At 42.4% G+C, this 47,993-nt stretch carries 40 protein-coding genes and 1 tRNA gene; 19 read left to right on the top strand and 22 right to left on the bottom strand.

What is annotated here, in order from left to right; translation table 11 throughout:
- A partial coding sequence (locus QZ576_RS18745) for an acyl-CoA dehydrogenase family protein (RefSeq protein WP_297099890.1) occupies nt 1–1,020 on the top strand: 1,020 nt, incomplete at its 5' end.
- A 57-nt stretch (nt 1,021–1,077) separates the two neighbouring features.
- Here QZ576_RS18745 and QZ576_RS18740 read toward each other — a convergent pair.
- Nucleotides 1,078–1,362: a hypothetical protein gene (locus QZ576_RS18740; protein WP_297099888.1), complete on the bottom strand. Its 285-nt coding sequence runs from the start codon at nt 1,360–1,362 to the stop codon at nt 1,078–1,080.
- A 150-nt stretch (nt 1,363–1,512) separates the two neighbouring features.
- Between QZ576_RS18740 and QZ576_RS18735 the strand changes: the two genes are divergently transcribed.
- The 5 genes from QZ576_RS18735 (at nt 1,513) to QZ576_RS18715 (ending at nt 6,939) form a co-directional block, all read left to right on the top strand.
- Nucleotides 1,513–2,931: a hypothetical protein gene (locus QZ576_RS18735; protein ID WP_297099887.1), complete on the top strand. Its 1,419-nt coding sequence runs from the start codon at nt 1,513–1,515 to the stop codon at nt 2,929–2,931.
- 165 nt (nt 2,932–3,096) lie between these two features.
- Nucleotides 3,097–4,965, top strand: coding sequence for a helix-turn-helix domain-containing protein (locus tag QZ576_RS18730; RefSeq protein WP_297099885.1), 1,869 nt, complete (start codon nt 3,097–3,099; stop codon nt 4,963–4,965).
- Between the two features lie 156 nt (nt 4,966–5,121).
- Nucleotides 5,122–5,559 (top strand): hypothetical protein, encoded by a 438-nt coding sequence (locus QZ576_RS18725; RefSeq protein WP_297099883.1) that lies wholly within the window; start codon nt 5,122–5,124, stop codon nt 5,557–5,559.
- A gap of 53 nt (nt 5,560–5,612) precedes the next feature.
- Complete coding sequence (locus tag QZ576_RS18720; protein ID WP_297099881.1) at nt 5,613–6,290, top strand: hypothetical protein; 678 nt, start codon at nt 5,613–5,615, stop codon at nt 6,288–6,290.
- Between the two features lie 139 nt (nt 6,291–6,429).
- Entirely contained in the window at nt 6,430–6,939 is a 510-nt protein-coding gene (locus QZ576_RS18715) for a hypothetical protein (protein ID WP_297099879.1), read from the top strand.
- A gap of 2 nt (nt 6,940–6,941) precedes the next feature.
- Here the strand turns inward: QZ576_RS18715 and QZ576_RS18710 are convergent, their stop codons facing one another.
- Nucleotides 6,942–7,688, bottom strand: a complete 747-nt coding sequence (locus tag QZ576_RS18710; protein ID WP_297099877.1) for an SDR family oxidoreductase — start codon at nt 7,686–7,688, stop codon at nt 6,942–6,944.
- A gap of 106 nt (nt 7,689–7,794) precedes the next feature.
- On the opposite strand from QZ576_RS18710, the gene QZ576_RS18705 reads away from it, so the two are divergent.
- From QZ576_RS18705 to asnB, 5 genes are all read left to right on the top strand, one after another.
- Nucleotides 7,795–9,087 carry an acetylxylan esterase gene (locus tag QZ576_RS18705; RefSeq protein ID WP_297099876.1) on the top strand — a complete coding sequence of 431 codons (1,293 nt, stop codon included), beginning with the start codon at nt 7,795–7,797 and terminating at the stop codon, nt 9,085–9,087.
- Between the two features lie 155 nt (nt 9,088–9,242).
- A complete protein-coding gene (locus tag QZ576_RS18700) occupies nt 9,243–9,641 on the top strand; it encodes a hypothetical protein (protein WP_297099874.1) in 399 nt (132 codons plus the stop codon).
- Nucleotides 9,642–9,647: 6 nt separating this feature from the next.
- On the top strand, nt 9,648–9,869 hold the full coding sequence (locus QZ576_RS18695; protein WP_297099872.1) for a hypothetical protein: 222 nt from the start codon (nt 9,648–9,650) through the stop codon (nt 9,867–9,869).
- A gap of 55 nt (nt 9,870–9,924) precedes the next feature.
- Nucleotides 9,925–10,224 (top strand): hypothetical protein, encoded by a 300-nt coding sequence (locus QZ576_RS18690; protein ID WP_297099869.1) that lies wholly within the window; start codon nt 9,925–9,927, stop codon nt 10,222–10,224.
- 462 nt (nt 10,225–10,686) lie between these two features.
- Entirely contained in the window at nt 10,687–12,375 is a 1,689-nt protein-coding gene (gene asnB, locus QZ576_RS18685; protein WP_297099868.1) for an asparagine synthase B, read from the top strand.
- A gap of 538 nt (nt 12,376–12,913) precedes the next feature.
- On the opposite strand, the gene QZ576_RS18680 is transcribed toward asnB, so the two are convergent.
- The gene (locus tag QZ576_RS18680; RefSeq protein WP_297099866.1) at nt 12,914–13,477 is read right to left on the bottom strand and encodes a type 1 glutamine amidotransferase; all 564 of its coding nucleotides are present in this window, start codon (nt 13,475–13,477) and stop codon (nt 12,914–12,916) included.
- A complete protein-coding gene (locus QZ576_RS18675; protein WP_297099863.1) occupies nt 13,470–14,351 on the bottom strand; it encodes a patatin-like phospholipase family protein in 882 nt (293 codons plus the stop codon). Before QZ576_RS18675 ends, QZ576_RS18680 begins: the two co-directional genes overlap by 8 nt.
- 124 nt (nt 14,352–14,475) lie before the next feature.
- Here QZ576_RS18675 and QZ576_RS18670 point away from each other — a divergent pair, with 124 nt between their 5' ends.
- Nucleotides 14,476–15,573, top strand: coding sequence for a TlpA disulfide reductase family protein (locus QZ576_RS18670; RefSeq protein ID WP_297099861.1), 1,098 nt, complete (start codon nt 14,476–14,478; stop codon nt 15,571–15,573).
- A 593-nt stretch (nt 15,574–16,166) separates the two neighbouring features.
- A complete protein-coding gene (locus QZ576_RS18665; protein WP_297099859.1) occupies nt 16,167–17,078 on the top strand; it encodes a DMT family transporter in 912 nt (303 codons plus the stop codon).
- Nucleotides 17,079–17,172: 94 nt separating this feature from the next.
- On the opposite strand, the gene QZ576_RS18660 is transcribed toward QZ576_RS18665, so the two are convergent.
- Nucleotides 17,173–18,474: a S28 family serine protease gene (locus QZ576_RS18660; RefSeq protein WP_297099857.1), complete on the bottom strand. Its 1,302-nt coding sequence runs from the start codon at nt 18,472–18,474 to the stop codon at nt 17,173–17,175.
- A gap of 92 nt (nt 18,475–18,566) precedes the next feature.
- On the opposite strand from QZ576_RS18660, the gene QZ576_RS18655 reads away from it, so the two are divergent.
- The 4 genes from QZ576_RS18655 to QZ576_RS18640 all read left to right on the top strand — a co-directional run bounded on the left by QZ576_RS18655 (nt 18,567) and on the right by QZ576_RS18640 (nt 20,341).
- Entirely contained in the window at nt 18,567–19,145 is a 579-nt protein-coding gene (locus tag QZ576_RS18655) for a peptidylprolyl isomerase (protein WP_297099856.1), read from the top strand.
- A 10-nt stretch (nt 19,146–19,155) separates the two neighbouring features.
- Nucleotides 19,156–19,491, top strand: a complete 336-nt coding sequence (locus tag QZ576_RS18650) for a GNAT family N-acetyltransferase (RefSeq protein ID WP_297099855.1) — start codon at nt 19,156–19,158, stop codon at nt 19,489–19,491.
- Entirely contained in the window at nt 19,478–19,771 is a 294-nt protein-coding gene (locus QZ576_RS18645) for a GNAT family protein (protein WP_297099854.1), read from the top strand. The genes QZ576_RS18650 and QZ576_RS18645 overlap by 14 nt, the downstream gene beginning before the upstream one ends.
- A gap of 171 nt (nt 19,772–19,942) precedes the next feature.
- Nucleotides 19,943–20,341 (top strand): hypothetical protein, encoded by a 399-nt coding sequence (locus QZ576_RS18640; protein ID WP_297099852.1) that lies wholly within the window; start codon nt 19,943–19,945, stop codon nt 20,339–20,341.
- A gap of 71 nt (nt 20,342–20,412) precedes the next feature.
- Here the strand turns inward: QZ576_RS18640 and QZ576_RS18635 are convergent, their stop codons facing one another.
- Genes QZ576_RS18635 through QZ576_RS18625 form a run of 3 tightly spaced genes read right to left on the bottom strand, consistent with a single transcriptional unit; the run spans nt 20,413 to nt 25,931 of the window.
- Nucleotides 20,413–21,171: a hypothetical protein gene (locus QZ576_RS18635; protein ID WP_297099850.1), complete on the bottom strand. Its 759-nt coding sequence runs from the start codon at nt 21,169–21,171 to the stop codon at nt 20,413–20,415.
- Between the two features lie 11 nt (nt 21,172–21,182).
- Nucleotides 21,183–22,763, bottom strand: a complete 1,581-nt coding sequence (locus QZ576_RS18630; protein WP_297099848.1) for a RagB/SusD family nutrient uptake outer membrane protein — start codon at nt 22,761–22,763, stop codon at nt 21,183–21,185.
- Between the two features lie 12 nt (nt 22,764–22,775).
- Nucleotides 22,776–25,931, bottom strand: coding sequence for a TonB-dependent receptor (locus QZ576_RS18625; protein ID WP_297099846.1), 3,156 nt, complete (start codon nt 25,929–25,931; stop codon nt 22,776–22,778).
- 702 nt (nt 25,932–26,633) lie between these two features.
- Between QZ576_RS18625 and QZ576_RS18620 the strand changes: the two genes are divergently transcribed.
- On the top strand, nt 26,634–27,110 hold the full coding sequence (locus QZ576_RS18620; protein ID WP_297099844.1) for a GNAT family N-acetyltransferase: 477 nt from the start codon (nt 26,634–26,636) through the stop codon (nt 27,108–27,110).
- Between the two features lie 152 nt (nt 27,111–27,262).
- Here the strand turns inward: QZ576_RS18620 and QZ576_RS18615 are convergent, their stop codons facing one another.
- From QZ576_RS18615 to QZ576_RS18555, 13 genes are all read right to left on the bottom strand, one after another.
- Nucleotides 27,263–27,454, bottom strand: coding sequence for a hypothetical protein (locus QZ576_RS18615; protein WP_297099842.1), 192 nt, complete (start codon nt 27,452–27,454; stop codon nt 27,263–27,265).
- Nucleotides 27,455–27,654: 200 nt separating this feature from the next.
- Nucleotides 27,655–28,437, bottom strand: coding sequence for a tryptophan synthase subunit alpha (gene trpA / locus QZ576_RS18610; RefSeq protein WP_297099840.1), 783 nt, complete (start codon nt 28,435–28,437; stop codon nt 27,655–27,657).
- A gap of 102 nt (nt 28,438–28,539) precedes the next feature.
- Nucleotides 28,540–29,721 carry a tryptophan synthase subunit beta gene (gene trpB, locus QZ576_RS18605; protein WP_297099838.1) on the bottom strand — a complete coding sequence of 394 codons (1,182 nt, stop codon included), beginning with the start codon at nt 29,719–29,721 and terminating at the stop codon, nt 28,540–28,542.
- Between the two features lie 29 nt (nt 29,722–29,750).
- Nucleotides 29,751–30,380, bottom strand: a complete 630-nt coding sequence (locus tag QZ576_RS18600) for a phosphoribosylanthranilate isomerase (protein WP_297099836.1) — start codon at nt 30,378–30,380, stop codon at nt 29,751–29,753.
- Between the two features lie 96 nt (nt 30,381–30,476).
- Nucleotides 30,477–31,259 carry an indole-3-glycerol phosphate synthase TrpC gene (gene trpC, locus QZ576_RS18595; RefSeq protein ID WP_297099833.1) on the bottom strand — a complete coding sequence of 261 codons (783 nt, stop codon included), beginning with the start codon at nt 31,257–31,259 and terminating at the stop codon, nt 30,477–30,479.
- A 20-nt stretch (nt 31,260–31,279) separates the two neighbouring features.
- A complete protein-coding gene (trpD, locus tag QZ576_RS18590; RefSeq protein ID WP_297099831.1) occupies nt 31,280–32,275 on the bottom strand; it encodes an anthranilate phosphoribosyltransferase in 996 nt (331 codons plus the stop codon).
- Between the two features lie 129 nt (nt 32,276–32,404).
- Nucleotides 32,405–32,980, bottom strand: a complete 576-nt coding sequence (locus QZ576_RS18585; protein ID WP_297099829.1) for an aminodeoxychorismate/anthranilate synthase component II — start codon at nt 32,978–32,980, stop codon at nt 32,405–32,407.
- Nucleotides 32,981–33,075: 95 nt separating this feature from the next.
- Nucleotides 33,076–34,485, bottom strand: coding sequence for an anthranilate synthase component I family protein (locus QZ576_RS18580; RefSeq protein ID WP_297099827.1), 1,410 nt, complete (start codon nt 34,483–34,485; stop codon nt 33,076–33,078).
- A gap of 438 nt (nt 34,486–34,923) precedes the next feature.
- Nucleotides 34,924–42,393, bottom strand: a complete 7,470-nt coding sequence (gene sprA / locus QZ576_RS18575; RefSeq protein WP_297099825.1) for a cell surface protein SprA — start codon at nt 42,391–42,393, stop codon at nt 34,924–34,926.
- 85 nt (nt 42,394–42,478) lie between these two features.
- On the bottom strand, nt 42,479–43,060 hold the full coding sequence (ruvA, locus tag QZ576_RS18570) for a Holliday junction branch migration protein RuvA (protein WP_297099823.1): 582 nt from the start codon (nt 43,058–43,060) through the stop codon (nt 42,479–42,481).
- Nucleotides 43,061–43,072: 12 nt separating this feature from the next.
- Nucleotides 43,073–44,179: a 4-hydroxythreonine-4-phosphate dehydrogenase PdxA gene (gene pdxA, locus QZ576_RS18565; RefSeq protein ID WP_297099821.1), complete on the bottom strand. Its 1,107-nt coding sequence runs from the start codon at nt 44,177–44,179 to the stop codon at nt 43,073–43,075.
- 124 nt (nt 44,180–44,303) lie between these two features.
- Nucleotides 44,304–45,728, bottom strand: coding sequence for a M17 family metallopeptidase (locus tag QZ576_RS18560; protein ID WP_297099818.1), 1,425 nt, complete (start codon nt 45,726–45,728; stop codon nt 44,304–44,306).
- A gap of 196 nt (nt 45,729–45,924) precedes the next feature.
- Nucleotides 45,925–46,401 carry a superoxide dismutase [Ni] gene (locus tag QZ576_RS18555; protein ID WP_297099815.1) on the bottom strand — a complete coding sequence of 159 codons (477 nt, stop codon included), beginning with the start codon at nt 46,399–46,401 and terminating at the stop codon, nt 45,925–45,927.
- Nucleotides 46,402–46,606: 205 nt separating this feature from the next.
- On the opposite strand from QZ576_RS18555, the gene QZ576_RS18550 reads away from it, so the two are divergent.
- Nucleotides 46,607–46,680 (top strand) — tRNA-Asn (locus QZ576_RS18550).
- Between the two features lie 533 nt (nt 46,681–47,213).
- Here the strand turns inward: QZ576_RS18550 and QZ576_RS18545 are convergent.
- On the bottom strand, nt 47,214–47,993 hold a 780-nt coding region (locus QZ576_RS18545; protein ID WP_297099813.1), incomplete at its 5' end, for a hypothetical protein.

The raw sequence follows: 47,993 nt of genomic DNA, 5'->3' as shown, positions 1-47,993 counted from the left end.
GGTTTGTCGATGTATATTTACGACAAACAATCGGGTGGTGTAACCGTTCGTCGTATCGAGCACAAAATGGGTATTATCGGTTCGCCAACCTGCGAGCTGGTATTCAAAGATGCTCCTGCCGAATTGGTCGGATCGCGTAAAATGGGATTGATCAAATACGTAATGGCATTGATGAACGGTGCTCGTTTGGGTATTGCAGCGCAGTCGGTAGGAGTTTGCGAAGCAGCTTACCGCGAAGCGATGGAATACGCCAAAGAACGTATGCAGTTCGGAAAAGCGATCATCAAATTCCCTGCAGTTTACGAAATGCTTTCGTTGATGAAAGCCAAATTGGATGCGTCGCGTACGTTGTTGTACGAAACTTCGCGTTTTGTTGATATGTACAAAACTTACATGCACATTGCCGAAGAGCGCAAACTGGAAAAAGATGAGCGCAACGAAATGAAAAAATACCAGCGTTTAGCCGATATCTTCACGCCGCTTGTAAAAGGTATGTCGAGCGAATACAGTAACCAGCTGGCTTACGATGCGGTACAGATTCACGGTGGTTCGGGTTTTATGAAAGACTACCCGGTTGAACGTATCTACCGCGATGCGCGTATTACTTCAATCTACGAAGGAACTACTCAGCTGCAGGTTGTTGCTGCTATCCGCGGTGTAACTACCGGCGGTTATCTGAACCAGATTCGTGCATACGAGGCTGAGAAAGTATCGCCAACACTGGAATACCTGAAGCGTACGCTTATCATCTTGACTGCCGATTACGAAGAAGCAGTTAAGAAAGTAACTTCTGCTGGCGACAACGAGTTTGTTGATCTCCATGCACGTCGTTTGGTTGAAATGGCAGGCCACATTATTATGAGCTACCTGTTGTTACTGGATACCAACCGCGAGGCTTCGTTCCTGAAATCGACCAAAAACTATGTTGCTTTTGCAAAAGCACAGGTTAAAGCACATGCCGAGTTTATCCGTGCATCGGAATTAAGCGACATGGGCGATTATAAATTTGAGTTGCAATAAAAGTTACGAGCCACGAGCTATTAGCTTTTAGCAAGAAATAATTAAGCCACTTTCCGGTTAACGGGAGGTGGCTTTTTGTTTGAAATTCCATAAAAGGAAAGACAGCTTTTTTCGTCCGGTATAACCAACAAGCACTTTCAGCGCTTTCGTTAACAGCCCCAAAGGGGCGAAGGCAATAACCCGGTGCGACTGACGAATGTCAGGAAGCGCCAGGAAGAAGAGAATGTAAATGCACTCGTCCGGCGAAGAAAGCCGATCAGCGTTTGTACGTTGCCCCGGACGAAAAAGCTCAGAAAAAAACAATTGCGCATTTGTTTTCTTTTGGGAATACTCCCAAAGCAAGAAACATGCGTTAGGGAGCCTTTGGGAGTACTCCCAACAGAGCCACAAAACAAAAGTCGAACAAGCAACATTCGTTATTTGTTAAAGAAGACAAGCGTAACCGCCTAAGGATTTACGCCTTATAAAACAAATAATTCAATGCCGGAAAAAATGAAAATTCGACAAACTATAATTGCACTGTTTGTTACTTCTTTGTTTTTATTTCCGACGTTACACAAGGCTGCTCTGGCCAGCTCAACTTTTAAACTGCAAAAAGGAAATACGCTTATTTACGGGCACAACCTCAACGAAGGCGATATTGGTGTGCCGGGGCTGGTGTTTATCAACAAACGCGGAATGTTTAAAACAGGCCGCACATGGACCGAAATCATTACACTGGCGCAGCTTAATCCCTCGTCGCTCAGCTGGATTTCACGCTACGGATCGGTTACCTTCAACAATTTCGGTAAGGACTTTCCGGATGGAGGAATGAACGAGGCAGGTTTATTCATTTGGGCGATGAACGAAGAGGCCGATTATCCGAGAAACGATAGTTTGCCCAAGCTAAACCAGATGAACTGGATGCAGTATATTCTCGATAATTTCTCAACTACAGAAGAGGCTATTCAAAGCGCCTCGGAATTTCAGATTGATGGCTGGAGCTGTCACTTTTTTGTAGGTGATGCCGATGGGAACACTGCCGCAATTGCCTTTATAAATGGCGAAGTAGTTGTACACTCGGGAGATGAAATGCCGGTTCCGGCGCTTTTTAATGCTCCGTATGATCGTGAGCTGGAGTTGCTGAAATATTTCCGTGGATTTGGTGGCGAGTACCAACCCAATGTTGAGGACCCGAATGTACCCCGTTTTGTGCGTACGGCTGTTATGATCGATAACTTTAAAAAAGATGACGACCCCGTTGATTATGGTTTTTACATGCTGAAAACCTTGCGTGTTTTCGACGATCCTGAATGGTCTATCCTCTTCGATGTGGCTAATCGTACGGTTCATTTTCGTACCCGTATGAATCCCGGAAGAAAGTCGCTGGCAATGGATGAGATTGATTTTAGTAACAGCGAACCGGCGCAGGTATTGAATATTGCCACTAGTTTGAAAGGCAATGTGCTGTCGTCGTTTGAATCCTACACCAAAAAAATTATACAGAATTTTATCAGGTTTGAGTTGTTGCCCGTTCTTCCCGAAGATTTTTATACGCATGGTGGATTAACCGGCAATGAGTTTACCGAGCGAATTGTTGATCATACTGATTCGTATGCCAATAACGCAAGCCACTTCTTTCTGGGAACGTGGAAAAGTGTACAAACAGGGGCGGAAGATGAGATTGATTTCTCCATTAAATTTCAGGTGAAAGGGAATGCTGTTACAGCCTCCATTGCGCAGGATGCCAAAGATGAACATTACGAGGTTGATAACCTAAGAATGACGGGTAATAAGTTCTGTTTTACATTTCAAACAAAGTCGGGTAAAATTCTGGAAGTTAAAGGTACTATTCAGGATGATGAAATGCATGTTAAACTTTTGGGTATCGAAGATTCTTATGGAGACTACACCCTAAAAAGAATGCATTGACTCATAGTCAAATAATATCGTACTCCCTTTTTGCGATTAAATTACATACGTTCGAAATTGATAAATGTCATAATGGCGAGTTAGGTAATTGTTTTTCAATGTGTTGTAAAAATCGTATATTTAAGTGATTGTGATACGTTCGAAAACCAAAATGAATTGAGCCTTATGCCTGAGCTTTTCATTAATAAAGCCAAACAATCAATCCTCGACAACCTGGAGAATGATAAATTCGGTGTTAGTGAATTGGCCGCCGAAATGGGATTGAGCCGTTCACAATTTCTACGCAAAATAAAATCAGTTACCGGAAAATCTGCCAACCAGTTTATTCGCGATATTCGTTTGGAAGAATCTATCGCTTTAATCGAAAAAGACGATCACACCGCCTCCGAAATTGCCTATAAGGTTGGATTTAGCAGTCCGTCGTATTTTAATAAATGTTTTCACGATAAATACGGATGTACACCGGGTGATTATAAAAAGCAAGCGGGGGAGGAAGCAGTTTCAGCGATTGAAACGGAAGCACCTCCAAAACCAAATAACCGAATGAAGGTGGTGGGAATGTTTTTGGTATTCATAATTGTAACGGTAGGATTTGGTTACTGGGGATCGAAGATGGCAAAACCTGCACAATCTGAACCCGAAGAAATAGCGATAGCCGTGTTGCCTTTTTTAGATCTGTCGGAAATGAATAACCGTTCGCATCTGGCTTTGGGATTAACCGATAACCTGATTACAGAACTTTCGAAAATGAAAGGATTTCGGGTAACTTCTAGGGGATCGGCAATGATCTTTCGCGACTCGGTACGAATATATTCTGAGATCGCAGAATACCTCGGGGCAGATCTGTTGCTGGAAGGCAGTGTGTTAACCGAAGACGACAGTATGCTCGTGAATGTGCAGCTGATAAATCCTTTTCCGGAGGAAGAACACATTTGGGCTAATCAATATTATCAGCGATCGACAAAGATATTGCAGGTGGTTAGCGACCTGAGTTATAATATTGCAACTGAAATCTTGAATGCGACCCAACCAGCACAGCCGCAGGAATTGCCTGAGGTAAATGGAGAAGCCCATGAATTGTACCAGAAAGGCAGAATGTTGTGGTTAACACAGGATATCAGGAAAGATAAAATGAAGGATGCCGTTGAATACCTTTCGTCATCTGTTGCGATCGACCCCGATTTTGCGCCGGCCTATTTAACCCTGGCCGAATGTTATATGGCGCTCGACCGCTTGGTTTATGACCATGCAGAAGAACAGGTTTATCGCTCAAACGCAAGGGCTGCAGTCGACAAAGCTTTGGAGCTGGATAACACGCTTGCTGATGCCTACACAACAAAAGCCAACCTCGTTGGTAAACTCGACTGGGATTGGGAGCAAATGAAAAAACTTGCTGAAAAGGCACTGGAACAGCAACCCAGTAATTCGGATGCTCATTTGGTTCTGTCGAACTATTATACGGTAAAGGGCGACTATAATAATGCAATTAGCGAGGCGTTAACCGCAAAGTCGTTAGACCCGTTGAATCCACGAACGCTAAGTTTTTTGGCCGAACGCTATTACATTGTAGGAGAGTACGAAAAGGCGGTTGATTCTTATCGCGAGGTGATTGAATTATTTCCAACTTTTGGTTTTGCCATGCACGGTTTGGGCTATGTATATCTGCAACAGGGAGCATTGGACAAAACCATTGAAATTTGGACCGAACTGCAGGATCTGATGCGGAATAAAGCTGTAGCCGAGTATTATAGAACAGGTGCTTCGTTTGAAGACTGTGTAAAATTTTATATGGATGGGGCATTAAAGGGACAAGATAAATACTGTTGTAACCAGGCCGTGGTATCTGGTTTATTTATGATGGTTGACGATCCTCAGGGGACTATTGATTATTTGAAAGTTGCCTACGAGGTTCGGAATGAAGACCTGCCTTTTGTATTGTCATACCCGCTTTATTATCCGCTGCATAATTATCCCGAATTTCAGAAACTGGTAAACGATATTGGTATTGTTTTACCACAAACGAATCCTCTTTAACTCATAACTCAAATTCTTATTTCATAGATTGATTGTATGCGGATGCTGCAAAATTATAAGAGGTGCGCCAATTTTTAAAGTTTATGCTTCATCGCTGATAAGTTGTAAAAGCCTTTTCATGGGAACTTTGTAGCATAAACTTTAAAACTAATTGTTATGAAAACTATGAAATTTTTTATTGCGCTCCTTACTGTTTGCTGTTTAATGGTTGGCAGTACTTACTCTCAAAATAAAAAGGATGTTTATAAAGTGACAGTTCCTGTTACAGATTTTAATCTAGATTGCATTGGTTTAGTTGATGGTGTTATAGATTACAGTTGGACGGATTTTGGTAATGGGAAAATCCAGGAAAAATACAAGGGCGTATTCTATGGCGCTGATGATACCTACTATTTAAGTCAGGTTTTTAACTGCAACTTATCCCGTTGGGGAATGGGAATCTCTCATAATGGAACCCAGACGTTAACAATGAGCATTGTAAGTGAATCAACAGGCATGGTAGTCGGAGAATATCATCATACGATACACGGAACAGAGGATGCAAATGAGAGATTGGTCGTATGGTTTGAAAGAGGGTGGTTTGAGTGCTATTAAATCGACCCTAATTAATTGATGATGATTATAACAGAATTCTCAAAAATCGAAGTATGAAAAAATCAATCTTAATAGTAATTGCAATTGCACTGGTTTTTGCCGGCTGCGAAAAGGACTTTGTTGAAGATCCAACCGACAACACTGAGCTAAAAAGTGGTAATTCAGGAAATGACAAACTAACCGGATTCGATCAGTGGGGATATAACTGGAATGCTCACCATTTTAATGGTTATCTGATGAATGCCTGGTTTGGCGATGAGCTTTATCCCGATGCTGATTGGTATAAAAAAGAGCCACCATTTGAAGGAGATGTAATTGCCTATCAGGAAGCACACCCCGAGGTACTTGATTATCCTTTTTGGGGGTATGGCGATATGAAACTGGTGATGCACTGGAATGAGGCCTGTATTTCCACCGAAGGAGTTTATCAGTATCCAATCCTTGATTCAGAAGCGTGGATTACTTTCCATTACAGCCAGGGTGAAGGCAAAAACAAGTGGTCGCAATACCAAAAATTTGTGGCAGCAAAATCCTCGTATATTCTAGAAATGATAGATCCGGTTAATGGTTTTGGTATTTGGTATACCGGAGAAGGAGAAGAAGTTGGTTACTACTACCTGTGGCCCGACCGTGTTTTAATTCAGGTTCAGAATGCTGGAAATATTCCTCCTTACTTGCTTGAAACTTATAAAAGTCCCTTGTTCCCGGGACTGGGTAAACACAAAAAATAGGCGTAAAATAATTCAACAGTATAACTTTTACTCATGAATTACGTATTCCTCCATGTTTATTAAAAATCGCAACATGAGACTCGTCCTGTAGCGCGCAGGGCGGGTTTCTTAATTCCAATTTCAAACTAAAACCAGACTTATGAAAATTCTAACTATCGTTTTTGCGGCGTTATTGTCCGCCTCCACTCTTTATGCACAGGAATCATTTACAGTCCCTCAACTTACTCCGGAACAGGAAAAGGAAGTGCTTTATAATCATGTCTACGCCTATTTTGCCGCAGGATTAAGCATGGCAAAGGAAAAAGGAGTTTCGCCGGAAGCGTATGGCAAATATATTGGCGAACAGTTTCAGGTATTTTGGGATCCGGAAGCAGGTTTCCCATTTTTCGTGAACCAGATCATGTTTATTCTGCAAGGAGTAAATCCATACAGCGAAATGGAAATTAAGGAGCAAAATGCAAAGATGATCCGGTTTACGATGAGTAATATGAATATGCTTTTTAAACAGGGGCCGGCTTATGGAATCACATACAACGAGTTTCTGGCTTGTTCCGACGGACTCATGAAAGCAGTTGCTAATCATATGAAAGCCAATTTCTCGTACAAGGATACCGATGGTTTATACGAGGTTACGCTAACCGCTCAATAATATTACACATAAATCATTTTCGTAGTCATGCCGCCGTCGATTACAAAATTCTGACCGGTAATAAAATCATTTTCCTTTTTTAGCAGGAAAAGAACCATGCCGGCAATATCCTCTGCTTTTCCAACGCGCCCTGCCGGGTGTTGCGCGTGGTCTTCTATTGTTAGTTTTTCCTGTTGAGCGATGGAGCGCTTTTTTGCTGCCGACACATCGATCCAACCGGGGCTAATGGCGTTCACTTTTATTTGCGGACCAAGACTTGCAGCCAGCGCATGAGTAAGTGCAAGAATCCCGCCTTTACTGGCTGAGTAAGCCTCGGTATCCGGCTCCGATTGTAACGCGCGGGTGGACGCCATGTTAATGATCCTTCCGCCATATGGTTTCATAAACGGCGATACATATTTCGAGCACAAAAAAGCGCCGGAAAGATTGGTGCCAATTACTTTGTTCCACTCCTCAAACGAAAGTTCTTCCAGTGGTTTGTTGATACTAATTGCGGCATTATTTACCAGTGCATATATATTTCCATGATGTTTCATCGATTCGTTTACTGCTGCCTCAACCGATTTTTCATCAGACACATCAACATGATAAACCTGCACTATTTCATCCGTAAATTCCTCATGAAATTCAGTGATGGCTTCTTCATCAACTTCAAAAACCGATACTGCATAATTGTTGTTCAGCAATTCAAGAACCAGGTGTTTGCCAATTCCCTGGGCGCCTCCGGTTACAATTACATGTTTTTTCATAGCTTGTTCTTCTACAATAAAGTTAATCAAATTTCAATTGTTTCATTTTGTTCTTTTTACAAAATGAGATTACATTTACAGGGTATTTCAATTTAAACCATTATCGATGACTAATTTTCAACGATTTCTAGCATTAACGATCTTGTCTGTTTTCGTTGCAGCAACTTGCGGCGCGCAGCAAATTCAGCTTACACAAAGTTATAAAAGTGGAATTTATAAAACGGGTGAACAGGTAATTTTTACGGCCAACCTGGAAGGTGTAAAGTCGGATTCGATTTCCGTGAAAGTGAGAAAAAACTACAGCAACGAAATTGTAGAGACCACTCGTAAGAATCCCGGAGGCGAACTTATTGTGTTTAGCGAAATGTTTACAGAGCCAGCAACGGTAATTGTAAAAGTTGAAGCAGGTGATACCTATGCAGAGTTAGGTGCTATTATTGAGCCGGAGAAATTCAATCCCGGAACTACACGCCCCGAAGATTTTGATCAATTTTGGGCTAACCAAAAGAGTGAACTGCGGGCTTTACCGATAGAGGTTAAAAAGGAAGCTGCCGCCGCCGAAGATGGATTTGTATGTTGGGATGTGGAGTTAAATTGTACCGGACCAAAACCGGCTCGCGGGTATTTTGCCAAACCAGAAAATGCGGAGGCGAAATCGTTACCTATCGTGTTGTATGTGCACGCAGCAGGTGTAAAAGGATCGTGGTGTTTGTCGCGTGCTGATGAGGCCTTGAAATACGCAAAAATGGGGAAGGGCGCTTTGGCTTTCGATTTGAATGCGCACGGAATGCTTAACGGTCAGCCGCAGGAATATTACGATGCACTGGAAGAAGGAGAACTAAAAGGATATTGGGCGCAAGGCGTTGAAAGCCGTGATGAGTACTATTTTAAAGGTATGTATCTTCGGTTGATGCGCACGCTCGACTTTTTAACCAGTCAGCCTGAGTGGGACGGAAAACGTATTTTAGTATACGGAGAAAGCCAGGGCGGAGGACAAGCTTTGGCAGCTGCCGGTCTCGATCATCGGGTAAGTGCCGTGGTGGCTACTGTTCCTGCCATGTCGGATATGGTAAGTCGTTTCGATAATGCAATTGGCGGCTGGCCAAATCCAGTTTCGTTTGATGCCGACCAACAAAAAGTTTTGGAAACCGTTCCTTATTTCGATACGGCGCATTTGTTAAAAGGGAGTAAAGCAACAATCGTAACCGAAATCGGTTTGATAGATTTTACTTGTCCGTCGTATGCTATTTATGCGGCCATTAACCAGGCCGAAGGAAGGAAAATTATCCATGCCGATCCATATCGTGGGCATCATCTTGATCAGCAACAGTTTCAAAGCGACTGGGAAAAAAATGTCTACCAACCCAAAATGCGTTTCATCAATGATTTTCTGAAGTAGAAAACACTACATTTTTGTAGGATTGCTACATTTTTCTTACAAAAAAGAAATGTTGAGCGGTGTTTCGGTTTTCTCAAATGGCTGGTTTCCAGTAATCTGATTTTTTTGGTATTTCATTTGCCCTGTTCATGCCAAACAATTTAAATGTGCAGGATATGAGAGTGCTATTACCAGTTGCCGGAAAAGAGACAGGAAGTGAGAAAATCGCACGGGGTTTTCATAATGCTAAATTGGTGTGTATTTACGATTCGGAGTCGAAAGTGTTTGAGTGGAAGGAGACTTCAGAAATCAGTGCCAACCCGGGGAATCTTACCCACGAGTTAAAACGTTTGCAAATAAATACCATCATCAGCGGTTATATTCCGCCCATGGTTTTGCAAATTTTTACCCGCAACGGTTTTTCAGTATTAAAAGCACGCGGCCGAAACGTGCAGGAAAACATCAGCTTTTTTACCCAAAACCAACTGGAGTCGTTTACCTCGCAGGCAGCACGCGAATTGTGGGGATGCGAGAGTGGCTGTCATTCGTGTAGTTCAACATCATGCAAAAACTAGTGGCTTATGGCAATCGATAAAGCAATAAAATTTGTAAAACGGGCAACTTCCGAAAGCGATTTCAGGAAAGCATGTTACCGGGCCCCATCGAGAGAAAGTTTGATGGAAGAAAAAGACTTTACCGAAGTAGAGTTTGACGACGCGATAAATATGCAGCTGGTAAAATGCCAGACCTACGAGCAGGCCGAAGTGTATCAGCAGATACGCATGTGGTTTTTATCCTTATAATTATTAAACGATACCGAAGAACGGAACAGCTGGACTTCGGACAAAATTTTATACTATGAATTACAGAGACCTGGAAGCCGTTAGGCAAATTGTAAACGATGCAACCGGATTAGATATTAGCTATGCTTACGAAGACCTTGTTTTTCCGGAGCATGGTGCATTTATAATACAGTTTAACGAAGAAAGCACCGATAAACTGCATTGTTACTTTCACGAAGACTGTACAGCAAAGGATGCTACAAATATTTTTGCCAACCTTAAAAACGAGACCGAAAAACGTAAATGCGAGCTTCAGCGCGAGGGAGCTTACAATTTCGAGCAGGTTGGAGAAAACATACAAATTCGCTTTTTATAGCTAAAAATCAAATATTTCTACACTGTTGGTTACTAATACATAGGGCCAAAACGACGTAATTTTCTTACATATTCGAAAATATAGCTGCTTGCCGGCAACTGAATTGTCAAAAATGTTGCCTATTTGTTAACAGATTGATTAATACAGGGGTGTTAATTAAAACTTTTTATTTGTGATCTCTGTTAGGGTGTGTTATAAAAATATACCCTTTTTTTGATCGCTATACTGTCATTTTATAGGGGGTTAATGAAAAAAGAAATAAAACGTGGCAATATTACCTTATCCGAAAGGGGGTAATTGTATAATCTTTGATTATTAAAATGTTTCGTTAATTGCTATTAAAGTCCTAAAAAGATAGATAATTGTTAATTTAGATAGAAATTTGTCAATAATTATTTTGCCGTATTGACAAAGTGATTATTTTTGACACAAAATATTTGACAGCTAAGAAAATTTACGAATATGTGTGGAATTGTTGGAGCATTTGATTTAAAAGTTAAAGCCGAGGATCTGCGCCCTCAGGTGCTGATGATGAGTAAGAAAGTTCGTCACCGCGGACCAGACTGGTCTGGAATTTATTGTGGCGAAAAAGCAGTAATCGCTCACGAGCGTCTTTCAATTGTTGACCCGGAGTCGGGTGGACAGCCTTTATATAGTAAAGATGGAAAACTTATTCTGGGAGTTAATGGCGAAATTTATAATCATCGCGAAATTCGTAAGCGTTACGAAGGGAAATACGATTTTTTAACCAAATCGGACTGTGAGGTAATTTTAGCCTTGTACAACGACAAAAAGGAAAAGTTCCTGGATGAGATGAACGGTATTTTTGCTTTTGCTTTGTACGACGAAGAAAATGATGCCTATTTAATCGGTCGCGACCATATTGGTATTATTCCATTGTACCAGGGATGGGACAAATGGGGTACTTACTATGTAGCATCTGAATTAAAATCGTTGGAAGGATTTTGTACCAAGATCGAGGAATTTCCTCCGGGACATTACTTGTACAGTAAAGAAGGCGAAATTAAAAAATGGTATGTTCGCGATTGGCAGGAATTTGATGCAGTAAAAGATAATCCGGCAAGTGTTGAAGAATTGTCGCAAGCGTTAGAAGATGCTGTTCAGCGTCAGTTAATGTCGGATGTACCATACGGAGTGTTGTTGTCGGGTGGTTTAGACTCATCGATCACCTCGGCTCTGGCAAAAAAATTCTCATCGAAACGAATTGAAGATGAAGGTGAAAAAGACGCCTGGTGGCCACAGTTACACTCGTTTGTAATTGGTTTGGAAGGTTCTCCCGATTTGGCTGCTGCACGTAAAGTTGCCGATCATATCGGAACGGTTCACCACGAAATTAATTATACTATCCAGGAAGGTTTGGATGCCATCCGCGATGTAATTTATCATATTGAAACATACGATGTAACTACTGTTCGTGCATCAACTCCAATGTACATGCTTTCGCGTGTAATTAAGTCGATGGGTATTAAAATGGTACTTACCGGCGAAGGTGCCGATGAGATTTTTGGTGGTTACCTTTATTTCCACAAAGCACCGGATGCTCAGGCATTTCACGAAGAGTGCGTGCGTAAAGTTGGCCGTCTGAATATGTACGACTGCCTGCGTGCCAATAAATCGTTGGCTGCATGGGGTGTTGAAGGTCGTGTGCCTTTCCTTGACAAAGAATTTATTGACATTGCAATGCGTTTTAATCCGGAAGCCAAAATGGCAAAAGACGGAAAAATGGAGAAACACTGTTTGCGCGAAGGATTTGCCAGTTACCTACCCGAAGAAGTGGCATGGCGCCAGAAAGAGCAATTCTCTGACGGTGTTGGCTACGGCTGGATTGATACACTGAAACAAATTGCAGAAGATAAGGTGAGCGATGAAATGATGGAAAATGCGAAATATCGTTTCCCGGTGAACCCACCTATGAACAAAGAAGAATATGTGTACCGCGAAATTTACAGCGAACACTTCCCATCGGATGCGGCCGCAGCTTGTGTGCCGTCTGAAGCGTCAATTGCATGTAGTACTGCTGCTGCTCTTGAGTGGGATGCTTCTTTCCAGGGTAATGCCGATCCATCAGGTCGTGCGGTTAACACTGTTCACTCGCAAGGAGCGACATTTAAGGATATTAAAAAGAAATAATTTTAATTTATTATCGATCAACTCAGAAAGCCATTCGTTTTATACGGATGGCTTTTTTTTGTTGCTCCATCTTTTTATGTGTATTGCCGTTTAAATTTCGTCCGGGTGAACCATCTGGCTACGATCGCCTTTCTTCGCCGGACGATTTCCCTTTGGTCATTTCATCCCGGTGCTACGCACCGGGTTATTCACATTCGACGCTTACAGCGTCATGAAAAGTTTGCAATTCCGACATTGCAGGCCAATAAACTCGTCTTAAAGTTGTAATTCGGTTTAATATCCCAAAGGGATAAAATGTGACTAACCTCGGGTGAAACCCGGGGGTAAGCCCCAAGGGGGCGAAGGCAGGAAAAAGGAGAATAAAAATCAATCTTGTTCGGCGAAGAAAGTTGCACCGAGATTGTTCGTTATCCCGGACGAAATGTTAGGATGGTTGTTTTGCGCACAAAACATGAAAAAAAATTATCCGGATGGGTGTTTTACAAAAAAAACAAGCATCTGAATTTTCGAAATGGACATTTTGCGCGCAAAACAAAACTTATTCGCATAAGGCTATAAAATTCCGAATAAGTTGATGGTTATAAAACTCCGGGTGAAACTGGCTGGTGTATAACGGTTTGTTTTTGTGTTTCATGAGTTGATTTTTGCAGGTTGCCGATGTAACCAGCAATTCAAAATCGTTGGGTAAAGTTATAGAGTCGTTGTGCATTTGCCTCACCGTAAACTTCTGTGGAAGTTCATTAAAAAGGGGATCGGCTTTAACGATCTCCACCTCAAAATCGCCCGATTCCGGTTCCTGGCTTCGCAGTAATTCCGAGCCGTACAAATAACCGGTAACATGGTGTCCGGCGCAAATTCCAAGCACCGGTTTTTCAAAGTCCTTAATCCATTCGAAATAGGGAGCATGATGCTCAACAATATCGTCGCCTTGTGGCGAGCCCGTTAAAATTATGCCGTCAAAAGCATTCAAATTTGCAGTTGGGCATGCAGCATATTCAATAAAAGTTGGTGTAGAACCGGCTTCCGAAATAAGTTTCAATATCGGTTCGGCAAATTCCCGAATCCCGGGCTCAGCATTATTTACAACCAGTATTTCAGACATTGAATTTTACTTTGTCTAGTTCGAGAATAGCTGAATAACGTCCGACTTCAATCACTTCTTTTGCTTTGTAAAAATCGTAGGTTCCGCAAACATCGCGCGAAACGTTAATAACCAAATCGGGTTTCCCTTTTTCAATCGAATATTCTACTTGTCTTAACATTCCGGTAGATAAGGCCTGATCCATAAGCGAAAGAAATCCGAGCTGCTCTTTTTTCTCTTTCGGATGGTTAATGTGCAGAAAGTCGTAAAACTCGCTCATCCATTTTTTGTATTTCGACTCCTTTTCTATCCGGTCTTCATTTTCATAAAAATGATGAGGAACCGGAATGGCTGCATTTACATGAACGGCAATCAGCATGTCGCCATCGGTGCGTTGTACATTCGAAATGGGAAGGTTGTTCATCACGCCGCCATCAACTAAAACTGTGTTGTCGCTTGTTATGGGCGTAAAAACCGAAGGAATGGCAATTGATGCCCGAATAGCATCGAACAAACTACCTTTGGTAAACACCACCTCTTCGCGATGTTTTAAATCGACAGCAGTAGCCGAAAATGCAATCGGTAAGTCTTCGATAAGCGCGTCGGGTACAAACTCCTTGATTTTCGACAATACCTTATCGCCTTTTATCAGGCCGTTTCCGCCAAACGAAAAATCTACCATGCGAAACATATCGTGCCGATCCAACGAAATGGCCCACTCTTTAAACTCCGGTAATTTCCCGAGGGCATAAATTCCTCCAACCAGCGCGCCCATCGATGTGCCGGCAATTGAGGTGATGTTGTATCCGCGTGCTTCTAATTCTTCAATTGCGCCAATATGTGCCATTCCGCGGGCAGCTCCGCCCGAAAGTACAAGGGCAACGTTTTTACTCATTTGCTATTCTATTTAACCGATGCAATTTAGTTAAATTCTATAGTATAATTCAAACTATTCACTTTTCAGGTAGGCGCAGAATGATTATATTCGACCAGAATTCAATAAAAAGAAAAACTGTACAATGAGAAAGTTATTAGTAATTGTTTTAGGAATTGCCTTGTTTGCCTGCTCGCAGCCGCAGGATGGTTATAAAATTACCGTTAAACTTGATGGTGCTGAAGGAAATGTGATGTTGGAGCAACGCGGAGCCAGCCAATGGATTGGTATCGATACTGCCGAGGTGGTTGATGGTGTTGCTGTTCTTGAGGGAGAATTGGATTTCCCGGGTGTTTATTATTTGTCGGTTAACGGGCAGCGTAACAAAGCTGTTGTGTTTGTTGAAAACACGAACATGACGATTACCGGAAAAGCAGATTCTATTGCAGGCGTTCAGGTTAGTGGATCGACTACACACGATGAGTTTAAAACCATAAACGACGAGATACAAAAAATTAGCGAAGAGTATATGGCGATTTACCAGGAAGCGCGTACAGCAAGTGCCGCCGGTGATACTGCAAAAGCCAACGAATTGATGAAACAAGTTGAAGACCTGTACGCCAGCGTTGGCGCAATTCAGGAAGAATTTGTGAAAGAAAATCCTGCGTCGTATGTTACTCCGTTACTTTTGAGCCAAATTCAGTACGAAAAAGAGGTTGACGAACTGGAAGCCCTTGTTACTGCTTTGGATCCAAAATTAGATGCGGTTCCTGCAATTGTTGATTTAAAAGAAAAAATCGAGAAGCTGAAAACAGTAGCTGTTGGAAAAACTGCTCCTGATTTTACTCAAAACGATGCGGATGGCAATCCGGTTAAATTTTCTGATATCTATTCAAAAAACGAGTTGACTTTGCTTGACTTCTGGGCATCGTGGTGCGGACCATGTCGTCAGGAAAATCCGAATGTAGTTGCTACTTACAATAAATACAAAGATCAGGGATTTAGCGTATTTGGCGTTTCGCTCGACCGCGATAAAGATGCATGGTTAAAAGCTATCGAGGATGATGGTTTAACATGGGATCATGTTTCTGACCTGGCATACTGGAACAATGCGGCTGCAAAAATTTATGCTGTTAATTCAATTCCATCGAGTTTGTTGGTTGACAAAAACGGAGTAATTATTGCCAAAAATAAACGAGGCGAAGAACTGGGAGCAACCGTTGCCGAGTTCCTAAACAAATAGAACGAGTTAAGTTCGATAACGAAAAACCGTTTTAACGATTACAGGTTAAAACGGTTTTTTTGTGCCTCATTGTCGGACAATAATTGATCTTGGTCAGCAAAAAAGAAGTTAAAAATCAGCGTTTTAGGCAGCCTGAATCAGCAATGGTTTTGGCGCTTCATTCCTTTTTGCAATATATATTTGTACCTACAAACCATAAGAGTATTGAAGAGTAGAAAAGATTTAGAATTGGTTAAGTTGTGATAAAGGGAAGAGGTGAAGGACCAATTATGAATGTGTGACCAATTAAAAGTTGTTTTTTTTTTAGGACTAGAGAGGAGAAAAAGATCCTGGCAATATTGCCAGGATCTTTTTTTTGAAAGTCAATTGAAAATCAATAGCAGAATATGCTTCAAAATTTATTGACTCACCCTGATTGTGTCTTTGACACAATCGTCCCTCTCTTCGCGAAGAGAGGGAGTGAGGGAGAGTTTTTCGAATATTGTTTCTCTTTCATTCCTGTTGGTGATTCCCGGGAATCATGAATGTTTATCTGATCTTTTCTGCCAAAACAAATCGATAAATACATCAATACGATTTAGTACATTTGCCGCATGCAAAATCATTTTGGAGAAATAGCCGGTGTATTAACTGCCGTATTTTGGACAGTAACATCACTGGCATTCGAATCGGCCGGAAAAAAGGTTGGTTCGCTCGCGGTAAATCTCATTCGTTTGGTAATTGCCTTTTTTCTGGTTGGAACCTACAGTTGGATAACCCGTGGTTTTTTCTTTCCAAGCGACGCAAGCCTATACGCCTGGAAATGGCTGGCTTTTTCCGGATTGGTTGGTTTTGTAATTGGCGACTTACTGCTTTTTCAGTCGTTTGTTTTAATAGGTGCACGAATTGCCATGTTGTTAATGGCGCTGGCACCGCCTTTTGCGGCGCTTATCGGATGGTTGCTTTTGGGCGAGGTACTTGCGCCTCAAAGTTGGTTGGGAATGGCTGTTACCATGACCGGGATTATTATCGTAATCCTGAAACGTGAAAAGTCGGAAGAAAATGGAGTCAAAATCCGAAGGTTTAAATCGTCGTATCCCATTCAAGGAATTTTGCTGGCTTTGGGCGGCGCCATGGGGCAAGCGGCCGGTTTGGTTATTAGCAAGAAGGGAATGGGCGATTATGATGCTTTTTCGGCTACACAGATACGTATTTTGGCTGGTACTGTTGGATTCTCCGTCCTATTTGTTTTTATAAAACGCTGGCCTCGTGTTTGGGCAGCTTTAAAAAATGGCCCGGCTATGAAACGGATAACCCTGGGGGCTTTCTTTGGGCCTTTTCTCGGTGTTTCGTTTTCGTTATTGGCGGTTCAACATACGCAAGCCGGAATTGCAGCAACGCTTATGGCCATTGTTCCGGTGTTGATCATCGGACCTTCAATTCTGTTGTTTAAAGAAAAGGTGAACTGGAAAGAAATTCTGGGGGCAGTAATTACTGTTGGAGGTGTGGCAATGTTCTTTTTGTAGAGTGGCACTCTGAGCGAAGTCGAAGACTGTTAAAACAACACTTCAACTTCGCTCAGTGTGACTATAATAATCACGTTTAATTTGGTGATTACTCTTATAGCTCAATATTAACATCCATATCCAGCCAATCTTCCAGCGTTTCTTTAACCTGCTGTTTTTGATCCTTTGGTAAATTTCCGATTCGGGTGCTGTGGCTTCCTTTTGGTTTTACAATTTTCAGGAAGTTTGGTTTGTTCGGAACTTCGAATGCTGAAGCTGACCACGGATCCCACTCCCCATAAATAAACAGCATTTTAGCATCGGTTTTTTTGATGAATTTTTCCACCTCTTTGGCAGTCTTTTTATTGTATTTAATATCCAACTCGGGCAGGTAAATACGGTTCAGCCAACCTTCTGCACTTTTAATCGACAAATAGTCTTTAAAAGGTTTTACATCGTAACCATAATAACCCAGTTCGTGTGCCGCTTGCACATAAAACGATTTAAAAATATTCACTCCTTCGCTTGCCAGGTACATGGGCGACGACACCTTAACCAACTCAGCAAATAAATCTTCTGCAGGCGCATCCAATGCCGGAATATCATCCAATGAATTGTCGTACTGCCAAAAGCCGTAAGAGAATTCGAGCACCACATAATCCAACATTTCGTCGTTATTTAGTAGTGGATGCAATTTTTTGTCAGCGCAGTATTCCTCAAGAAGAGGTAGGTAAGTGTCACGGTTTTTAAGGATATGTAACTGGAATGCGCGTACTTTTGCACGGCCTTCAGGTGTGCCTGTGATATTATCAATAAATGGCTCATGACGGCCATCTTCAACTCCGAAGTTCAGTGGACCAACATATGGTACTGAAACGTCAACATCATCGGGGTAAAGCCAGCGGTGGTAAACAGTTGTTTGCCCGCCTTTACTAATGCCGGTGGTTACCCATTTCCCGGTGTAATACTTTTTCATCATCTGAATAATGTGGTGATGATCGGCGGCGGCATTGCGCACGGTCAGGTAATCATAGTACAGTGGCTCCGGCATCGATTCGCCAAAATAACGGTGATCCATACAAATCTGGTTGGCTCCCAGAATCGGGCACAGTTCGTTTATGTAATTTGGATTTTCGGAATAACCGCCATTGTATCCTTCGGTTATAAAAACCACAGGTTGGTCGATGCCTTTATCAGCGATCAGAACACGCTGCAAAAAGGTGCCTTTCGACGCATCAGAATGATCAACAGGCTGCTCAACCATAATTTTGTATTTGGTTGCAAAAAAGTCGTTGCAGTCCATTTGTTCAACACTTTTAATCTCAGGTTGACTTTCGAGAAAGGCTTTTAGCGTGGTTTGCGAAAAAGTTAGTGCCGACAGCAACAGCAGAACCAGTAAGATTTGAAATTTTTTCATGAGCTTTATTTTCTATTGAGCTTGGCTTTGGTTAACCAAAACCGTTTTTTGTACATTTGATTGCAAATAAAAAATAATATTCAACAAAAATTATGAGGAATGCTATAATCTTTTTTATTGCTGCGCTGCTGTTCGCGTTTCAAACCACAGCCGAGGAACTTCCCCGTGTAAAAATGCAGACTGACCTTGGGAATATTGTCGTTGAAATAGATACAATAAATGCACCTATTAGTGCTAAAAACTTTTTAAAGCACGTTGAGGCGGGAACCTATAAAAATGCCTGTTTTTACCGGGTGGTGCAGATGGATAACCAGCCCAATAACGATGTAAAAATTGACGTGATTCAGGGAGGAATGTACACGGAACCGCGCTTTGAGACCATAAAACCAATCGAACACGAAACAACCGAAACCACGGGATTAAAACATCTGGACGGAACATTGTCGATGGCGAGAAGCGAGCCGGGAACAGCATCAACCGAGTTTTTTATTTGTGTGGGCGATCAGCCGGAACTGGATTTTGGTGGCAAACGAAATCCCGATGGACAAGGTTTTGCAGCTTTCGGGCAGGTAGTTTCAGGAATGGATGTGGTACGTAAAATCCAGCAACAAAAGGATAAGCAGCAAACACTTGTTGAAAAAGTGAAGATTACAGAAATGCGGGTGCAGTAAAAACGGAGGAATGAGTAATTCTGACATAAATAGAATACAAACAGAAAGACTGAGTTTATTCGAGATTGAAATGGACGATCTTGAAAAACTCCACCGCCTGCATTCTATTCCCGAAGTGGACGAATTTAACACGCTTGGCGTTCCCAAATCGATTAAAGAAACAGAGCAATTTTTACAACAACAGATAGCCGCCAAAAGCAAAACGCCACGAAGTTCATACATGTGGAAAGTAGTATTGAAGGAAACAGGAGCTTTTATTGGTGTAGCCGGATTTTCTTTGTCGAACAATAAATTTAAGCTCGGTGAATTTTATTGGTGTAGCCGGATTTTCTTTGTCGAACAATAAATTTAAGCTCGGTGAAATTTACTACAAACTCGATCCTGCTTATTGGGGAAAAGGTTATGCCACGGAATTGGCAAAAAGGTTGGTTGTGCTCGGTTTTGATACTTTGGGCTTACACAAAGTGGAGGCAGGAGTAGCAACAGAAAACACAAAATCAGTAAAAGTACTCGAGAAGATTGGCATGACCCGCGAAGGACTGCGGAGGAAAATATTGCCGATCCGCGGAGATTGGAAAGACAATTTCCATTACGCCATTGTAGAAGACGATCCGCGCGATTATTAAAAAATTCCAAAGGTTCACGCAACCATTTCAGTCTTGCCCCCATCAAGTAATAAACATAAAACTCAAAAATTGCTGTTATGAAATGAGCATGATAATTCATTCACTCCATTAAGTGATACAAGTTCATGCGAATTCCATATGATACAGCAGAAAACAAACAATTTAAATCATATGAAAAAATTGCTTTTAGTTATTAGTTTATTCACAATAATTTCGTGTTCAAAAGACAAAGATTCGCCTATTGGCATTTGGGATGATAACATTAAACTGTCGCAAAAAGAAGTTGAATTTGATGCCAACGAAAATACTATTACAATAACTACAGAAGGAGAGTGGTGGTGGATCACTGAGGTTAGTTTGAATGATTCGATCATAAATCTTGAAGACATTGATACTAATGCGGATGACTTTATAATTGAAGAAACTGAATTTAAAATTGAGCGAAAAAATATTACTGAGATTTATATTTCAATGAGTGAAAACCTTGGCGATACATCCAGAGTGCTGGGGATTGGATTGGAAGCAGGTGATTATTTCGATCATATTAGAGTAACTCAATCGGCTAAATAGAAAGAACTTTCCGGAATAAAAAAGGGCTGCCTGCAGGCAACCCTTTTTTGTGTTTTCTTTGGTTCGATTTGTTATGGTAAAGTCAAAATTTCAACCGAAGGATCCCAGGCATACACATCAGGAATAAAGTGTGTTAGCGTTACAGAAATGACATTGCCGTCAATGGTTCCGCTGCCTTCTACATAAACTTCGCCGTATTCATCGTCGTAGTACCAGGCCGGCTGGGCATTTACAGTTACCGTAGTTCCGTCAACGATGAAAATTATATCGTAACCACTTTCGTACAGTCCTGTTGCTTTGTAGAGTTGTACTGAACCGAGGCTGGCTTCGTATATTTCAGGTGACAAAACTTCTCCCCAAAATGGCGAGTCGAATGTTCCCGTACCAATAGATGAGAAATCCAGTTTCAGTGTAGCCTTGTAAGTAGAAGTACCGAAAAACTCCGATACGGTGGCATCACTTAAATTCAGGTTAAAATTAAAGGTAACACCCGGTGCAATTCCGGTAGGAGGCACCAGCGGAACTATTTTGGCATATGCAACTGTTTTGCCATCGTTAAAAGTAACCGTATTACTTTCAAGCTCAAAAACGCCATCAATGTTGTCATTCGGTTCAAGGTTTATCCCAACCGTTTCAGTTCCTGTTCCGTCAGTGCGCACAACCTGTACGTTTACTGAATAATTATTCTCGGCTGTAAGGAGATTGTCGACCACAATGGAGGAGCTAAAAGCTACATACGCATCGGTTTCGTAAAGTTCTCCGATATTGTCCTGGTCGCATGCTGCAAGGGCCAGAACAAAAACCAATAATGCTAATTGTATTTTCTTCATAGTCGTAATTTTTAATTGTCTGCCCATGGATTTTGATCATTAACCTCGTCCATGTTGTTATTTCCGTCAAATTCCGATTGCGGTATCGACATTACAAAATCAGGATATTCAGGATCGAGCGTATTGCGCGACAGTAGTTTTTGTGTGTGATTACTGCCCTCGAAATCGCGGGAGAATCCCGTTTTTAATCGTTTAATATCAAGAATGCGGCCTACTTCGCCCCACAATTCGATGCGTCGTTGCAGAATAATCTCATCGAGCAAAGTTGACGAACCATTCAGTGGAGTTGTTGGGCCGTTTGCGTCGTTTACAGTAAGTGTATTGGCATCTGTCAATCCCGAAATATCGTAATCCGGATCGCGTTCAGCCATGAGTTCAGCAAGAATTGTTCGGGCTTCTCCATATCGGTTTTGCATACAAAGTGCTTCAGCTTTAATCAGCATCATTTCTTCATGACGCATCAAAATATAATCGCCCAAGGCATTTGTAGGATCTGAGAACTGAAATTTAAACTGGTTGTAGCTCAGCTGTGTTCCCAAAGGTAAGTCTTCTTCCAGCGGGCCATTCCACCACATTTGTTTTCTTACATCGGTGTCGGCCATTTGGTTGTATAGCCACGAACTCACACATTTTCGTGCATTTTCAGCATACGACGATGTGCTGGCATCCATATGTCCAAATAACGATTCTGTATCGCTTATATGTTCGGAAATGATCTGCAAGCCCCAAAGTACAGTTCCCGAGTTGGCATCGTTAAATGCAAAACCATTTGCCAGGTTCTCGCGCGAAAGCATTGCAGTTCCTCCGCTCATGGCAATTGTTGCTGCTGATTCGGCGGTTGCCCAATCTTGCTTCTCCAAAGCTACCTGTGCTTTCAATCCGTTAGTTACGTAGTAATCGATGTGCGATGGATGAGTACGCGGTGCAGCTACATCAGGATCAAGCAAAGTCAGAGCCTGCTGAAGATCCGCCTCAATTTGTGTGTAAACATCGGCTACTGTGCCTCTTGCACTTCCTTCCGAGGCATTGGTTGTTGGTTCGGTATAAATCGGAACTCCGGGAGCACTTTCGTTACCCACATAAGTTTGCTGATAGAAACGGATGAGGCTGAAATAAGCGTAAGCGCGCAATGCATAAGCCTGCCCGATTAGGCTGCTAATTTCTGATGGTGCACCGGTGATATTTTCTTGTGCCGCAATAATAGAGTTGGCATTCGAAATTACCGTGTAGTAGAAAAACCACACCGAATAAGGACGGCCGCTTTTGTGCGTGTAATCCGATTTTACATTGTACATGTAATCGAACCAGAACCAGCCGCTACCGCCTTCGTTTTGTACCATATCTTCGCCCATAAGGTCGTAGGTGAGTAAAAACGCGGTAACTCCGAACTCTTCGTCGGCCCAGTTTACCGACCACTCTTCGGCCACGTACATAGCGCGGTAAATTCCGTTAAGCGCCACATTCGCTTTCTGAACATCGGAGAATAAAACATCGCCCGACGTACTGTCTGTAGGGTTTGTGTCCAGTTCATCCTGGCAGGCAAATCCTGCAACTACCAGAAATAAGAGGATAAGGATCTTATCTATTTTCATGATCTGTTTGTTTTAAAATTTTAATTCAATTCCGAAAAGACTCGTTCTAACCGGAGTGTATGAGAAATCGGTAGTTCCCGAGAAATCAAACTGCGGATTCATACCATCGAGATGAGAGAAAATGGCCAGGTTGTCGACTGCCACATAAGCGCGAACGCTTTCAATTCCCACATTTTGCAGAATGGTTTTAGGAAGCGTATAACCAACCGTTACATTCTTTATGGCAAAGTACGATGCATCGATCAGCTGGCTGTCGGTAAACGGACGCGAAAAACCGGTTCCGTTCTGAATACGCGGAACATCAGTTATATCGCCGGGATTTCTCCAGGCACGTTCAACATTGGCTGCGTAATTAGTACCAATGTAAACCGGGTTCATCAGGTTTGAATAAACACTCTCGTAAACTTCTCCACCCACCGAAAAAGTGGTCATGAATGACATATCGAAGTTTTTAAACAACTTGAAACTACTGCCAAAGCCACCATAAAAGTCGGGGATCCGGCTGCCGGATATCAGTTTGCTTTGCGAGGCTTTCTGGTAATCGTCAGAGAGGTATGGTTCGCCAGGGAATCCATCAGTGCCAAGGTCGTAAACCCAGTACAACTGTGCTCCGGTAGCTGCATCAACTCCGGCCGATTGTGCCAGGTAGTACGAATTGATCTCTTCGCCTTTACGCTGTATGATATTACCGTTTACAATCTGATCTGTTTCGCCATCCAGCTCAACAATTTCGTTTGTTAAGGTAGTCAGGTTCAGGTTGGCGTTCCAAACAAAATTCGGATTTGTAATGAGGTTCAGGTTTGCATTAAATTCAAAACCGGTATTCAGCATCTCGCCAACGTTAGCCCAGTAGCTATCGAAACCAAGCGATGTTGCCATTGGTTTTTCCATCAGCATATCCACGGTGCGACGACGGTAATATTCAAAACTAATATCAAAGCGTTCGAAAAGAACCGCATCGACTCCCACGTTGAAGTTGTTGTTTTCTTCCCATTTTATCGATGTATTTTCGAGCGATGAAAGTAACGCACCGTTCAGGTTGGCGTTTGCCCAATCGAGGTTGTACAGCGACTGCCAGCCATAGTAAGTTCCAATATTGTCGTTACCTTGTTTTCCGTAACTGGCTTTCAGTTTCAGGTGGTCGATAAAAGTCATCTCTTCCATAAAGCTTTCTTCGCTGATGCGCCACGATCCACCAACCGACCAGAAGTTACCCCAGCGGAAATCTTCGTGGAAACGCGATGAACCATCGGTACGGAAACTTGCCGAGAGGTAATATTTATCGTTATAGTCGTAGGTAACATTGCTCAGGAACGACTCGATGGAATAATTATCCTCGAACGAGGTAAGCCCCGAAGTTGTAGAACCCGGTGCCAGTTCTTTAATTCCTGAGTAGGGGAAGCCCGATTTTGAACCTTCCATTTCGTTAATGGTAAGTTTGTAAAACTCGTGACCAGCCAACACATTAATACTGTGCTTGCCAAAGTCTTTTTCGTAACGTAACAGTTGGTTAATAGTGTATGAAAGGCTTCGAATGTTGGTTTTATCCAGGTATCCGCCAATGTTGGCAGCGTTACCAAACTCCGGATTCCAGTATATGGTTTGGTTCGTGTTAATGTAATCGAAACCAACGTTTGTAGTGAATGACAAACCGTCGAACGAACTGCCAAGTCCAAGGCCCAATAAATTCAAATGAAATCTTCCCGACAGGTTATCTGCAGTAGTTTCGTACGAATCTTCATATAATGTTGCTACAGGGTTCCAGTTCGGGTTGGCACCAGCCGGACGGGTTAAACCGTAGTCGAACTGCTTCTCGCCGGTTTCTGAAAGAATGGGATTGCCATTTTCGTCTTGCAGATAAATCGGGTAAATTGGTGCCATAAACTGCGCCGAATACCAAACGTTTGAGTTTGAAGTGGTGCCGTCGTAGCCCAGATAATTGGTTTCTGTTTTCGAGAAGTTGACATTACCACCGTATTTAAACCAGTTTTTAGGAGTAAGTTCAGCGCCAATTCTTCCTGAAATACGTTCGAAGTCGGTGGTTTTCAGCAAACCTTCATCTTTTAGGTAGGCTACCGATGCGTATACCTGCGAGTTGTCGGAGCCGCCATTTATAAACAGCTGGTATTCCTGGCGTGTAGCATTGTCGTTGGTCACTTCGTCGAGCCAGTCCGACTCGTAAAGCAGTTTCGCCGAAGGATTCACCTGTCCGGTTTGTGGATCGATTAATTGAGCAACGGGCATGTCGTAAGGATTATACATTTCGTTGGCCCCGAAAATACCGGTGCTTCCTCTTAAGGCTTCAACAGCCATCGGGCCGGCCAAATCAGGATGAACACCGTCGGTGTAGATCAACGCGTTTTTATAACCCTGAAACGAAGCCTCGATAAAGTCGGCAGTACCCAGTGTTTCGTATGGTTTAATAGCACGGCTCGAAAATCCGTAAGTGGCTTTTAGTTCCACCGACAATTGTTTCGACTGACCTTTTTTAGTGGTAATTACTACCACCCCGTTTGCTCCGCGTGATCCGTATAGCGCACCCGCCGAAGCATCTTTCAAAATGGTCATCGACTCAATATCGCCCGGATTTATCGAGTTCAGGTTCCCGTCGAAAGGTACACCATCAACCACGTACAACGGATTGTTGCTTGAATTGATGGACCCAAAACCACGAATAACGATTTCCGCTCCTTCGCCGGGTTGGCCGGTTCCTGAGGTGGTTTGAACACCGGCTACCTGTCCTTCCAATGCTTTCGAGATATCGGCAACAGGCCGCTTTTGCAGCACTTCGTTGTCGACTACTCCGGCCGAACCGGTAAACGATTCCTTTTTCGCGGTGCCGTAGGCTACAACCATAACTTCATCAACACCAATCACATCAGATTCGAGTGTTACGTTGTAAACCGTGGCGTCGGTAATGGGCACTTCCTCTCTTTTCATTCCAACAAAGGAGAAAATAAGGATTTCATCGTCAGGCACGGTTAACGTGTAGTTACCGTCCAGGTCGGTGGTTGTTCCGGTAGTAGTTCCTTTTACGGCAACCGAAACACCGGGAATGGGCAGTCCATCTTCGGATGAAGTAACCGTTCCCCTAATTTGCTTTGTTTGTGCGAATAACATACTCACTCCACAGAACAAAGCCACAACTAATAGAAGTAGTTTTTTCATATGATTCAAATTGTAGATTTTAACTTATGTCATGGAACGTGTATTTCGATCCTTGCCTTATTGGGAGAGGATTTCATGATCGTTTCACAGACAAAAACTTATATTCATACTCAAGCGTTATTACCCTTCGCTTTCGTTATTTTTCAAAAGAAAACTCCCGTCGGGGAAACGGGAGTTTATTATCCGCCAGCCGGCCAGATAATTGCACTTTTTACATTTTAAATGCTGTTTAATTCTGTTTCTATGTAAAATAAATGGAGTGCCGCTGTTAACGTTTCTAATTCCCCGAATTCCCCTGTTTAATGTTGTTTACATGCCGGAAATAGCTGTTTAGCGTTTGCCGGATTTTTAGCTTTTTGATCAAACTTACAGAAAGAGGAAATACGACGAGATTTTTATCAACCAACGGTAAGCATAGAGCGATTAATGTCAATGATCTGTAGATGTGAGCGTTATTGGTGTAATGAATGTTGTTTGCAGATAAAATGAAGTAATTGGCAGACGAAAGACCGGCGGTAATTGTCAAAAAACGGTGTTTTTATGTTAGTTGTTTGGCAGAAAAGAAAAGCTGGAATGTTTTCCATGGTCGGGAACACATGCCGACGATGTTTTTTGTGCTATCATAAAATCCGTTATTTTTAAATCAGAAAAGAACTAGGGTGCCGGTAGGCCAGATGTTGTTTTAATGATGATTGAGAAAATATGAAGATTAGAAAAGTAAAGAAATCCGATAATAAACACTTAGCCGATTTAATAAGAGCTGCTTTTGTGGAGTATGATGCGCCGCGCGAAGGAACCGTTTTTTCCGATCCAACTACCGATAATTTATTTGAGTTGTTTCAGCATGAAAAATCGATTTTATGGGTAGCCGAAAACGAGGGAGAGATCTTAGGTTGTTGCGGCATTTATCCTACCGATGGTTTACCAAAAGGTTGTGCTGAGTTGGTAAAATTCTACCTGCTGGCAAAGGCTCGTGGAAATGGCTTGGGCACTCAATTAATGAAACAAAGTATCGAGTCGGCTAAAGAACTGGGATATTCCGAAATTTACATTGAAACCTTACCCGAGTTTGACAACGCGGTAGGAATGTACGAAAGGGCAGGATTTGAAAAACTGGAAAAGCCTCTGGGAGATTCGGGACATACTGGGTGTGATATTTGGATGATTAAGCGGCTTTGAAATTCGTCTAGCGAATCAGTTTAGACCCCTATAATCCCCCAAAGGGGGATATTTCCTCTCCACCGGCTGGCGGAAGACCAAGTGGGGTCAACTAGTTGTTGAAAAAATTTGCTATAAAAAAGGCGGGATAAAATCCCGCCCGGTTAATACTTTTAAGCCGCGATGTCGGCAAACGCGTCTGCCAGTACATCGGGGTACATCTCTTTAAAATTTTCATAGCACCAGTTGCGTAAGTTGTGCAACTGATCGGGCTCCACCCAGTTAATGCATTTGGCTAACTCTTTACTGAACAATTCTTTGCTAAAACTAACTTTGGGTAGAATTACTTTTGCGTATTCAAACATGGCTTAATTTTTATTGTTCGCTACTAAAAATAACATCCAAAATTGAATTAAAGTATGCTGTAAAATATCCTTTAACACTAATTAACTGAGCCTTTTTTCGCTCCAATTTTCTATCCCGCTGAACGAGTGTTGCTTAGGATGTTTATATCTAAATTGTGTTTCAAAACATCCTTTATTGTTGAACATTTACGGTCTCTGCATTAAGCAGGATTAAGCATGTTCTTAACAAATTGTGCAACCGAATCGGCAATTTTTGCCTTCTCGCTGAATGAGCTTACAAAGGCACTTCCGATAATAGCTCCGCTGGCATACTTACAAGCATTCGTAAAAGTGGCATTGTCCGAAATTCCAAATCCGATGAGGCGTGGATTTTTTAGGTTCATGGCCTGAATGCGTTCAAAATAGTCGGCATGGAAATCTTCCACTTTTTTGCCGGCACCGGTTGTCGACGACGATGAAACCATGTAAATAAATCCTTCACTGGCATCGTCGATCTGGCGAATTCGTGCTTCCGACGTTTGTGGCGTAATCAGCAGAATATTATGCAGGTTGTTCTGCTCGAAAATAGTTTTGTATTCTGCTTCAAATTCATCCAACGGAAGGTCGGGCAGGATCGTGCCGTCAATGCCAATTTCATTACACTTCTGGCAGAATTTCTCTACGCCGTATTGATAAACCGGATTCAGGTAGCCCATTAAAACCAGCGGGATAGAAACCGATTCGCGAATGGTTTTTAATTGCTCGAAAAGCACTTTGAGTGACATGCCATTTTTTAAGGCAATTTCGCTGGTGCGTTGAATGGTTGGCCCGTCGGCAGTAGGATCGGAAAAAGGCATTCCAATTTCTATGAGGTCGACGCCATTTTTTTCCAGCTGCTGAATAATTTCAACGGTATCGTTCAGGTTGGGGAACCCGGCAGTAAAATATACCGAGAGTATGTTTTCTTTTTTTCTTTCGAAAAGTTGATTGATTCTGTTGTTCATGATAATAGTTTTAATAGAACGCAGGTGACGCTGATTTTGAAGATTTTCGTTGATTATTATCTGTGGAGATCATTTAAATCTGTGTTATCAGTGTTCGTTTTTTTAGTATCCAAAATAATTCAGGTAGGTTTCCATATCCTTGTTTCCGCTACCCGAAAGGTTAATCACATTCACATCGTCAGGATTCATTTTTATTTTATCCAGCGCGGCAAGTGCGTGAGCCGATTCGAGTGCAGGAATAATACCTTCTTTTTGTGTTAAAAGCAGCACGGCTTGTAATACCTCCTCGTCGGTAGCAGCCAAAAACTTCGCACGACCTGTTTTAAAAAGGTGCGCATGCAATGGACCGATTCCCGGGTAATCCAATCCTGCAGAAATTGAATACGGTTCGGTAATTTGCCCGTCTTCATTCTGCATTAACACAGTTCTGCTCGAGTGTAATACGCCGGGAGTTCCAACCGTTAAGGTAGCTGCAGTTTCATCGGTGTCGACTCCTTTTCCGGCAGCTTCTACACCGATCAGTTCCACCTGCTCATCATCAAGATAATGATAAAAAGCGCCGGCGGCGTTACTTCCTCCGCCAACACATGCCAAAATTCGTGTTGGAAATTCGGAGCCTGTTTGTTCTAGCAATTGCTTTTTCATCTCGGCACTGATGACTGATTGGAAACGTGCAACCATATCAGGGTAGGGGTGCGGCCCAACCACCGAGCCAATAATGTAGTGTGTATCTTCCGGATTGTTGATCCAGTCGCGCATAGCTTCGTTGGTGGCGTCTTTTAATGTTTTATTACCACTGTGAACCGGAATTACTTCAGCTCCAAGCATCTTCATCTTTTTCACGTTAGGTGCCTGGCGTGAAACATCCAGCGCTCCCATGTAAACGATACATTTAATGCCTTTTAGTGCGCAAACTGTTGCTGTTGCCACACCGTGCTGGCCTGCACCTGTTTCGGCAATAATGCGAGTTTTTCCCAGCTGCTGTGCCAACAGAATTTGTCCGATGGTGTTATTTAGTTTGTGCGATCCCGTGTGATTCAAATCTTCCCGTTTCAGGTAGATTTTGCTGCCGTAATGCTCCGACAGGCGGCTGGCATAATACAGCGGTGACGGACGCCCCACATAATCTTTTAACAGTTGATCAAATTCTTTTTTGAATGCTTCTGATTCTATAATTTCCAGGTAACGGCGCTTGAGTTCATCAATATTGGTGAACATCATTTCGGGGATCCATGCCCCGCCAAATTCGCCGTAATATCCTTTTTCGTCTACTTGATATTTCATAATCTTTATTGCTTTGGCGCAATCAGCATCTATTCTGCCTTTAATTGCGCAATAAAATGTTTTAGTTTTTCAATGTTTTTTAATCCGGGGTCGTCTTCGAAACCACTGTTCAGGTCTACTCCGGCAAGCATCGGATGATTTAATTCTTTTATCTCTGCTGCATCATCAGGGCCAATTCCTCCACTCAGGAAAAAGGGCGTATTCCCGGTGTAGTTTTCCAGGATCTGCCAGTTGAATTTTTTACCCGAACCACCATGTTGTTTGGTTTTGGTATCGAATAAAAAATAATCCACATGTCCCTCAAAAGCCGCTGTTGTCGCAAATTTAAAATCATCATCTATTGGGAAGGCTTTTAAAACACGCAGCCCCTGGTTTTTTAACAATCCACAGGTTTTCGGATTTTCCTTGCCGTGTAATTGAATGTATTCGAAACCAAAGTTTTTAGCCAAACCAAGAATTTCAAAAGCATTCTCGTTTACAAAAACACCCACCTTGGGTTTATCAGATTGAAAGAGTCCGGAATCTGGTGTGTCACCAACAAATCGTTTTGATGGGCCGTAAAAAATATAGCCCAGTAGATCGACTCCAAGTGCCTCCACCTGCTCCCGGTTTTGGGTGAATTTCATCCCGCACACTTTTATTTTTAGATTTTTTGTCATCACGTTCCATTTCTTTTATTTCGAACGCAGAGAGAAATCTGTAACATTTGAGCTTCGAAGCAAAAGATTTCTCCTCATTCTTCGTCGAAATGACATTTATAATTCATCAATTAACTTTTTACAAGCCGCACCCGGATCATCCGTTTTCATAAAGGTCTCACCAATCAGGAAGCCTTTAAAACCATGCTCTTTCAAATATTTGATCTCGGCAGCTCCTGCCAACCCACTTTCCGATATTTTTACAAATCTGGCCGGAATAAGTTTCGAAAGCTCCACCGAAGTTTCAACGCTCACCTCAAAAGTTTTCAGGTTGCGGTTGTTTACCCCAACAACATCAACGTAGTCGTTTACGACCTCCAGTTCTTCAGCATTGTGGATTTCCATTAAAACATCCAATCCCAGTTCTTTTGATTTTTTTGCTAGTTCCAGCGCCTTTTCTTTCGAAAGACATGCCGCTATTAAAAGAATCACATCTGCACCAAAAGCTTTGGCTTCCACAATCTGGTAGGTGTCGATCATAAAATCTTTACGCAAAATCGGGATATCGGGATTGGCTTCACGTGCTTTCGCCAGGTTGGCTAATGTTCCGCCAAAGTATTCAAAATCTGTAAGAACCGAAAGACACGAAGCACCCGCAGCATTGTAAGCTTTGGTAACTTCTTCCACTTTTGCCGAAAAATTGATCTCTCCTTTTGAAGGTGATTTTTGCTTGAATTCTGCAATAATACCGGAAACACCTTCTTTCAGCAGGTTTTCTTTTAGCGAGTTGCATTTTCTTGCAAAAGCCGGATAGTTCACCAACTGCTCAACGCTAACTTCTTTTTTCTGGGCAGCTACTTCTTGTTTTTTTGTTGCTACTATTTTATCAAGAATATTCATTGTCTATTATTTGCTCGGCCTTAAAAGGACTTGTTAGTTACTGCTTCCAACTTTTTCAACGCATTTCCGCTGAGTAAAGATTCGCGTGCCATTTCAACACATTCCGTTAATGTTTTTTCCGAAAAAACAACCTGCAATGCAACAGCCGCATTGGCAAGAACAACATTGGTTTGCTCTGTAGTACCATTGCCTTTCAGAACATCGATAAATATTTTAGCGGCGTCTTCCACCGATTCGCCACCAAAAAGTTTTTCAGGAGCAATCTGTGGCAATCCAAATTCTGATGGAGACACCAGTTTGTCTTCCGATTGTGTGGCAAAGTGTGTGTCGGCAGTCAGCGAAATCTCGTCGTAACCATCAACACTGTTTACAATGGCAAAGTTAACATCCATTGTTTTGTACACGTTCTTGTAGTGCTCGAAATTTAAACTGTTGTTAACGCCAAGCACCTGGTATTTGGGTTCCGACGGATTGATCATCGGCCCAAGAATATTAAAGAAGGTTGGCACTTTTAATGCCCGTCGCACCGGAGCAATGTGTTTCATTGCCGGATGGAATAGCGGAGCATGTAAAAAGCAGAATCCTCCTTTTTCGAGGTCGCTTTTTAATTTGTCGATCTCATTGCTGAATTTGTATCCCAGAAATTCCAAAACGTTCGACGAACCGCTGGTTGAAGTGGCAGCATAATTACCATGTTTGGTGACATTTACACCTGCTCCTGCAACAATAAAACAGGATAGTGTGGAGATGTTGAAAGTGTTTTTGCCATCGCCGCCGGTACCCACAATATCAATTGCATTGTAATCCGAGAGATCAACTTTTTTACTGAGTTCCACCATGGCATCGCGAAAGCCTCCCAATTCTTCCGACTGCAACGGACGCATTTTAAAAACGGTTAGAAATGCGGCAAATTCAGCTTCCGAATACAGGCCTTTTCCAACGCCGGTTAAGGCCGCTTTTGCTTCTTCGCGGGTGAGGGTGTTTCCTTCAAAAAGGTATTGTAATGTTTCTTTCATTCGTTTAATATTGTTTATTTTTTATGGTAACTCATGTAACTCGCATAGGCGTTCTTCAGTGTCCTAAAAAGGCTTCTAACTATGCTCGTTTCATTTTTTTAAGCAGTTGAGTTTTTTGAATTTGATTAACTATTTGTTTGGATACAACCAGTTCTCGATCATTTTTTCGCCCAGCGGAGTAAGTACCGATTCGGGGTGGAACTGCACACTTTGTACATCGTATTCTTTGTGCTGCATTGACATTACCAATCCGTCTTCATCATAACTGGTTACTTCAAAACATTCGGGTAATTGCTCGTCCTGAACTATCCACGAGTGGTAACGACCCACATCAAATGATTCGGGCAAACCTTCAAATAATTGGGCTTTAATTCCGGTTTGTTTTACGGGTGTAGCAATTCCATGCAAAACACGGTTCATATTGTGCAGACTACCACCAAAAGCTTCGCCAATGGCTTGATGGCCCAAACAAACTCCCAGCATACTTTTCTTTGGAGCGTATGCTTTTATAATGTCGAGTAAAAGACCTGCCTCTTCAGGAATTCCGGGGCCCGGAGAAAGAACGATCTTGTCGTATTTGTCAATCTCTTCCAAGGCAATCTGGTCGTTGCGAAACACATCAACCGGCTGGCCGGAAATCTTTTTTATGGCATGTACCAGGTTGTAGGTAAATGAGTCGTAATTATCGATAACTAATATCTTCATTTTTTTTTCAAATTAGTTGTCATTTCGAACAAAGTGAGAAGACTGTCTTTTGAAGTCAAAGATTTCTCCTCGTTCCTCGTCGAAATGACAGTTGGTTAACTTATTCCTTTAGCCATTTCAATCGCATTTTTCAATGCGGCCAGTTTGTTATTCACTTCCTGTAATTCACTCTCTTCCTGCGAGTCTGCAACAATTCCGGCACCCGCCTGGTAAAACAGTTTTTTGTCTTTGCTCAAAAACGAGCGGATCATAATCGCATGGTTTACCGAATTATCAAAACCAAGATAACCAATACAACCACCGTAGTAACCACGGTTCTGGTTTTCGTATTTGTCGATCAGTTCCATTGCTTTATACTTAGGTGCCCCCGAAAGTGTTCCGGCCGGGAAAGTTTCACCCAGTACTTTTATCAGGTTGGTATCGTCGGTAATTTCCCCTGAAACCTGCGAAACCAGGTGAATTACATGCGAGAAGAACTGTACCTCGCGGTAAGTTTCAACAATTACATTGTCGGCGTTTCTACTTAAATCGTTACGGGCAAGATCTACCAACATCACGTGCTCGGCATTCTCTTTTGGATCTTTGCTCAATTTCTCTGCAAGTTCGCGATCCTGGTCATCATTTCCGGTTCGTTTAAATGTTCCGGCAATTGGATGAATATAAGCTTTATTGTCTTTTATCCTGATTTCAGCCTCCGGACTCGATCCGAAAATACTGTAAGTTCCGTAATCAAAATAGAAAAGATATGGCGATGGATTTATCGAACGAAGTGCGCGGTAAACATTAAAATCGTCGCCAACAAATTCCTGCGAGAACTGGCGGCTCAGTACGATTTGGAAAACATCACCACGGTAGCAGTGCTCTTTTCCTTTAGTAACCATGTGCATGTATTCTTCGTCGGTGATATTCGATTTCTCTTCGCCACGTACATCGAAACTTGCGGTTGAAAAGTTCAGATTCACCAATAAATGATGCACGTAATCCATTTGCGATTCTTCGCCTTCCAGCAAATTTTCTACAATGTGGATCTGGTTTTTGTGGTGATCGATGGCTACTACATATTTATAAAAACTGTAGTGTACTTCCGGTGTTTGGTATTCTTCGGTTTTTGGCGATGAAAAACGAATGCTTTCGAAATGTTGAATGGCATCGAAATTCAGGTAGCCAAATAAACCGTTGGCCGGCAATTCAATCTCGTCCGAATCAACATTAAATGTTTTAAAGAAATTGTCCAGCTCATCGTGCAACTTCTTTTCGGGAGAAAGACTGAAATTTTCTTTCTCTCTGCCCGGCAAATCGATGCCAACCTCGCCGTTTGTGACTTTAAAATTGGCGATCGGGTTAAAAGCAATAAATGAGTAGGCATTTTCAACTCCGTGGTAATCGGAACTTTCCAGCAATATCGACTTTGGATAAAGCGTGCGAAGTCGTAAATAAATGCTTACCGGAGTTACGGTGTCGGCAAGTATTTTACGAACGACTGGTTTAAAATTGAGTTTTTCCATTTTGTTTTTTTATGTTTTGTTCTTGTTTGTATTTCTATTCTAAAAATGCTGTTAGCAAGGTGTTTAAACTAAAAACGGCTCACCGTGAAATCCGATGAGCCGCTTTTAATTTATGCAATGACGTATCCTCTCTTCACGATATTTGTAAAAAGTTGCTACGCCACCACCAAATGTTATTGTTTGTTCTCATAATTATTTTTCTATTAAACAAAAAAACCTGCTCTTGTTAGAAGCAGGCCTGTCATATCTTTAAAAATAGCAATATGGCTCTTAACTCCTAACTTACGTAAGAAGACCCCACCACGGAAGCCATATTGTATTTATTTTTTGCATTTTTTAATTTTAATCTTCTGCAAGAAAAACGTTTTTTTTGAAATATCAAAATATTGTCGATAGAAGCTTCAAAAAACTATTTCTCAAATAAAGTTGCTTTAACAATTAGTTCGCCAACGTGAAACGGAAACTCACTCCAAAATTCGCATTGGTTGTACGGTACGAAAGCGAGGTAAACGGATCGTTAATAATACGATCGTAATAAACACGCATTTCAAACTTATCACTTAAGCGGTAGTCGGCATAGGTTTTTAAGGTAAAGTTACCTTGTCCGGCAGTAATCTGGTCGGCGGCATCATCCAACTGGCGCAAAATGGTTTTTGTTTTACGGTACGAAATATCGGCACGAACATTTAAATCGTTCGAGTAAGCCTGTTGCGAATTCTTTGTTTTAATGATCAAATCCATTCGCGTAAAACGATACCCCAATCCTAAAATATATTCGTTGCTCAGTATCTCGGTCAACTGGTTGTTCGATAACGACAAGTTCAGGTTGCGAGCACGTTTAATCTCACCGCGTGTAGTAAGATCGCTCAACCACATGATGTCGATATTGATCAGCGGGTTGAAAGCCTCAACAATACTTACGGTATTAAAATCGTAGGCTGGAACAAAGTTGTCTGCCAGGTCGCGCACCATGGTGTAGCCATCTTCAGCAGCAATAAAATTCAGGTTGGTAGAATACGATCCAACGTTGTAAGTTGAACGGTAGGTATGTTGGAAATTCAACGAACGCATAACTTTATTCAGTCCCGGAATTCGCGAAACCATTCCTTCGTAACGAATACTCCAGTTCGGGCGGATGTATTTTAACGACGGGAACAAGCCCAGCGAAACATCCTGAGGATCTTTATTCTGATAAGCCGCAAGGAATGCCGGAACAAGAACTTCTACAGAGTTCGGCCCGTAACCATCAGGGAAACCCGGATAGTTTTGGTTCGGAGCATTCGGATCATAACCTGCACTGGTACCACGCTGTTGCGCCAAACGATGTGCAATTACGCGGCGGTAGTCTTTCATGTTTTCAAATGCATCGGAGCTGGTTACTTCTTCTTTTCCAATTTTGAAGAACGCAGTTCCCAAGGTCAACGTCGACATGCTAAAGTTTCCACTTTCGGAGTAGCTGTTGGCAACAAAACTACCTGAGTTAGTATCGTAATTGTAGAACTCTGTAATATTTTTCGACATCGAACGGTTAGCAGTTAAATCAATACGCAGGTCGGGGAGAGGCTCCCACAGCGCACGGAAATTAATCCGTTCGTTTTCCATAATCTGGAACGGTTGATTCAATGTTGAGTCGATGGTCAGCCAGCCGTTTTCTGCCGCTTTCACTGCAAAGTCGCGGTCTTGCCATCCAAACAGGAACGGAAGTCCCGGAGCCAGTTTCGGATCGAGTGTTTGTGTTCCCCAATCCGGATCGCCACTAAATCTGCCAGTTCCAAACAATGTTGGTTCTGGCAGGAAGCCCGGCAATACGGTACCACCGTTTTTACTGTAGTTTACCGAGAAGGTACGGAATCCGATCACCATTCGTGTGGTCAGATCCAACATATCTTTCATGAACGACTGATCGCCGCGTTTTCCGGTAACCGTAAGCATTGCCTGCTGCACATCAACCGTTGGAACAAATTCAATAGTATTGGCATCAATGATATTTGTACGGCCCGGAACAGTTTTACCATCCACATCGGTTACCAGAACTTTTACTTTTTTAGTATTCAGCTTGTGGGCAAATTGTTGGCCCTGGTCGGCTGTAAATTTAGCACTGCTGCTAAACGTTTCTTCCTGTTTTCGTTGCAGTGGCTCGGCTTGCTGGTTCGTTCTTCCTCGTGTACTCCGGCTGTTTAAGCTGCCACGTCCACGTCCTGTCCGCCTGAATTTCTGGTCGACCTCTTTAAAATAGGGCACCTTGTTAAACAGGGTTTGGAAGTTGGCGTTACCGGTGAGCGTAAGGTTGCGCGAGTTGGTAATAATGTTACCCACATTAATATCGTCGTTGGTTAACGATCCGGCAGCCCACTCGTAAGTTCCCGAGTAACGAACTGTACCACTCATAAAATTCAATGCACGAATACTTCGGATAGGCACCTGGTAAGTGGCATTAAAACTATGATTGTAAAGCGTTGGTCGTCCTAAATTCCACAGGTTGGTAAGAATCGAATCGCGCTTCCATTCGTAGTCGTCGTCGTTTTTATTTATCCGGCCTTCGGGTTCATCAATTCGCGAAGTTCCTCGTGATGAGAAATCAAATTTCAACGAACGGGTAACATCGTAACGGATGTCGAGGTAACGGTTCCAAAGGAAATCTTTATCGTAGGTAGCCGGTAATATCAGGTTCGGATTCGTGATATTCCGTGACTGACGCTCGTGGTACTTACGATACAAATCGGTACGATACGAAATCTGCGTTGGCAGCGGATAGAAATTAAAGTCGCCAATCAGTTTCAAAGGTCCTTTTTGCAGGAACTGAACTTTGCTAAATGGCTGAATCAATTTCGGACGGTTGCTGTAGTTGTACGAGAACATCACACGGTGCGTCCTGTTCACGTTGTACTCGGTTGTAATGTTTCGTTTCGAAGTTTCGTTGTACGAATAGGTAACTGCAAAGTTTTCCGGATCCCACAAATGCGTTTTTTCTTTTTGGCGCTGCGGCTCCACTTTTACGTTGGTAAAGTTGAGGCTTTTTCGCTCAATCACATCCTGCGATATATTTTTTATCGAGTCTTTTTCGCTGCTGGTTCGCGCATGAGCCAGCGATTCTTTTAATTCAATATCCGGATTTACCGGGTCGTATTTTGGTGTTGCCGTACTGTTTGAGTAGCCATAGTACATTGGAATACGAACACCTGCTCTTTCGGGGAAGAAACGTCCCCAATCGATTGATGCCGACACATCGATTTCATCCAGGTCGTCGATCATTCGGCTGTTAATATTTTCGTCGATGCTCCCGAAACCGGCAGTACGTTTACGTCCGGCAACCACCACGCTACCCAGGTCGGCCAAACGTGTTGAAACACGTGCGTTGGCGGCCCATCCACCTTCGTCGTCAAAATCGGTAAGGCGTAATTCGTTGGCCCAAACAATAACCGATTTCGGACCGGTGTTTACTTGTCCCCGTTTATTGCGAACCCCCATCATCATTACTTCCACATTACCAAGGTTCGGGCTACCTTTTACTTTCACCCGGTTTTTACCGTCGTTCCAGCCGTTGTGCGAACCTTCATAAATATCCTGCATCGAAATAATCGAGCCTTCCATTCGCATGGCGTCGTTACGCTCCAGTTTCAGGTTAGTAAACAGCTCGAGCGGAATATTTAGGCGGTTTTCGTCGGGCCAAACCATATAGCGGTCGCTTTCAATATCGCCATTGTAATTTCCTTCGGGCGTAAGTTTTAACGGTACTTCGTATTCGTAGTAGTTGTAGTTATAATCCGATCCCAAACGAATAAAGAAATACAGTTGGTCATCTTCCAGCGGGTACTCGTCAATTTCTTCGGCGTGAACTTCCATTTTCAGGGTTTTGTACCTTCTGAAATCCATGTACAACGATTTGTATGCTGCACGTGCGTCGCCTTGTTCCAGCTCAGTCACTTTCATTTCAATCGACTGCTCGTTTAACTGACGCAACTGCGGGTTGGCAGGGTCGATAACCCTTGAAACTCCCGGAGGCAAAATGTAGTTTACCGGAGAGCGGCTTGAGTTTTCTTCAATACTAACGGCCGAAATATCAAAACTGGCGTCTGTTGAAGGAATTGCTCCGTCTTCCAGAATATCGCCGGTGTAACGACGCCAATCGGCACGAACAAGGTCGAGTGTGGCAAAACGCAGAACTGTAGGATCGGCAAAACCATGCATGAAAATACGCATGAAACGGATCGAGTTCAAATCGTTGATATCTCCAATTACCGACTCCGGTGCATTTACCGGAATCTTAAACTGGTACCAGTCAACTTCGCCAATTTCACCATTCTTAAGCTCAACGCGAGCACGTCGTACATCCGAAATGTAGTTGTTCCCCAACTCCATGTCTTCTTTTCGCAAACTTACACGGTACTGGAAATAACGTTCGTATTCGTTTAGTGTATTGTCGTCGTTAATGTCTTCAATGTCGGGTAAAGTAGTTGCCGAAGTTGGATAACTTTCAGGCGACATTTCCGAAGTTGGCGAGTTGCCATCGGGGCCGTTGTATTGTTTGTAGCGCTCCAAAATTCCTAATTCCTGCTGGTCGTAATCCGAACCGCGGTAATAGTGGAAGTTATCCGACGACGGGTCGTTCATTGCACGCTGGTACACATCGTCGCTTACTTTTTGCTGCAATTCCTGCAGGTAAATTTCAAAATGTGTGCGCTCATCGTCATCGTTCAATCCATCAAAACCAATATCCTGGTACTGGCGCGAGCTGATGGTGTTATCGAATGCATTTACCAACGATTGTTGTGTTGAAACGCGTCCCCAAATAGTAGTGTCTACATTGGTTAATTCGGCAGTGGTTGGCAAACCGTTCTCAAACGATTTTCGCGAGTCTTTTAATACGTCTTCCGAAATCTCTCCAAGGTTGAAATACAGGTCACCACCAGAATCGTCGCCCATTGTGTCGTTAACGAACGGGTCCATCATCCAGAATTCGATGTATTCAATGTTGGCATTTTCAAAGTCGCTGGTTTGAATTTCGCGCATAATACCACCCCAACGTGATTCCGGATCGCGCAAGGTACCATCGGTGTTAATCCCTGCCGTTAAATTCGAGTTGCCGGTGTCGTAGTTGTACGGACCACGTTCTGACGGATAAAAGGCCAGATCGAGCACAGCAATGTTTGTTGGCTCGCCGGTAGTAAATTCACGTTCCGGGAATATCTCTTGTTCGAACACCTCGCGCACAAGGTGGTTCGATTGTAAATCTCTGTCGTTTTTAATATGGTCGGGCGTTAGCGCATTATTTCTCAGGAATAGCGGATCGATATTGTACCACGCCAACTTTGCACGGTTCATACCGTACTCGAGCGAGTTGCTCAGGTTGGCCTCCGGAAACATATCGTTTTGGTTCTGTGGCGTACTTGCCAGCATCCACGACGAGCGGGTTCGCATATCGATAGCTGTTTTTGTCGACTCAAAATCATCAACATAAACAGCTCCGTCAATCGATTTTGAACTTCCCGGAACCAGTTGTGCAAATTCAGCCTCAACATCAATTGATGAAGTGGCGGTTGTGCTATAAAACGGCAACGCGTCTAATGCTTTGGTAATAAATGGCGCTTCGGTGTTGTAACGGGCATCCATTCCGTACATCAGGTTCGAAATCGGATCTTCACCATAATCCACTTTTTCCGTTAACGGGCGCTCGTTCATCCAAAGGGCTGTTGCACCGATGTTGAAATTATCGGAGAAAGCATAGTTGGCATGCGTTCCCATCAAGGTTTTGCGCTGCATGGTAAACAGATCCTCGCTTTCGGTAGCAACTTGTATCGGAGTTCCGGCTTCGAGCAGTGCCTGGTTTATAATTTTCACTCGTCCCAGCGTGTAGTCAACGGTATAATCAACATTTTCGGTAAGCACCTGTCCGCCGGCAGTAACGGTCACCGAACCTTGCGTAAGGTTTAAAGTTCCCAGTGCAATATCGGAACTTGACGAGCCTTTGTAACTACCGGTAAGTCGGAATTTGTTGTGCTCGGCATCTTGCTCGGCTTTTACCTGCGTTGAGTCGTATAAGGTTTGGAAAGTGTATTGCTCAATGTCTGCCGGATTTTGAATGGAATCGGCCAAATGACTACCAAATGGTTCAACCACCGGGAAAATGATACGCCCCGTGTTGGAGTTCACTGTTATGCCTTCAACATAGTCGAACACCCCGTCTTTTGTCGGGTCGAGCTGCGAATTGAGCATGTCCAACCGCATTACTTCCAAAAGAATATGTCCCTGAATTCGTGATGCAGGCAGGTAGTTTATGTAAGTTCCTGTAGAATCGTTTTGGTAAACCACATTCAACTCAAAATCGTCGCTGGTTAACTGATAGGCATTCAGGTTATAAATGTTTTTCATCATCAGGTTCCAGGTTGGTTTACCCGGCGACAAGTTGGTGCCTTTCAGCAATTTCATGAACAGCGTTTGCGGTGCATCGATACCATCGGTTGAGAATTCACCCACCTGAAAGGTCTGACCGTTGTAGGTAAAGTTGAAGGCAACTGCCAAAACTTCATCCGTGTTCAAAGCACTGTTTAACGAGATATATCCCAGCTGTTTGTTAATGGTAAATTCTGATTCGTTCAGTTTGCGTGCCTGCTCAATTTTTTCAAAGTCGGTTCCACCTTTAAAATCGTCCCCGAATTGTGACATTACACCAGTGATGTTCTGTACTTGACGAACACTGTTGTAAGTGGTGTTCATTTCATTGTAAAGCCCGTTGGCCTGGTTGCTCGGGAATAAATTTTGCGGGTAAGGCAGCCCGTTATTTTGCTGAAACTGCGGAATCGGGTTGTAAATGTGCGGATCGTGTTCGGCTAAATCCTGAAAAGCCAGAACGTTTCGCGAATCATCAAAATCGTTTGATTTGTTGGTTACCCAAACTTCCACTTTGTTAATGGTGATGGGCGAACGCGGAATAGCCGTGCTTTGTAGCCATTCGTTGTAGTGATCGCGGAAATATTGTGCCAGGAAAAAGTGGCGGTTGGCATCGTAATTAGCCGCCGAAATATCGAAAGTAGCAACCTGCGCGCCTCCTTCGGTTTCCACGGTTTTCGATTCGCCGCGGTGTTGCGAGAAAAGTGTTGTAACTGTTAATTTCCCAAACTGCATTTCGGCTTTTACACCAAAAAGGTTCGAGGCTCCGGTTATTAACGAACCGTTTAGCGGTAACGACACATTACCCGCTTCAATGCGTTGTAGTATTTCGTCTTCGTCGCCGGTGTACTCGAGGTTCATTTTGTTTTCGTAATCAAAAGTAGCCTCGGTGTTGTAGTTCACCCGCATATTCATTTTTGTACCGATCTGGCCGGTTACGTTCATCTGAATTTTCTCGTCAAAATCGAAAGTTGGAACTTTTCGTAAACGTTCGGGAATCGATGGGTTTTCGGTTTTATTTACCTGGTAGCCAAAACTTACTTCAACATAACCCTGCGGCTGAATATTGATGGTATTTCCTCCGAAAATACGGTTAAACGCCTCGCTTCCAATTGTTAGTTTCGGGAGCAGTCCGCCGCGGGCATCGATCGATTCCTGCTGCGTTCTCGATCGCCAGTAATCCTGAATCGATTTATCGAAATCGTATTCCAAATAATCGTTGAGCGACATACTTTGTGGCAAACGATAATTCAACGAACCCACCTTTTCGTAAAAAACGTACTGACCAGTAATCGGGTCGTACTCAATTTCGTACTTAATGTTGTTGGGCTTACTGAGGTATAATTTCGACGAATCCTGTTCCGGATATCCAAATGCCGGCTGATCTTTGAAAGGGTAGGGCAATGTGCCCGTTGTATCTATTTCAGGCACTTCCTGAGCTTCTCCTTCGAAAGGAACTGAAAGGGCAAAAAATACGAATAGAATGAAGAATATTTTAGGTAAACTTCGGCTAAGTGTCATTTCATTAAAATTACTACAACAAAGGCTTTTCGAAAAAAATGGTTGCTACTTCTTGTCAGGTTTTTCTTTTTCGAAAATGGTAAATTTATAACCTTTTCAATGCTTGTTTTATTACGCTCTCAACGTTCGCGTCAGGTTGCTCCTGAAGTATCTTCGATACTATCTTTTCTGCATCTTTTTTCGCAAAACCAAGCATGACTAATGCAGATAACGATTCATTCCTGATAGTATTGTCTGCAACAGCTAAAATTTGCCCCGAATCGGGTATTTTTCCGAGTTTATCTTTTAGGTCGATTATGATACGTTGTGCAGTTTTTGCTCCGATACCTTTTACAGCTTTCAAAACAGCCACATTCTCGGTGGTTACTGCGGCTTTTAATTCATCAGGATTTAGCGACGAAAGCATCATAATTGCCGTGTTGGCACCAACTCCGTTCACCGAAATCAGATTGCGAAACAATTCACGTTCGGTGGTGGTGGCAAAACCATACAATGTATGGGCATCTTCGCGAACTACCTGGTGTAAAAAAACTTTCACTTCTTTTTTCCCGTTGAGCGCACTGTAAGAGTTCAATGAAATATGAACAAAGTAGCCAACGCCGGAAGTTTCAATCACAACATTTGTTGCGCTTATTTCGGCAATGTTACCCTTAATGAATTCGTACATAGCAAAGCTTTTTTATAATGTATCTTCCTCTTCTGATGCTTCAATATCAACACTTTCATCAACCTGGTTCGGGTTAATGTCATATTTTCTCAGCGGATTTTTACTGATCTCGCTGTAAATATTCCGGTTTTTGTAAACATCGATAGCAAGGTACAAAGCCTGGCGGAAAGATTCGGGTGATGCTTTTCCTTCTCCGGCAATTGCGTATGCAGTACCGTGAGCCGGCGATGTGCGAATGGCTGGAAGTCCGGCTGTGTAATTTACGCCACGTTCGAACGAGGCCAGTTTAAAAGGAATTAAGCCCTGGTCGTGGTACATGGCCAGAATTGCGTCAAATTTACGGTAATCTTCCGATCCAAAGAAACCATCGGCAGGATATGGCCCAAGCGCCATAATGCCTTCTTTTTTAGCCTGAATAACGGCCGGAAGAATAATTTCTTTGTCTTCTTTACCGATCAAACCATTGTCGCCGGCATGCGGATTCAATCCGAAAACAGCAATTCGTGGTTTGGTAATGGCAAAGTCTTGCTGAAGCGATTTTGCAATGATCCTGATCTTTGAAAGGATGATGTCTTTATTCAAACTTTCAGAAACTTTTGAAATTGGAATGTGGGTTGTTACCACACCAATTTTCAGCGACTCACTCACCATTAACATGGCGTAATCTTTTGTGTCGAATTTTTGTGCCAGGAACTCGGTGTGTCCCGGAAAATTAAATTCTTCACTTTGAATATTGTCTTTGTTGATCGGTGCAGTGATCAGCGCATCGATGTATCCTTTTTGAAGATCGCTGGTAGCACGGTCAAGCGCATCAAAAGACGAAACTCCGGCTTCGGTGGTTGATTTTCCCAGTTCCACACGAATATTCTCGTCAACACAATTTATGATGTTTGCTTTTCTTGGAAGTAATTCTTTGGTGTTGCGAATGTGGTTGAAGCTTACATCGTTTATATCCAGTGCTTTGCGGTGGTAGGCTGCCACTTTTGGAGAGCCATAAACAACCGGTGTACACATTTCGAGAATACGGGGATCGGAAAGCGTTTTTAAGATTACTTCGTATCCAATTCCGTTTATATCTCCGTGAGTGATTCCTATGCGTATTGTATCTTGTTTTGCCATTGTATTTTATTTCAGAAAATTTGCCCTTATTATAAAGTGTCGCAAAGTTAATTTAATTAATTTAAATAAGCATGATCTTATTTATGCATGATTTCCACGCTTTTCGTGCTTGCGCCACGTGGTTTTATTTTGCTTGTGATTTCAGAAAATCATAAAGTAATCGGGCACCAAATCCTGTTCCTCCGGCCGGCCGGTACGCCTCTTTTTCTTTTCTAAAAGCGGGGCCTGCCATATCAACATGTATCCAGTTGTAATCAGTAAAATGTTCCAGAAACTTTCCGGCAATTGTTGTTTGTCCCTCGCGGGTGCCAAGGTTGTTGAGGTCGGCAATTGGCGATTTTAGCGGCGCGGCATATTCTTCCCAAAGCGGAACTTCAATCAGTCTCTCGAAGGTGTTTAATCCCGACTCTTTCAATTGTTCCACATTTTGAGCGGTGTTGCCCATTACCACTGCTGCATGCGGCCCTGCAATAATATCGGCCGATCCGGTTAAAGTAGCGCAATCAATTACCAGTTGTGGTTTATATTTTTTTGCATAGCTCAATGCGTCGGCCAAAATGAGTCGTCCTTCAGCATCGGTGTTTTTGATTTCCACCGTGGTTTCGTCGAACATTTTTATGATATCGCCCGGAACGTAGGCATTTCCATCGGGGCGGTTGTCGGTTGCCGGAACGAGACCAACAATATGTAGCGGAAGTTTATTCAACGCAGCAGCATAGATTGCCGTAACAATGGCGGCGGCTCCGCCCATATCCGATTTCATGTAGTCCATCGAGTTTGGTGTAGGTTTTAGGCTTAAACCACCTGTGTCGTAAACAACACCTTTTCCCACCAAAACAATGGCTTGTTTGTTTGTGGCATTTTCAGGTTTCCACTCCAGGATGTTAAACGTTGGCGGATCGATACTGCCTTTATTCACTGCCAGAAGTCCGCCCATTTTAAGGGTTTCAATTTTTTTCTTATTAAAAACCTCGAGTGAAAAGCCGGCTTCGCTACTTAGTTTTTCAATTTCTTTTGAGAACTGACTGGCGGTTAAAAACGACAGCGGTTCGTTAACCAAATCGCGAGCGGCGAAATTCGCCTTGGTTGTATTTACAATCTCGTTGATCTTCTCGTCAGTGATTTTCTCGCTAACGATTAAAATATTTTCAAGTTGAAATGCCTCTTTTTCTTTTTTGTATTTATCGAAAGTGTAGGTGTTCAGCAGTAATCCTTCTAGAAAATCAGCTAAAAGATCAGCTTCGCAAAAACTGGTTAGCTGAACCGATGTTTCTCCGGCCGACTTAAGAGCATCGTAAAGTTTTGTACCGGCTACTCTTGCCATCTCTGCCTGCAGGTAGTTTTCTTTATCGGTTTTTATTTTGCCAAAAAACAGAAGGTTCGGAATGCGCGTAATCGTACATGTATCTTCTTTTTCAAACTTCTTTTGCAGGAATGTCTTTTCGTTTTCGGCGAGTTGGATTGAGGCTGTTTCTTTTAAATCGGTGCACAAACAGGCCAAAGAACTCTCCTCCGCTATTTTGGTGGTAATGGATATTTTTGGGATCATAGTTTTAAATTTTAAGCTAAAATAAGGATTAAATACAAGTTGTTTTGGCTGAAATGAAGTAAACAGTTGACAGCGAATTGTTAATTCATCGGATAACTTTTCCTGCACCGGGTTTTAACGGCTTGTTGTGGAGGATGACAGATACAAAAAAGGACCTTATTAAAGGCCCTTTTATTCTGTTTTGTTATTGTGTTTATTAATGATCGTCGCCAAAATAAGCATGCTCAAAAAGGTGCAGCTTTTCGCGAAGCGTATCAATAATACTTAAATCGGTGCTTTGTTTGCTCTTCATTGCAAATACCGAAAGGTGGTGTAACAATTCCAGTTGTTTTACATATTTGCGGTAGGCAGCCTCATCAGCCGATGAAGTAATTTTTACACGTTGGTGCAAAAAATACTGGCTTACAATTTCCTGCATTTCTTTGGCGTGCTCTTCTTTATTCATTACCCAACGAACCAACTGGTTGTAATCGGGATTTTCCGATTTCGATAATTCGTTAATCTGGTTCATCGATTTTTCAATGGTTTCAATGTGTTCGTATAACAGGGCAATGCGAACCGAGTCGCCATAAATACCACAAGGAATTTCGCAATGTGCTTTTGCCTGAAAACTTGAAAGTGCAATAATGCCCATGATTAAGGCCGCGGAAAAAAGTTTTGTAATTTTTTTCATTTCTCTATTTTGAATGTTTGTATTTAATAACTGTCTGTATAACAATAAAAGTAGAATATGGTTTGAGTTTGTTTGATATTTTCCTTCGATAGGGAATAGAATTTTTAATTGATTTTTTTTAGAAAAAAGTTTTGACTTTTAAGAAAAGCTATTACTTTTGCATCGCTTTTGAAAAGCAAACGTTCTCAAAAAGGGAATTAAACCTTCCCCAGTAGCTCAGTTGGTTAGAGCGGCGGACTGTTAATCCGTAGGTCGTTGGTTCAAGTCCAACCTGGGGAGCTTTTTAAATTCATAGCGTGCTGATTATCAGTGCGCTATTTTTGTTTAAAAGAGAGTTTAAAAGAGAGAATGGTGTATGATTTTGGTAATACTTACACTCTTGTTCCTGTGTTTTTTAAGAGTATTTTTCTTTAAAATTTCCGGCAAATCAACGCATTGTTTAGAATGTTTCTAAATAAAAATATCGTCTGACATGGGCAAAAAGTGTTATGTCTGTAAATCAGCGTTTTAGCTATTAGGAAGGTGAGTGTTTCTGTCATTCTCTTTATAAATAGCCTGCGCCGCCCTAAAACTGTTTCGTAATTACGGTTTCTCGATTTTGCCTTATATGCTGTGAGAATGTTCAATTTTGTTTCAATCTATTCTATAATGAAATATGGTATTGGTATTGATGAATAAGGCTTCTGTCTGTGTTGCAGATTAGGTTGTGGGAATATAAAAATGAATGTCATCAGGGCTCAGAGGTAATACAGGTTAATCCGAGAGACGAATATGGTAGTGTGAGATTATTGGGGAAGACTGTACAGGTATTGTTATATTTTATATCCTTTTATAAGAGTTGGGCCAATGCTGTGAAGGGAAAACTCGGTTTCCATTTCTTCAATAATGAATTCTCCTTCATTGCTGGACAGTTTGCTTGTAATGTTCTCCTTTATGTGTGTAATAAGATTAAGAGGTAATTGAGCTTGTCTTGTGACCGGTTGTCTTTTGCTCCAGAACCGATTCCATTGTGCCCACCTTTTTGTAAAGAGTCCTACTTCTTCTTTATCCCATGAGAGCGAAAGGTTGGAGGTAGAATTTAATGCAATATTGTTACCTCTGTAAAATAACAGACGCGGTTCAAATTTCTGGAACGCAAACCTGATACCTTCCAGGTTGCCGGGTTGAAAAACCATTGGGTAAGGATCACAGATTATCGTGCTGAAGCAAGTTTTTATTTCTTCTTCTTCAGTTTTATCCGGATTGTAAAAACCCGGTTGAAATCCGATTGAGAAATGTTGCCATCCAAGCGCATCGGTTATTACTTCACTCTGACCTACTGGATCGGGATCTGATATATTCATTAGTTTATATTCAGCATATACATCCAGGCTTGTCAGGTAGCGGATATCCCCCAGCTGAGGATCTTCTACATTTGGCAATTCATACCAGTTATATACCGGCTCCTTTAAATCGCTTAAACGGTCTGATATGTCTGTCCATCTCTCCGAAAATATCAAATCGTTTTCATCGTGTTTGTAAGAGAATTTAAGAGTAACATCCTTTTGTTCATCCAATTCCCAGTTCCCAACCATGTATTTGTCGATCGGAAT

Source organism: uncultured Draconibacterium sp. (assembly GCF_913060805.1).
Taxonomy (GTDB): domain Bacteria; phylum Bacteroidota; class Bacteroidia; order Bacteroidales; family Prolixibacteraceae; genus Draconibacterium.
The sequence above is the reverse complement of the archived record's forward strand: the minus strand, read 5'-3'. Positions and strand labels throughout refer to the sequence as shown.

Bases quoted from the DNA above. Each gene is read 5' to 3' on its own strand.
- QZ576_RS18735 (WP_297099887.1), top strand. From the start codon at position 1,513: ATGAAAATTCGACAAACTATAATTGCACTGTTTGTTACTTCTTTGTTT.
- QZ576_RS18730 (WP_297099885.1), top strand. From the start codon at position 3,097: ATGCCTGAGCTTTTCATTAATAAAGCCAAACAATCAATCCTCGACAAC.
- QZ576_RS18725 (WP_297099883.1), top strand. From the start codon at position 5,122: ATGAAAACTATGAAATTTTTTATTGCGCTCCTTACTGTTTGCTGTTTA.
- QZ576_RS18720 (WP_297099881.1), top strand. From the start codon at position 5,613: ATGAAAAAATCAATCTTAATAGTAATTGCAATTGCACTGGTTTTTGCC.
- QZ576_RS18715 (WP_297099879.1), top strand. From the start codon at position 6,430: ATGAAAATTCTAACTATCGTTTTTGCGGCGTTATTGTCCGCCTCCACT.
- QZ576_RS18710 (WP_297099877.1), bottom strand. From the start codon at position 7,688: ATGAAAAAACATGTAATTGTAACCGGAGGCGCCCAGGGAATTGGCAAA.
- QZ576_RS18705 (WP_297099876.1), top strand. From the start codon at position 7,795: ATGACTAATTTTCAACGATTTCTAGCATTAACGATCTTGTCTGTTTTC.
- QZ576_RS18700 (WP_297099874.1), top strand. From the start codon at position 9,243: ATGAGAGTGCTATTACCAGTTGCCGGAAAAGAGACAGGAAGTGAGAAA.
- QZ576_RS18695 (WP_297099872.1), top strand. From the start codon at position 9,648: ATGGCAATCGATAAAGCAATAAAATTTGTAAAACGGGCAACTTCCGAA.
- QZ576_RS18690 (WP_297099869.1), top strand. From the start codon at position 9,925: ATGAATTACAGAGACCTGGAAGCCGTTAGGCAAATTGTAAACGATGCA.
- asnB (WP_297099868.1), top strand. From the start codon at position 10,687: ATGTGTGGAATTGTTGGAGCATTTGATTTAAAAGTTAAAGCCGAGGAT.
- QZ576_RS18680 (WP_297099866.1), bottom strand. From the start codon at position 13,477: ATGTCTGAAATACTGGTTGTAAATAATGCTGAGCCCGGGATTCGGGAA.
- QZ576_RS18675 (WP_297099863.1), bottom strand. From the start codon at position 14,351: ATGAGTAAAAACGTTGCCCTTGTACTTTCGGGCGGAGCTGCCCGCGGA.
- QZ576_RS18670 (WP_297099861.1), top strand. From the start codon at position 14,476: ATGAGAAAGTTATTAGTAATTGTTTTAGGAATTGCCTTGTTTGCCTGC.
- QZ576_RS18665 (WP_297099859.1), top strand. From the start codon at position 16,167: ATGCAAAATCATTTTGGAGAAATAGCCGGTGTATTAACTGCCGTATTT.
- QZ576_RS18660 (WP_297099857.1), bottom strand. From the start codon at position 18,474: ATGAAAAAATTTCAAATCTTACTGGTTCTGCTGTTGCTGTCGGCACTA.
- QZ576_RS18655 (WP_297099856.1), top strand. From the start codon at position 18,567: ATGAGGAATGCTATAATCTTTTTTATTGCTGCGCTGCTGTTCGCGTTT.
- QZ576_RS18650 (WP_297099855.1), top strand. From the start codon at position 19,156: ATGAGTAATTCTGACATAAATAGAATACAAACAGAAAGACTGAGTTTA.
- QZ576_RS18640 (WP_297099852.1), top strand. From the start codon at position 19,943: ATGAAAAAATTGCTTTTAGTTATTAGTTTATTCACAATAATTTCGTGT.
- QZ576_RS18635 (WP_297099850.1), bottom strand. From the start codon at position 21,171: ATGAAGAAAATACAATTAGCATTATTGGTTTTTGTTCTGGCCCTTGCA.
- QZ576_RS18630 (WP_297099848.1), bottom strand. From the start codon at position 22,763: ATGAAAATAGATAAGATCCTTATCCTCTTATTTCTGGTAGTTGCAGGA.
- QZ576_RS18625 (WP_297099846.1), bottom strand. From the start codon at position 25,931: ATGAAAAAACTACTTCTATTAGTTGTGGCTTTGTTCTGTGGAGTGAGT.
- QZ576_RS18620 (WP_297099844.1), top strand. From the start codon at position 26,634: ATGAAGATTAGAAAAGTAAAGAAATCCGATAATAAACACTTAGCCGAT.
- QZ576_RS18615 (WP_297099842.1), bottom strand. From the start codon at position 27,454: ATGTTTGAATACGCAAAAGTAATTCTACCCAAAGTTAGTTTTAGCAAA.
- trpA (WP_297099840.1), bottom strand. From the start codon at position 28,437: ATGAACAACAGAATCAATCAACTTTTCGAAAGAAAAAAAGAAAACATA.
- trpB (WP_297099838.1), bottom strand. From the start codon at position 29,721: ATGAAATATCAAGTAGACGAAAAAGGATATTACGGCGAATTTGGCGGG.
- QZ576_RS18600 (WP_297099836.1), bottom strand. From the start codon at position 30,380: ATGACAAAAAATCTAAAAATAAAAGTGTGCGGGATGAAATTCACCCAA.
- trpC (WP_297099833.1), bottom strand. From the start codon at position 31,259: ATGAATATTCTTGATAAAATAGTAGCAACAAAAAAACAAGAAGTAGCT.
- trpD (WP_297099831.1), bottom strand. From the start codon at position 32,275: ATGAAAGAAACATTACAATACCTTTTTGAAGGAAACACCCTCACCCGC.
- QZ576_RS18585 (WP_297099829.1), bottom strand. From the start codon at position 32,980: ATGAAGATATTAGTTATCGATAATTACGACTCATTTACCTACAACCTG.
- QZ576_RS18580 (WP_297099827.1), bottom strand. From the start codon at position 34,485: ATGGAAAAACTCAATTTTAAACCAGTCGTTCGTAAAATACTTGCCGAC.
- sprA (WP_297099825.1), bottom strand. From the start codon at position 42,393: ATGACACTTAGCCGAAGTTTACCTAAAATATTCTTCATTCTATTCGTA.
- ruvA (WP_297099823.1), bottom strand. From the start codon at position 43,060: ATGTACGAATTCATTAAGGGTAACATTGCCGAAATAAGCGCAACAAAT.
- pdxA (WP_297099821.1), bottom strand. From the start codon at position 44,179: ATGGCAAAACAAGATACAATACGCATAGGAATCACTCACGGAGATATA.
- QZ576_RS18560 (WP_297099818.1), bottom strand. From the start codon at position 45,728: ATGATCCCAAAAATATCCATTACCACCAAAATAGCGGAGGAGAGTTCT.
- QZ576_RS18555 (WP_297099815.1), bottom strand. From the start codon at position 46,401: ATGAAAAAAATTACAAAACTTTTTTCCGCGGCCTTAATCATGGGCATT.